The following is a 57,671-nucleotide window of genomic DNA, read 5'->3' as shown; positions in this document are numbered from 1 at the left end:
GCACGACATGGAGGTCTGGTCGGTGCTCGCCCCGGAGTGGCGGGAGCGGCGGGCGGCTTCCCGGGCGGCCTTCTGAGCCGTGGCGGAAACCTTTCGGAGCGGGGCGGCGAAGGGGAACGGCGGGGGCGTTAAGGGGACTCTCAGACAGGCCGCCTAGCGTGCGCCGTATGAACCCCACAGAAACCGAGAAGACCACGGGAACGACGACCCCGCCCGGGGAGCGGGAGCAGACCACCGAGCCCACCGGGACGGCGGCCGGAAGCACCGGGACCGTGGAGTCCGCCGACGCCGGATCCCGTCCCACCGGGAACGCCGGCGGCCACGCGCACTCCGACTCCGAGGGCGCCGAGGGCGCCGGGCCGGCCGGGAACAGCGACCCCGCCGGGCCGTCCGGGAGCAGCGGGCCGATGGCCGACGACGGGCCGGAGAGCGGCGGTGAGCCGGAGGACGAAGACGGGCTGGAGGACGACGGCCGGCTGGAGAGCGACGGTGACTCGGCGGCCCCGCGGGTGTCCTCCGGGCTGCTGTCCGCCGCCGCGGGTGTCATCGCCGCCGGACTCGGCGTGGTGAGCCTCAGCGGCACCTGGGTCGGCCGGGTCGCCGCCGAACGCCGTACGCTGATCGGTCAGCTCGAAACCTCCCAGGGCAGCAGCCCCGCCGAACAGATCTCCGCGATCTACGGTGACGCCTGGCACACCACCGCCTTCGTCAACGGCATCTTCGCCTTCGTCGCGCTGCTCATCGGTGTCGCCGTGCTCACCAGGCCGCGCAAGCCCGGCTGGGTACGGGCCTTCGCCGTCGCCGGAACCGCTTTCGGCGGCCTCGGGCTGCTCGTCTCGCTCGGCATGTACTTCGATCTTCTGCTGTCCCTGCCCAGCGCGGGTTCCTGACGCCCGCGGGCCGGGGAAAGCCGGTGGTACCGGCCTCGGGCCGGTGCTCCAATGTGCGGATGGACCATGACGAGCTGCTCGCCCTGTTCGACCGCCGGCTTCGCAGGGATTTCGCCGACGACAGTCCCGGAACCAGTGTCGAACGGGTCGGTGACGTCGTACGGCATACCGGGGCCGACTGGAACGGCGTCCTCTGGTCCGGCCTGGACGAGACCACCGCCGATGCCGCCGTCGCCGCGCAGGTCGCGTACTTCACGGCCCTCGGGCAGGACTTCGAGTGGAAGCTGTACTCCCACGACCGGCCCGCCGACCTCGGCGCCCGGCTGCTGGCGGCGGGTTTCACCACGGAACCCGCCGAGACGCTGATGATCGCGGAGATCACCGCTCTGCCCCGGGAACCCGAACTTCCCGCCGGCGTACGGCTCAGGGACGTCACCGACCCCGAGGGCGTGGCCCTGATGACGGAGGTGCACGATCTGGCCTTCGGCCCGGTAGCCGGCCCGATGAGGGAACAACTGCTGCGGGAGCTGGGCCGGGACACCCGGGTCATGACCGTGGCGATGGCCGGTGAGGTGCCGGTGTGCGCCGCGCGGATGGATCTGCACCCCGGGACCGGGTTCGCCTCTCTGTGGGGAGGCGGCACCCGCCCCGGCTGGCGGGGCCGCGGGATCTACCGCGCCTTGGTCGCCCACCGGGCCCGTATCGCCGCCGCGAGCGGCTGCCGCTTCCTCCAGGTCGACGCGTCCGCCGAGAGCCGCCCGATCCTTGAGCGCCTCGGCTTCCGGGCGCTCGCGACGACGACCCCGTATATCCGTGATGTCTGCGGGGCCGTGACAGACCACCGTCAACAGGCTGCGTTCGTTGAAGGCCGGAGCGCGTTCGAAGGCCCTGGAGGTCCCGGACCGGCCGGAGCACCCGGACCGGCCGGAGGACCTGGACCGGCCGGGGGTCCGGGGGCGTCTGAGGACTCTGAGGACGACGGCGAGCGGGGACCTGAGGACCGTGACGGGAATACACCGCGGTGCCGGGGTCCGGTCTAAGGCCCTCCGCGCCCGAAGATGCGGAACTCTCCCGATGTGGCGGACCCCTCTGGGAAGCGAGGCTGGTGATACGGCACAGCAGCGCCGGAACACTCACCATCAGGGGGTACGACATGTTCGCGTACGAGCTCCAGCGGATCCGCCGGGCCGAGCTGGTCCAGGAGGCCGACAACTACCGCCTCGTCCGGAGGATCCGCCGGGCGCGCCGGGCCGCAAGGAAGTCCGGAAAGGAAGCGGAGGGCCGGGTGAGTCAACCCGGTGAACGGTTCGCCAGGGCCGCCTGAACCGATGACCGTCCTCCCGGGCGGCCCGGCGCCGCACGCGTTGTCCACAGGCGCGGTGTCCGGGGCCGCCTCGATGTCGGACCCCTGTGCGATGCTCGGCGGTGTGGAGACGAGATCTGTCAGTCCGGTGTTCGTGGGACGCGCGAGTGAGCTGTCGGTGCTCACCCGCGCGCTGCTCCGCGCTTCCGGCGAGGGCACCGCGGACCATCCCGGGGATCCGCAGGCGCTGCTCATCGGCGGTGAGGCCGGTGTCGGCAAGACGCGCCTCGTCGAGGAACTGCACGAGGAGGCGCGGCGCCGGGATGTCGTCGTCGCGCTCGGCGCCTGCGTCGAGATCGGCGGCGACGGGCTGCCGTTCGCGCCGTTCTCGGCCGCGCTCCGCTCGCTGTACCGCCAGCTGCCCGGTGAGCTGGCCGCCGCCGCTGCCGGGCAGGAGCAGGAACTGGCCCGGCTCCTGCCCGAGCTGGGCGAGCGCCCACAGGGCGCACGGAGCGGATACGACGACGAGGGCATGGCCCGCCTCTTCGAGCTGACCACCCGGCTGCTGGAGCGCATAGCCGCCGACCGTACGGTTCTGCTCGTCCTGGAGGATCTGCACTGGGCGGACGCCTCCACACGCCATCTGCTCGCCTATCTCACCCGTACCCTGCGCCGCGGGCGGCTCGTCATCGTCGCGACCTACCGTTCCGACGATGTGCACCGCCGTCACCCGCTGCGGCCCTTCCTCGCCGAGCTGGACCGCACCCGGACCCTGGAGCGCATCGAGCTGACCCGCTTCAACCGCGGAGAGGTCCGACGGCAGCTCGCCGGAATTCTCGGCACCGAGCCCGAACCGGAAGTGGTCGACAGCGTCTTCGAACGCTCCGACGGCAACGCCTTCTTCGTCGAGGAGCTGGCCCGCAGCATCGCAGAGGGCAGTCCCCGCGCCCTGCCGGAGTCCCTGCGCGACATCCTGCTCGTCCGGGTCGAGGCGCTCCCGGAGGACGCCCAGCGTGCCGCCCGTATCGTCGCCGAGGGCGGCTCGACCGTGGAGTACGGACTGCTGCGCGCCGTCGCCGGGCTGCCCGAGGACGATCTCATCGAAGCCCTGCGGGCCGCCGTCGGGGCGAACATCCTCCAGCCCGCCCCGGACGGCGACGGCTACCGCTTCCGGCACGCCCTCGCCCGCGAGGCCGTCAGCGACGATCTGCTGCCCCCCGAGCGCACCCGGCTCATCAGACGGTACGCACAGGCGCTGGAGGCCGATCCGACGCTCGTCCGGGAGGAGGAGCGGGCCGCGCGGCTCGCGAGCTACTGGTACTGCGCGCGCGACACGGCCAAGGCGCTCCCCGCCGTGCTCGAAGCGGCCGTCGAGGCCCGCTGCCGGCACGCCTACGCCGAGCAACTGCGGCTGCTGGAGCGGGCGATGGAGCTGTGGGACAGCGCCCCCGCCGAGGTCCGGGGGGAACTGCGGCCACTCGACCACGCGGAGGTGTACCCGGCTTACGGCGGGAATCCCGCGGCGACTCCGCTGCACTTTCTCGATCTGTTGGCCGAGGCCAGCGTCGCGGGGCGGCTCAGCGGCGACCGGGAACGGGCGCTGAAGATCACCAAACGCGGGCAGCGCCTCGCGGAGGCGGAGCAGGACCCGCTGCGCGGAGCCTGGTTCTCGGTGCAGCGCTCCCGGCTGGTCAACGCCCTCGGCCGCGGCGACGGCTGGGACGAACTGGCCGAGGCGCAGGAACTGGTACGCGGGCTGCCGCCGTCCGCCGTGCACGCGGAGGTGCTCGCCGAGGTGGCGGGCTGGGCCCGGCTCGCCGAGCCGGGACCGGAGAGTCTGGTGACCGCCGAGCGTGCCGTGGAGTACGCCCGTATGGTCGGCGAGCAGCAGACCGAACTGGACGCCCGCCTCTCCCTGGGCGCCCTGATGGTCGACGCGGGACAGATCGACGAGGGACTCGCCGAGATGTACGTGGTCAAGGAGCGCTCCGTCGCCCTGGAGCTGCCCTCCCTCATCGCCCGCGTCCATGTCAATCTGCCGAACTCCCTGGAGGGGGTCGGCCGCTCCGAGGATGCCGTCGACGTCCTTCTCCAGGGGATCGAACTGTCCCGGAAGCACGGCCTCGTCGACACCGAGGCATGGGTGCTGGGCAATCTGTCGGAGTCGTACTTCACCCTCGGACGCTGGGAGGACAGCCTCCAGGCGTCCGAGCGGTCCCTGCGCATCGGGATGGGGCCCAAGCCCCTGGGCTGGGCGGCCACGCGCCTCGCGGAACTGGCCCTGGCCCGTGGTGACACGGCCGGAGCCGGAGAGTATCTCAAGGCGGCCCACGGCCACTTCGGCTCCAAGGACCCCCTGCCTCACAGCTCTCTGATGCTGGATACCATCACCGTCGGTATCGCGGCGGCCGAAGGCCGGGTGCCGGACGTCCGTGCCGCGTTCGAGCGAGCGGTGGCGAACGGCTTTCCGCCCGGCACCCAGCGTTATGCCTGGCCTCTCCTGCGCCTCGCCGCCGCGCTGGAGGCCGACACCCGCGGTCTGCCCTCGGCGGAACCGGGGCGCGCCGCGTTCCTGGACCGGCTGGGCGAACTGGCTCGTTCCCTGATCACCGGCGCACAGCGGTGGAACGCCTATGAGCGCTGGGTCCGGGCCGAACTCCGCCGCGCCGACGGCCGGGACACCGCCGCGGACTGGGAGGAGGCGGGCGAGGCGTTCGAGCAGACCGACTGCCCGCACCCGCTGGCGATGGTCGGCTACCGCTGGGCCGAGGCGCTGCTCCCCTCGGACCGCACCCGAGCCACGGAACTGCTCCGCCGGTCCGCCGAGACCGCCCGTGCCCTGGGCGCGCGTCCGCTCGCCGAGGACATCGCCCTCCTGGCTCAGCGCGCCCGGATCCCGCTCACCCCGGACATCTCATCGACGGCCTCCACGGATGCCTCGACCGCCCGTGAACCGGCCCCGGGGCTCGCACTCGGCCTGACTCCTCGGGAGGAGGACGTCCTCCGGCTGGTCGCCGTGGGCCGCAGCAACCGCCAGATCGCCGAGGCGCTCTACATCTCACCCAAGACGGTGAGCGTCCATGTCTCGAACATCCTGTCCAAACTCGGTGTCTCGGGCCGCGGTGAGGCCGCAGCCCTCGCCCACCGCCTCCGGCTCTTCCCGACCCCGGCCCCCGCCGCGGGCAACTGAGCCGCACCGAACGAACCGCGTCCCCCAGCCGTCCCCGGCGCTGCCCGGGCTGTGCTGTCCGGTCAGCGCTCCGGAGGCGGCGGAGTGCCCCGGGGCGGACGCCCTCCGGGGCGCCAGGCTCGGTATGCGCCGGGTCCCTGGGGACCTTGTGGGCCGTGGCGATTCCCGTACGGGCTCACCGTGTACGCGGTCTCCGCCGTCGGCCCGCTCCGGGGGCGGCGGAAGCGGAGCAGGGCCCGCTGGACGGCGGGTGGGGTCGGACCGGACGGCGGGCAGCCGGTCAGGGCCCGCCTCACCAGACGGCCGGGTTCCGTCAGCGCCGGGGCTTGTCGGACGGCCGGGGCGGACCGCTCAGGCTGCCTGGTCGGGCTGGTCGGGTGGAGGTGGGGTGTCTTCCGTCCGGCGCCGGGTCGCGCGCACGGTGACTTTGCCCGAGGCGAGGTCTATCGGGCCGCGGCCCGGGTCGCCGTCGCCGACGTCCGTCCGGGTCAGAGCCAGGCGGTTGCGCTCGTCGTCCGTATGCTTACGGCCGGGCGCGAAGAGCTGTTCGAATATGTTGAACACCAGCGGCACATCCCTACTTCACCTCCAGCTGGAGGATCTTGTCGTCCCCCGCCTCGGGCGAGCCCCTGCCGTCCGTTTCGCTGGTGATCAGCAGAACCTTGGAGCCGCCCGCCGAAATGACGGTGCGCAGTCGGCCGTACTCTCCCTGGAGGAACGACTGGGGAGCTGCCAGAGGTTCCTTCCCCGCGAGGGGGATTCGCCAGAGTCTCTCTCCCCGCAGCGCCGCCATCCAGATCGAGCCCTCCGCATACGCGATACCGCTGGGTGACGCCTCCGAGGTCTTCCACTCGACGACCGGGTCCACGAATCCGGGCTTTCTGCCCTTGCCCTCCACCTCCGGCCAGCCGTAGTTCTTGCCCGGCTCGATCAGATTCAGCTCGTCCCACGTGTTCTGACCGAATTCCGAGGCCCAGAGACGCTTCTCCGAGTCCCAGGCGAGGCCCTGCACATTGCGGTGCCCCAGTGAATAGACGAGGGAATCCGCCTCGGGGTTGTCGGGCGCGGGCCGACCGTCGGAGGTCATTCTGAGAATCTTCCCCGCGAGCGACTTCCGGTCCTGGGACAGGCCGGTGTCGCCGGTCTCGCCCGTGCCCGCGTAGAGCATCTTGTCGGGGCCGAACGCGATCCTTCCGCCGTTGTGCACGATGCCCTTGGGGATGTCCCGCAGGATCGTGTCCGGAGCGCCGAGCTGCTGGCCGGCGGGCTTCTGCTCGTCGTACAGCAGACGGGCGATGCGGTTGTCCGACTCGGTGGTGAAGTACACATACACCTGGCGGTCGGAGGCGAACTCGGGGGAGAGGGCGAGCCCCAGCAGACCGCCCTCGCCCCCGGGGGCGACACCAGGCACCGAGCCGATGACCGTCTGCTTGCCGTTCTCGCCGTCGACCCGGGTGACCGTGCCCTCGTCGCGCGAGGCGACCAGAAGATCACCGTCGGGGAGCGCGGCGGCGCCCCACGGTGACTTCAGCCCCTCCGTCAGGGTCGACACGACCTTCACGGAGCCCTTCGCGGGCGGTCCCGACGGTGTCGAGGCGCCGCCCGAGGCGGATCCGGACGGCTTCGGAGCCGTGGAGGCCGTCCCTTCCGGGCCGTCCGGCGTCTTGTCGCCGCCGGACGAGCACCCGGCGGCGAACAGCAGCACGGAAGCGGCCAGGACGGCCGTCATACCAGGACGTCGCACGATTCTGATCCCTTCGACGGCTCCGTGTGAGCACGTGTCTACCTTTCTTACACCGCCCGGGCCGCTCAGGTTCCCGATCTTCCGTCCCTGTTTCCCGGCCGGTTCCAGGAGCGGTTGCAGCAGCGTTTCCATACCGGACCCCGCGTCCGGCGTATCCGTCCGGCGCCCGCGTCCGGCCCCCGGGCCCGGAGCGGCGCGCGAGCTCGGGAGCCGACGCTCGGGCGCCGACGATCGAGGGCCCGGCGCGCTGAGAGGCCCGCCGCACGAGGGCGTACACGGGCGTGGGACCCGTGGTCCCTCCGTCCGTACCGATGGGCCGGGCAGACCCGGGGCCCACGACCCGTCGCCGAACCGCGCGGCATGCGCAGAGGCCCGTGCCGCGCTCGGGCGCCCGGCGGCTCGAAGATCCCGCCCACCGGCTCCGCCGCCCCTAACGGCTCCGCCGACCCCGCCGGGCGGCTCGACCGCCGCTGCCCGTCCGCTCCACTCGCCCGCATCGACCGGTCCCACGGGCTCCCGAGCCCCCTTTCACCGGCCCCGCCCGCTCACGAAGTTTCCCGGGCCGGGACAGCGTCCCGCGCGGAGCGGCCCTCCCGGTCAGTCCCAGGAGCCCAGCGCGTCCGGGAGGCGGGCGATCTCCGACACGTCGTGGTCCGACAGGCCGACATCCACCGCGGCCGCGTTCTCCCGCGCCCATTCCGGGCGCTTCGTACCGGGCACGACCACCACCTGCGGGCCCTGGCGCAGGACCCACGCCAGGGCCACCTGGGCCGGGGTGATGGCCGGTCCATGGCGGGCGGCGACGCGGCGGAGTCCCGCGACCAGCGGCTGGTTGGCCGCCATCATCTCGGCCGTGAAGCGGGGGTGGTGCGCCCGGAGGTCGTCCGGTTCGAAGCCCTGGCCCGGCGTCAGCGTCCCGGTGAGAAACCCGTTTCCCAGGGGCATCGCGGCCAGGAAGCCCACACCCCGTGCGCCGCACCAGGGAAGCAGCCGCTCCAGTGCCTCGGGCGACCAGACCGACAACTCCGCCTGGACCGCGCTCACCGGGAACACCTGCTGGAGTCGTTCCAGCTGGCGGATCGTTCCCTCGTACAGGTACTCGGACGCGCGGACGCCGCGTACCGGGCCCGCACCGGAGCGCCGAGGACCTCGTGCCGCCCCGGAAGCATCGCCCTGCCCCGGCACCCCTGGTACCGCACGGTCGGGCCCCACGGCGCCCTGCCCCGTACCGCCGCGTACGCTCCCCGCGCGCGCCGCACCTCTGGGCGCCCCCACCGCGCACACGCCCAGCGCCCGTACCTTCCCCGCGCCGACCAGCTCCGCCATCGCTCCCCAGGTCTCCTCGACCGGGACCTCCGGATCGGCGCGGTGCAGCTGATACAGATCGATCACATCGGTCCCCAGCCGCCGCAGTGAGGCGTCACAGGCCCGCTTCACATAGCCGGGACGGCCGTTGGCGACGGCATGCTGGTCCCCGGCGAGCAGCCCGACCTTCGTCGAGACGAAGGCGTCGCGCCGGCGCCCCTTCAGGGCACGGCCGATGAGCAGCTCATTGGTGAAGGGGCCGTACACATCGGCCGTGTCCAGCAGGGTGCAGCCCGCGTCCAGGGCCGCGTGGACGGTGCGCAGAGAGCGGTCACCGCGCTGCTGGGAGCCTGTGTACGCCCAGCTCATCGGCATACAGCCGAGCCCCACCGCGCCCACCCGCAGTGCCCCCGCGCCGATCGCCCTGCGCTCCACCTGCCGTACCCCTCCTTCGCCCGCCCACCAACCTAACCAATGGCCGCCTGCCTCCCGCCCCCGCCCGTTCCCAGACGCGGGCCCCTGGTGTGTATCGCCGAGAACCCGGCTCCGGTACGCATGGGCGCCGCCTGGGCCGGGATCGTCCACGGGTACCCGGGGCGGGACGGCCCCTCCGCCGGGCGTCCTGCGACGGACCCCGAGGGGGCCGACGCCGAGGGGTCCGGGCCCACGGCCGGACGGTGCCCCGGCGACAACACGGCCTAACCTCCTGACCATGACCTCTGACATATGGCTTCCTATTCCCGCCGACGAGATCGAGGGGCTGCCGTCCCCCGAGGAGTCGGGCTTCCGGTACCGCTTCTGGAACGGTGAGGCGGAGTTCCCCGCCGATCCGGCCGGGTGTGTCTTCTACACGGTTCCGTATATGAGGCCCGAGGTCGCGGTCCGCCCGCTGCCCGCGATGACCTCGGTGCGGGTCGTGCAGACCCTCTCCGCCGGGACGGACCATGTCGAGCCGGGCCTCGACTCGCTGCACAGCGGTGTGCGCCTCTGCAACGCAAAAGGGGTTCACGAGGCGTCCACCGCCGAACTCGCGCTCGCCCTCACCCTCGCGTCCCTGCGCGGAATCCCCGGTTTCACCCACGGCCAGGACCGCGAGGAGTGGCGGGCGGGCTTCTATCCGGCCCTGGCGGACAAGTCGGTGCTCATCGTGGGATACGGATCGATCGGCTCGGCCATCGAGGACCGGCTTGCGCCCTTTGAGTGCGCGCGGGTGGCGCGCGTCGCGCGCTCCCCCCGCACCACCGCGCGCGGGGAAGTGCGCGCATTCACCGAACTGCCCCTCCTGGTCCCCGAGGCGGATGTGGTGATCCTCTCCACCCCGCTCACCGAGCAGACGAGGGGCCTGGTGAACGCCGACTTTCTGGCCGGAATGAAGGACGGCGCGCTACTGGTGAACGTGGCACGCGGTGCGGTCGTCGACACCAAGGCCCTTCTCGCGGAGGTGGAGCGGGGGCGCATCACGGCGGCGCTCGACGTCACCGACCCCGAGCCGCTGCCCGCGGGCCATCCGCTCTGGCATGCCCCTGGTGTGCTGATCAGCCCTCATGTGGGCGGCTCGACCTCCGCGTTCATGCCCCGCGCCACACGGCTGCTCGCCCGGCAGCTCACCCGGTTCGCCGCCGGGGAACCCCTGGCGAATCTCGTACGTACAACCGAATAGGCCGTCGTCACAGTCAGTCGCCGGTCCGGCGCGGAAGGGAGTGATCCGGACACCGCCGCACTCCGTCACAGCCGAAAATTCCGCGAAGTCATCCGATCGCTCCGCGTGCCTGCACCCGAAAAGATGGTCACTGAGAGTAGAGGACCTATGTCCCTGAGTGACCATCCTGGTGTATCGTCCCGACTTGGGGGCTGCACCGGGCATGCGGCGGTGCGGTGACGCGGACCTGACTGCCGATCAGACTTCGAGGGGGGCGACGGGCGATGCACGGCCGATGGACGACCGATCCGACGCGGCGGGGACGCCGACGACGACCCTCGCGCGCACCGAAGCGAGGCCCCGCCCGGACACCCGGCGGCGGCGCGCGCGGGCGCGGCCCCGCACGCAGGCGCGGCCCGGAAGCGATCACACCATCCCGGGGGCCGGGGATGCCAGCCGACACGACGGTGACGACACCGCGAGGAGCGGCCCGGTGAGCGCCCCGGACGCGCTCACGGCCCGTCGGTCCGCCTCCGGCAGCGTCGCCGGACTGGCCTCCCAGCTCGTTCTGGCGCTCATCTGCGCCGGGTACGCCATCGGCGCCGGCCTCGGCTGGGGTTCTCCCGAGCTCGCGCTGATCATGGGCGACTTCGGTCTGAGCGCCGGCGCCCTCGTCGCAGCCGTCTCCTGCTTCCTCTATGCCAGGAGGGGGCCCCGCCGGCTGCGGCCCGCCTGGCTGCTGTTCGCGCTCTCCTCCGCCATGGCGGCGGCGGGGAACGCGGTCTGGGGGTGGTACGAGGTCGTTCTCGGCCGTGAGGTACCGAGCCCCTCCATCGCCGATCTGTTCTTCCTCTGTTTCGCTCCGCCCGCCATCGTCGGCCTCCTCGTGCTGGCGAAGAGGCCGGTCACCAAGGCCGGCTGGGTCTGCCTCGGCCTCGACGCCTGGCTGATCGGCGGCTCCCTGCTGACGATCTCCTGGAGCCTCGCGCTCGCCCACACCGCGCAGGCCCGGGGGGAGAGCGTGGCTCCGGCGGCGCTCTCGCTCGCCTATCCGCTGCTGGACATCGTCCTCGTCAGCATGGTGCTCGCCCTCCACTTCCGGCGCTCGGGCGGCAATCGCTCGGCCATCAACACCGCCATCGCGGCCCTCGCCCTGACCGTCCTGTGCGACGCCCTGTTCACCTCCCCGCTGCTGCGGGAGAGCTATCGCTCGGGACAGCTCCTGGACGCGGGCTGGTTCGCCGGATCCCTGCTGCTGGCGTACGCGCCCTGGGGCGCACGCCGCCAGACGGAGACCGCGAGGCCCCCGAGGGGACAGCGCCACCCCACCCGTCCGGTCGCCGGCTCACTCGCCGCCCTCACCCCGTACCTGGCCGCCGCGGTCTGCACGCTCGGCATCCTCTACAACGTTGTCGAGGGCCGCCGGGTCGACCGCGTCGTCGTCCTCACCGGCTGTACGGTCGTGCTCGCCCTGGTCGTCCGGCAGGGGATCATGCTCCTGGACAACATCGCCCTCACCCATGAGCTGGCACAGAAGGAGAACCACTTCCGCTCGCTGGTGCAGGGCTCCAGCGATGTCATCATGATCGCGGCCCCCACCGGGGTGCTGCGCTATGTGAGCCCCGCCGCCTCCGGTGTCTACGGGCGGGAGGCCGAGGAGCTGATCGGCTCCGAGCTGGCCAGTCTGATCCACCCCGAAGACCTCGGACGGGTCGTCCACGAGGTGCGGCGGTTTCTGGCCGCGCCCCCCGCCGACGAACCCACCACCCGTATCGAGTGCCGATTCAGATCAGGTGGCGGCGACTGGCTCAATGTGGAGTCCACCGTCAACCGCCACCAGGGCGGGTTGATCTTCAACAGCCGCGATGTCACCGAACGGGTACGGCTCCAGGCCCAGTTGCAGCACAACGCCGAACACGACCCGCTCACCGACCTGCCCAACCGCGCCCTGTTCACCAGGCGTGTCCGCCAGGCTCTCGGCGGCCGGCGCTCCGGCGATCCGGGCACCGCCGTGCTCTTCATCGACCTCGACGGCTTCAAGGCCGTCAACGACCGGCTCGGCCACCAGGCCGGCGACGAGCTGCTGGTCATGGCCGCCGGGCGGCTCGCCGATTCCGTACGGACCGGTGACACCGCGGCCCGGCTCGGCGGGGACGAGTTCGCGGCCCTCATCCTCGGCGACGGCACCCGCGACCGGGCCGCCCGCGAGTCCCAGGTCGCCGAGATCGCCGACCGGCTGCGCCTCACGCTCTCCCAGCCGTACCGCATCGACGGCAGCGACGTACGGGTCGCCGCCTCCATCGGGGTCGCGTTCGCCGAGCCGTCCCTCACCCCCACCGACCTCATGCGTAACGCGGACCTCGCCATGTACCGGGCCAAGGCGGGCGGCAAGGACCGCGTCGAGCTGTACGCCCCCCAGATGCAGGCCGAGGTGGTCCGCCGCACCGAGCTGGCCGCCCGGCTGCGCAGCGCGCTCCACCAGGGCGAGTTCGCGCTGCTGCACCAGCCCGTGGTGAGCCTCGCCACCGGCCGTATCGAGGCCGTCGCCGCCCAGGCGCGCTGGCGCTCGGCCCAGGGCATCCTCTTCACCCCCGCCGAGTTCCTGCGCGTCGCCGAGGACAGTGACCGCACGGCGGAACTGGGACGCTGGCTGCTGGAGGAGGCCGTGGAGCAGGCAGCCGAGCGCGGCAGAAACGGCCACCCGGTGCCCGTCTCCGTCCGGCTCTCCGCCCGCAGGCTTCTGGACAGATCGCTGCCGCTCGGCAGTGTCGAGGCCCTGCTGACCCGGCACGGGCTGGCGTCCGGCGCGCTCGTCATCGAGCTGGCGGACAGCGACCCCCGGATCTCCTTCGACGAACTGGAGAAGCGCCTGGTCGCCCTGCGCCGGCTCGGAGTGAGGATCGCGCTCGACGGCTTCGGCAGCGGTTACGCCGCGATCAACGCCCTGCGCAGACTGCCCGTGGACGTACTGAAGCTCGACAGGGGACTGGTCGAGGGCATCGTGGAGTCCGCCCGGCTCCACAAGATCACCAGCGGGCTGCTCAGGATCGCCAATGACCTGGGGATGCAGTCCGTGGCCGAGGGCGTCGACGTTCCGGAGCAGGTGATCGCCCTGCGGACGATGGGATGTACCCATGGTCAGGGCATGGCGTTCTCCGGCGCCCTGGACGAGTACCGGCTGCGAAGGTCCCTGGTCAGAGGCCATTTCCCGGTTCCACGAGGGGGCGTGCTGCCCGTGCTCGCGGGGGGCTCGAAAGGTGGCGCGTTCAGTATCCACAACGGTTCGAATAGTGAGACGCGCGTCCCACCGGCTTGACAGTGATGCCGCGGGAGGGAGAGGGTCTTTGCCATGCGCACCCGAATTCTCGTACTTGGAAAGCGCGTCGGCTGAGCGGGACTCCGCAAGGAACCCGCAGACCCCTCCCGACGCGCTCCCCTCGCTTGCCTCACGGCACGAGGGGTTTTTTGTTGCACCGGCACCTGTGCCAAACGTAGAAACACCAGGCAAAACCCCCAGCACCACTCCCGTATCACGACCGGCAGCACCTCCGCAGAACCCCTCAGCGTCAACCCTCAGCTTCGAGAAGAGAATGCCGATGACCGAGCAGGCCACCGGGGCCCACCATCCCCAGCCGCGGGCCCGTACTGGCGGACAGCAGACCGCCGCCGTTGAGCACGTCACGGGCGCGCAGTCCCTCATCCGCTCTCTCGAGGAAGTGGGTGCCGACACCGTATTCGGCATCCCCGGCGGCGCCATCCTTCCCGCGTACGACCCGATGATGGACTCGACCCGGGTCCGTCACATCCTGGTCCGTCATGAGCAGGGCGCCGGTCACGCGGCCACCGGATACGCGCAGGCCACCGGCAAGGTCGGGGTCTGTATGGCCACCTCCGGTCCGGGCGCGACCAATCTGGTGACCCCGATCGCGGATGCGCACATGGACTCCGTGCCGCTGGTCGCGATCACGGGCCAGGTGGCCTCCAAGGCCATCGGTACGGACGCCTTCCAGGAGGCGGACATCGTCGGCATCACCATGCCGATCACCAAGCACAACTACCTGGTCACCAAGGCGGAGGACATCCCGCGGACGATCGCCGAGGCGTTCCACATCGCCTCCACCGGCCGTCCCGGGCCCGTCCTCGTCGACATCGCCAAGGACGCTCTCCAGGCACAGACGACCTTCAGCTGGCCGCCGACGCAGGACCTGCCCGGCTACCGTCCGGTCACCAAGCCGCACGCCAAGCAGATCCGCGAGGCCGCCAAGCTGATCGTCCAGGCCCGGCGCCCGGTGCTCTACGTCGGCGGCGGCGTGATGAAGGCCGGGGCCACCGCCGAGCTGAAGGTCCTCGCCGAGCTGACCGGGGCCCCCGTCACCACCACCCTGATGGCGCTGGGCTCCTTCCCCGACAGCCACCCGCTGCACGTGGGAATGCCGGGCATGCACGGTTCGGTCACCGCCGTCACCGCGCTGCAGAAGGCCGACCTGATCGTCGCCCTCGGGGCCCGCTTCGACGACCGGGTCACCGGCAAGCTGGACAGCTTCGCCCCGTACGCCAAGATCGTGCACGCCGATATCGACCCCGCGGAGATCGGTAAGAACCGTACCGCGGACGTCCCGATCGTCGGGGACGCCCGCGAGGTCATCGCCGATCTCGTCCAGGCCGTCCAGGCCGAGCACAGCGAGGGCCACACCGGCGACTACACCGCCTGGTGGAGCGATCTGAACCGCTGGCGCGAGACCTACCCGCTCGGCTACGACCAGCCCGACGACGGCAGCCTCTCCCCGCAGCAGGTCATCCAGCGGATCGGCCAGCTGGCCCCCGAAGGCACGATCTTCGCGGCCGGCGTCGGCCAGCACCAGATGTGGGCCGCGCACTTCATCCAGTACGAGCAGCCCGCCTCCTGGCTGAACTCCGGCGGCGCCGGGACGATGGGATACGCGGTCCCCGCGGCGATGGGCGCCAAGGCCGGGGCCCCGGACCGGACCGTCTGGGCGATCGACGGCGACGGCTGCTTCCAGATGACCAACCAGGAACTCACCACCTGCGCGCTCAACAACATCCCGGTCAAGATCGCCATCATCAACAACGGCGCGCTCGGGATGGTCCGCCAGTGGCAGACCCTCTTCTACAACCAGCGCTACTCCAACACCGTGCTGCACTCGGGCCCCGGGGCCGACTGCAAGGAGCCCGGCGCCGGCACCCGCGTCCCGGACTTCGTCAAGCTGTCGGAGGCCATGGGCTGCCACGCGATCCGCTGTGAGTCCCCGGACGAGCTGGACAAGGTCATCGCCGAGGCCAACGCGATCAACGACCGGCCCGTCGTGATCGACTTCATCGTCCACGAGGACGCCATGGTGTGGCCCATGGTCGCCGCCGGCACCTCCAACGACGAGGTCATGGCCGCCCGCGGTGTCCGTCCCGACTTCGGCGACAACGAAGACGACTGAAGCGAAGAGAGAGACGAGAGACCCACCCCATGTCCAAGCACACGCTCTCCGTCCTGGTGGAGAACACACCGGGCATCCTCGCCCGGATCGCCGCCCTGTTCTCCCGTCGCGGCTTCAACATCGACTCACTCGCCGTCGGCGTCACCGAGCACCCCGACATCTCCCGCATCACCATCGTGGTCAATGTCGAGGACCTTCCGCTGGAGCAGGTGACCAAACAGCTCAACAAGCTGGTCAGCGTCCTGAAGATCGTCGAGCTGGAGCCGGGCGGCGCGATCCAGCGCGAACTCGTCCTGGTGAAGGTCCGCGCGGACAACGAGACCCGCTCCCAGATCGTCGAGATCGTCCAGCTCTTCCGCGCCAAGACCGTGGACGTGTCACCCGAGGCGGTCACGATCGAGGCCACCGGTTCGAGTGACAAGCTGGACGCCATGCTCAAGATGCTGGAGCAGTTCGGCATCAAGGAACTCGTCCAGTCCGGCACGATCGCCATAGGGCGCGGTTCGCGGTCCATCACGGACCGCTCCCTGCGGGCTCTCGACCGCAGCGCCTGAGCGGGCGGTGCGCCGTCGCGGGCCCCGGGACCGTGACGGCGCCCGGCGCCACCGGTGACGCCACCCCCGCGCGGCGGCCGGACCCGTCCGTACCGGCGGCCCACCCGCCGTCCGCGTGGCAGCAGCCGCACCGCCGCCGCACTCGCACTCGCACGGAGGCCGCCGTACCGGCGCACCCCCGACCGTCACATTGCTCGCATAGCGAGACCCGAAAACTTTCCCGCCTCCCCCCGCCGTACGGTGGGACGCAACATCTGCACCCCAAGGAGATATCCCAGTGGCCGAGCTGTTCTACGACGACGATGCCGACCTGTCCATCATCCAGAACCGCAAGGTCGCGGTCATCGGCTACGGCAGCCAGGGCCACGCCCACGCGCTGTCGCTCCGTGACTCGGGTGTCGACGTCCGGGTCGGTCTGCACGAGGGCTCCAAGTCCAAGGCCAAGGCCGAGGAGCAGGGGCTGCGCGTGGTGACGCCCGCCGAGGCGTCCGCCGAGGCCGACGTCATCATGATCCTGGTCCCGGACCCGATCCAGGCCCAGGTCTACGAGGAGTCGATCGCCCCGAACCTCAAGGACGGCGACGCCCTGTTCTTCGGGCACGGCCTCAACATCCGCTTCGGCTTCATCAAGCCCCCGACCGGTGTCGACGTGGCCATGGTCGCCCCGAAGGGCCCGGGCCACCTGGTCCGCCGCCAGTACGAGGAGGGCCGCGGCGTTCCCTGCATCGCCGCCGTCGAGCAGGACGCCACCGGCAAGGCCTTCGCGCTGGCGCTCTCGTACGCCAAGGGCATCGGCGGCACCCGCGCCGGTGTCATCAAGACCACCTTCACCGAGGAGACCGAGACCGACCTCTTCGGCGAGCAGGCCGTGCTGTGCGGCGGCACGTCCGCGCTGGTCAAGGCGGGCTTCGAGACCCTGGTCGAGGCCGGCTACCAGCCCGAGATCGCGTACTTCGAGTGCCTCCACGAGCTGAAGCTGATCGTGGACCTGATGTACGAGGGCGGCCTGGAGAAGATGCGCTGGTCGGTCTCCGAGACCGCCGAGTGGGGCGACTACGTCACCGGCCCCCGCATCATCACCGACCAGACCAAGGCCGAGATGAAGAAGATCCTCGCCGAGATCCAGGACGGCACCTTCGCCAAGAACTGGATGGACGAGTACCACGGCGGTCTGAAGAAGTACAACGAGTACAAGACGCAGGACGAGAACCACCTGCTGGAGACCACCGGCAAGGAGCTGCGCAAGCTCATGAGCTGGGTCGACAACGACGAGGCGTGAGCCGTGGGCGAGGGGCCGGGACAGCGGTGTCCCGGCCCCTCGCCGTGTGACCACCCCAGTACCCCCAGCCCCGGGGGCTCCGCTACGCCACTTCGTCCAGCCACGGACGGGTGATCCTGCCGCGAAGGCGCAGGACGAGGCCCGACGCACCACTACACTTCTCAACAACACGCGTCAGGCCCACAGTGTCGTGCGTCTTCCACGCGGCTAGCCCCCTCCACCGCCTGCGGCCGTCGGGACGGCCGTCCGCACTGGACATGTGAGGACTCCTGTGAGCGCTGAGCTTGCTCGTAAACCTGTCGTACTCATCGCCGAAGAGCTGTCGCCCGCCACCGTGGACGCGCTCGGTCCGGACTTCGAGATCCGGCACTGCAACGGCGCCGACCGCGCCGAGCTGATTCCCGCGATCGCCGATGTGGACGCGATCCTCGTCCGCTCCGCCACCAAGGTCGACGCCGAGGCCATCGCCGCCGCGAAGAAGCTCAGGGTCGTCGCCCGCGCCGGCGTCGGTCTGGACAATGTCGATGTCTCCGCCGCCACCAAGGCCGGCGTGATGGTGGTCAACGCCCCGACGTCGAACATCGTCACCGCGGCCGAGCTGGCCTGCGGTCTGCTGGTCGCCACCGCGCGCAATATCCCGCAGGCGAACACGGCCCTGAAGAACGGTGAGTGGAAGCGCTCCAAGTACACCGGTGTCGAGCTGGCCGAGAAGACGCTCGGCGTCGTCGGCCTCGGCCGGATCGGGGTCCTCGTCGCCCAGCGGATGTCGGCCTTCGGTATGAAGATCGTCGCGTACGACCCCTATGTCCAGCCGGCGCGTGCCGCGCAGATGGGCGTCAGGCTGCTGTCGCTCGACGAGCTGCTGGAGGTCTCCGACTTCATCACCGTGCATCTGCCCAAGACGCCCGAGACGCTCGGTCTGATCGGGGACGAGGCGCTGCACAAGGTGAAGCCGACCGTCCGGATCGTCAACGCCGCGCGTGGCGGGATCGTCGACGAGGAGGCGCTGTACTCGGCGCTCAAGGAGGGCCGGGTCGCGGGCGCGGGCCTCGATGTGTACGCGAAGGAGCCGTGCACGGACTCCCCCCTCTTCCAGTTCGACCAGGTCGTCTGCACCCCGCACCTCGGCGCGTCCACCGACGAGGCGCAGGAGAAGGCGGGCGTCGCCGTCGCCCGCTCCGTGCGGCTCGCGCTCGCCGGTGAGCTGGTCCCGGACGCGGTCAACGTCCAGGGCGGTGTGATCGCCGAGGACGTCAAGCCGGGTCTGCCGCTCGCCGAGCGCCTCGGCCGGATCTTCACCGCGCTCGCGGGAGAGGTCGCGGTCCGGCTCGATGTCGAGGTCTACGGCGAGATCACCCAGCACGATGTCAAGGTGCTCGAACTGTCCGCGCTCAAGGGCGTCTTCGAGGACGTCGTCGACGAGACCGTGTCGTATGTCAACGCCCCGCTGTTCGCGCAGGAGCGCGGTGTCGAGGTGCGGCTGACGACCAGCTCGGAGTCCCCGGACCACCGCAATGTCGTCACCGTGCGCGGCACGCTGGCGGGCGGCGAGGAGGTCTCGGTCTCCGGCACACTGGCCGGCCCCAAGAACCTTCAGAAGATCGTCGGCATCGGTGAGCACGATGTGGATCTGGCGCTCGCCGACCATATGCTCGTCCTGCGCTACGAGGACCGTCCCGGTGTCGTAGGCACCGTCGGCCGGATCCTCGGCGAGGCCGGTCTGAACATCGCGGGCATGCAGGTCTCCCGCGCGGAGGAGGGCGGCGAGGCCCTGGTCGTGCTGACGGTGGACGACACCGTTCCGGCGCCCGTGGTGGCGGAGATCGCCGAGGAGATCGGCGCGGCGTCGGCGCGGTCGGTGAATCTGTCGGACTGACGTCGTCCCTGTATAGGTAGAGGGGCCCGGCTCGATCGAGCCGGGCTCTTCCGCGTACGTCCCCCACCCGGCCCGCTCACTCCCGGGGTCGTACGGCGCCGGACCTGTGCGCGGCAAGCCGATGAGCCTGTCGGACGGTAGTGGGGGCGTGAGGGCAGGGGATCGCACACAGCGCCGCCTCCCGCCGGGCCAGGCGGGTTCGTGGGGTGTCCTGGAGGGCCTGGAGCAGCCAGGCTGATCCAGGCGAGGGGCTCCGCCCAGGGCAGTCGTTCGGTTCTTCCCGCCGGGACCTCGTGCGATGCTCTCCGCCGGGGGTTCGTCCGGGTTTGTCCGCCGGGGGACCTGTTTCTTGTCCTCGGGGGAGGGACCCGATGCCCCCGTGCGGCTCGCCACTCCCGGCGGCGGACCGGGGGTCCCGCTGCCGGGCGCCGGAGCCGTTGTGGCCCGGACAGGCCCGGTCACTGGTCCCTGCGGTGGACGGCCGTGACGGTCAGGGTGATGGTGGCCACCGTCCAGGCGGCATAGACCGTCCACGCCCCCGTAGTCGTCCATGGGTACTCACCTCCGGTGGCGTGCACGGAGGTCAGGCGCTGCCACGCGCTGTGGATCAGTGTGTGGTTGAGGACGGCCGACCAGTGGCGGCCTTCGGTGACGGCGATCGGCAGCAGGAGAAGAGCCACCACGATCGAGGTCATCGTGCCCGCCACGTGCCGGAGGATCACGCCCAGGGCCATTCCGGTGAGTGCGCACACCGGCGCGAGCAGCGCGGACGCCACGATGAGACGCGGCGCCCCCGGGTGGTCGATCGGAACCCCCGCCTCCCGCCCGGACAGAATCGCCTGGGTCAGCGCGAACGAGCCCCAGGCGACCACCGTGCCGAAGCCCGTCATCAGCGCGGCGACCACGACCGCCTTGGCCGCCGTCACCGAGCGGCGGGCCGGGACGGCCGCGAACGTCGTACGGATCATTCCCGTGCTGTACTCGCCGACCACCGTGAGGGCACCGATGGCGCCCGTGCCGAGTATCAGGACCATGGAGGCGTTCGAGGTGAAGGCTTGCTGCAAGGGCATCCCGTCCCGGACGAACTGCTCGGCGAAGCCCGCGTCGTCCCCCGGCCAGTAGCGATAGGTGTCGTACGCGGTACCCGCGTTGAACGCCACCACGGCCAGGGCGCAGACCAGCAGCGACCATATGGTCGAGCGCAGCGACCAGAGCTTCATCCACTCGGCGGCGACGAGATCGGCGAACCGGGCGCGCGGTTCCCTCACGGGCATGGTCGCCGTGGTCATGGGCGCTCTCCCGCGGTGTATTCAACGCTGCCGGCGGTGAGTTCCATGAAGGCTTCCTCCAAGGACGAGGTCCGGGTGGTCAGTTCGTGCAGCGGAACGGCGTGGGTGTAGGCGATCGCACTGATCCGGGGCGCTTCCAGGCCGGTCACCGTGAGCACTCCGTCACCGCGCGGCGCCACATCGGCGCCCTGGGCGGCCAGCAGCGCCGACAGCCGCTCCGGCTCCGGGGTACGCACGACCACGCTCAGCCGGGTCCCGCGTGCCGAGAACTCCGCCAGGCTCTCCGCGGCGATGAGCTCACCCCTGCCGATCACCACGAGCTGGTCAGCGGTGTGCTCCATCTCGGACATCAGATGGCTGGAGAGAAAGACCGTGCGCCCCTCGGCGGCCAGTCTCCGGAAGAGCCCGCGGACCCATGTCACGCCCTCGGGGTCCAGGCCGTTGAGCGGCTCGTCGAACAACAGTACGGGAGGGTCGCCGAGTAGTGCGGTGGCGATGCCGAGGCGCTGCTTCATACCGAGGGAGAACCCGCCGATGCGGCGCCGCGCTGCCTCGGCCAGACCGACCTCCTCCAGCACCTCCCTCACCCGGCCGCGCGGTATGCGGTTCCCGCGCGCCAGGGCGGCCAGATGTGCCCCGGCGGTGCGCCCGCCGTGCACATCGCCCGCGTCCAGCAGCGCGCCCGCATGCCGCAGGCCGCGCCGGTGACCCCGGAAAGGGCGGCCGTCGATGGTGACGTAGCCGCTGGTGGGATCGTGCAGACCGAGGAGCAGCCGCAAGGTCGTGCTCTTCCCCGAGCCGTTGGGGCCGAGGAACCCGGTGACGTGTCCGGGCCGGACGGTGAAGCTCAGGCGGTTGACCGCGGTGGTCTTCCCGTATTTCTTGGTCAGTTCGTCGACTTCGATCACACCGTCAACGGTGCCGTCGGCCATCCCCGCACGTCATCGGGCCACCGGTGACAATCGCGGGCGCGACTGTCAGCCACGGTTGTACACCCGTGGCCCGATGCACGTTCCCGGTCACGCGCCTACGATCGGGAAGCATGTCCGCCGTATCGCCACCGCCGCTCCTGAAGCGAGTGTCCCCGGGTGTCTGGACGGCCCTGGTCTGGGTCGTGAGCCTGGTCATCACCTTCCTCATGCGCTCCGAACTGCCGGGCGAGCAAACGCCCACCGTGGTTCCCGGCGTGCTCATCTTCCGGTGGGACGGCCTGCTGACTCTGGCGGTGGCCGGCGCCCTCACGCTGGGCGGCTGCGCGCTGCTGGTCCGCCGGCCGCTCGCCGCCGTCGCTCTGCTGCTCGCCGGAGCTGCGCTCGGGACGACTCCGCTGGGCGCCACGGAGATTCCGCTGGCGCAGTTCCTGGCGGTCGATGTAGCGCTCTGCGTCATCGCGGCCACCAGACCGCGCCGGACCGGGGTCGTCGCGCTCGGCCTGGCACTCGCCGTCCTCGCCGGATACGTCACGGTGAGGCTGCTGGCCGGCTGGACCGCCGGCACATCGGTGACCCTGATCGTGTCCTTGACCACGGTCATCGCCTGGCTCATCGGCCGTTCGATACATCAGGCCCGTGAGTACGCGGAGAGGCTGGGCGCCCAGGCCGCCGCCCAGGCCGTCACCGCCGAACGGCTCCGGATCGCGCGCGAACTGCACGACATGGTCGCCCACAGCATCGGCATCATCGCCCTCCAGGCCGGTGCGGCGAGCCGGGTCATCGAAACCCAGCCGGAGCGGGCGCGCGAGGCGCTGAACACCATCGAACTCACGGGCCGGGAGTGCCTGTCGGGGCTGCGCCGTATGCTCGGCGCGCTCCGCACACCCGAGCCGGGGCGGATACCGGATGCGACGGGGGCCGTACCCGGCCCCGTACCCGGCCCTGAGACCGGCGCCGAACCGGGGTCCGGTCCCGGTCTCGGTCTCGCGGACATCGACCGGCTGGCGGCGTCGACCACGGCGGCGGGCCTGCGGGTCGATGTGGAGTGGCGGGGTGAACGGCGGCCGCTGCCACCGGATATCGACATATCCGCGTACCGGATCGTTCAGGAGGCGGTCACCAATGTCGTACGTCATGCCGGTACCCACTCCTGCCGGGTGGTTCTCGACCGCCGTGACGAGGAACTGTCCATCGAGGTCATCGACGGCGGTCTCGGGCACGGTGGTGGACGACGGTACGAGGGTGGACGTCGGCACGAGGGTGGTGCGCGAGGCGGATACGGACTGATCGGCATGCGTGAGCGAGTCGGTCTGCTGCACGGGGAGTTCTCCGCGCGGCCACGCCCGGGAGGCGGCTTCCGCGTCGCGGCCCGGCTGCCCGTACCGGAGGTGGTCCGGTGACCGTCCGCGTCGTCCTCGCCGACGATCAGCCACTGGTTCGTACCGCCCTCCAGATGGTCATCGCAGACGCCCCCGACCTCGAACTCGTCGGCGAGGCATCGGACGGCGCCGAAGCGGTCCGGCTGGCCGAGACACTCGTGCCCGATGTCGTCGTGATGGACATCCGGATGCCCGGAATGGACGGCATCGAGGCAACCCGCCGGATCACCGCCGGAACCGCCGGGTCCCATGTCATCGTCCTGACCACCTTCGACGATGACGACTACGTGTACGGCGCCCTGCGTGCGGGCGCGTCCGGGTTTCTCGTCAAGGACATGGCCCTGGACGACATCCTCGCGGCGGTCCGGGTCGTCGCCACCGGGGACGGACTGATCGCCCCGGGTATCACCCGGCGTCTCATCAGGGAGTTCGCCGAGCGGCCGGCCGCTCCCACGGTCCAGCGGGAGCTCCCGGGGATCACCGAACGGGAGAAGGAGGTGCTGACGCTTGTCGGCAGCGGGCTGTCGAATACCGAGATCGCGGAGCGGCTGCACATCAGCGTCGCGACCGCCAAGACCTATCTGACCAGACTTCTCGCCAAGCTCGACGCCCGCGACCGGGTGCAACTGGTCATCATCGCCTATGAATCGGGCCTGGTCGCACTGCCCCGCTGAGTGCCCGTCCGCTCCAGTGACGCGGTGGTCCTGTCGTCCTGTCGTCCTGTGTTCCAGGGCGGGGAGCGTGCGGTCCGGTGCCCGCGCAGGGGGCGAGTGTGGTCCGGGCACGTCTACAGGCGTGCGGCCTTGAGGGCGATGTGCAGCAGGAGGCGGTCCTGGCCGTCCGCCAGGTCGAGACCGGTGAGCTGTTCGACGCGCGAGAGGCGGTAGTAGAGGGTCTGCCGGTGGATGCCGAGCGCGGACGCCGCCCGGCCCGCCTGACCCGCCAGATCGAGGAAGACCTCGGCGGTGCGGGCCAGTTCGGTGTGGGCGGCGTCGAGCAGGGGCCGTACGGCGGGGTCGTCGCCCGGGGGACGGCCGGGCAGCGCCGTCAGCATGCGGTAGGGGCCGATGTCCGACCACTGTGCCACCGGGCCCAACCGTGACTCGGCCCGGGCTGCCCGCGCCGCGGAGGTCGCCTCCTGCCATGCGGTGTTCAGCTCCGCGAGGCCCTGCCGTGCCGCCGCGACTCCGCAGGTGGCGGAGGGCGTTCCGGAGGGCAGCAGCCGTTCGGCGGCGGCCAGGGCCGGAGCGAGGGAGTCCGGTGCCCGCAGCCGTACGAGCACGGCCAGGGCATGGGCGCCGGGGCCGGTGGCCTCCGTCTCCGGAGCGTCGGCCGTGAGGCGGCCGGTGACCTTGGGGCGGCCCGCCCGGGACGCCGTCGCCAGCAGCGGGCGGGTTCCCGGCGGTACGGGCTCCGCCGGGGGCGGGGTCCTGCCGGGTGCGTGTGCGGGGGCGGGTGATGCGAGTGTGGCGGTACCGGACCGTGCGCCGTCGCCACCGGGAGCGGACGCCCCCCGCCCGCGCCTGCCGGTGGCCGGGCGCCCGGGCGGGGGAGCGGGGGAGTCACCGGGGGACGGGCGCCGGGACACGCCGGACGCCGTACCCGCCGGGGCGTCCGTACCGGTCGTGGACCCGGAGGGTCGGGTCTCGCTCATGTCTGTTCCGGTTCCGGGCTCGGAGTGCCCGTTCCCGGCTCCTGTTCCCGGCCCGGGGGTTCCGGTTCCGGACTGGGAGTGCCCGCTTCCGGCTCCTGTTCCAGTGCCGGCCCCCACTCCAGTCCTGGCTCCTACTCCAGGCCCGGCTCCTACTCCGGTCCCGGAGGTTCCGCTCCCGGTCCCAGAGGTTCCGGTTCTGGAAGTTCCGGGTTCGGAGGGCCCGGTCCCGGCTTCCGTTCCCGTTCCGCCCGACCCCCCTCGCCCCGCTCCCGTTCCCCCCGCTCCCACCCGTCCCGCTCCCACCCGTCCCCGGCCAGGGCCAGGGCCTCCGGCGGCGGTCGTCGGGGCGGAGCCGGGCCGTGTCACCCGTACGGTGCATACCGCAGCCGCGCCCGGGAGCGAGCGGGCCGAAGGAACGTCCTGGGAGGGCCAGGGCATCACGCACACCACCGTATGGGGGCCGTCCGCGCCCCGGTCCGTGCCGCCGAGGGCCGAGTGGAGTGCGGCGACCGCCATGTCGTACTGCCAGCCGCGCTCGGCCGTCAGCGCCGCGCGCAGCTCTCGGGAGAGATCCGCGCCCGCGCGCTCCTCGTCCGCGAGGAGTGTGCCGATGCGGGAGGCGACCTCCATCGCGGCCGTCAGCTGCGCCTCCGTGGGGCCGGGGCTGGTGTCCAGGAGCCAGACATAGCCGAGAACGATCCCCCGGTGGCGTACCGGGAGGCAGAGCCGGTCCCGGAACACGCCCGCGTCCGGCGCCGCCGGAATGCGCACCGGACCCGTCGCCCGGGCGATGCCGAAGCCCTCGAACCAGGCGCGCACGGCGGGCGTGGACTTCCTGGTGAGGATCGAGCGGGTCCTGACCGGGTCCAGCGTGGTCTCGTCGAAGGCGCTGTCGCTGTCGTGGGCGCCGAAGGAGATCAGCCCGAAATCGCGGTTCTCCAACGTCGCCGGGGCCGCCAGCAGCGTCGAGATCTCGTCCACCAGATCCTGGTAATCGCCCTTCACCCCGACCATTCTGGCACGCCCTTCAGACATATGTCTGAGATCCCGGCCACGGATGCGTGACAGCTGTCGATGGCTGAGGATCGGAGCGATCCTTAGATTTCACGGTGGTTCTTCGTGCCGTTCCGGTTCCGGTTACCCGGGTCCGCGGCGGTTCCGGTCGTATGTCTCCATGGAGGTCCCCGTGCTGGGTCCCGTGATCCTCGCCGCGTCCCGCAGCGACAGGATGCGCCGTGTCGTCTCGGCCGCTCCGGTCACCAAGCCCGTGGTGAACCGTTTCATCGCCGGTGAGTCGGTCACGGAGACGGTTCCCGTCGTCCGGGACACCGCCGCCCGTGGTCTGGAGATCACGCTCGACGTCCTCGGTGAGGACGTCACCGACCCGGCGGAGGCGCTGCGCGCCCGTGACGCGTATCTGGAGCTGACCGAGGCGCTCCGGCCGCTCGGCCTCGGCACCCGCGCGGAGATGTCGGTGAAGCTGTCGTCCTTCGGGCAGGCGCTGCCCGGCGGGCACGACCTCGCCCTCCGGAACGTCACCCCCGTCGTCGAGGCCGCCGCCGAGATCGGCACCACGGTCACGCTCGACATGGAGGACCACACCACCGTCGACTCGACCCTCGCGATCCACGCCGAGCTGCGGGAGCGCTTCCCCCAGACGGGCGCGGTCGTCCAGTCGTACCTCTTCCGCACCGAGGACGACTGCCGGACGCTCGCCGAGGCGGGCGCGCGGGTGCGGCTGGTCAAGGGCGCCTACAAGGAGCCCGCGTCCGTGGCGCACCGGGACCGGACCGAGGTCGACAAGGCGTACATCCGCTGTCTGCGGATCCTGATGGACGGCGAGGGGTACCCGATGGTCGGGTCCCACGACCCGCGCATCATCTCCATCAGCCAGGAGCTGGCCCGGCGCGCCGGCCGCAAGCTCGACGACTACGAGTTCCAGATGCTCTACGGCATTCGCGAGGCCGAGCAGCACCGGCTGGCCGCCGAGGGCCACCGGGTGCGCGTCTACATCGCGTACGGCACCGACTGGTACGGATACTTCATGCGCCGCCTCGCGGAGCGCCCCGCCAATCTGGCGTTCTTCCTCCGTTCGCTGGTCAGCCGCGGCTGAACCCTCAACTGACCTACTGATTAAGGAGATTCGGCAGTCATGGACGCAGTGACCCAGGTTCCCGCGCCGGTCAACGAGCCGGTCCGTTCCTATGCTCCGGGCAGTCCCGAGCGCGCCCGCCTGGAGGCCCGGCTCAAGGAGCTGGCCGAGAACCCCATCGACCTTCCGATGACCATCGGCGGCGTACGGCGGATGGGCGGCGGCGAGCGGGTCGACGTCGTTCAGCCCCACAACCACGGGGCCGTGATCGGCACCTTCGCCGGAGCCACGCGGCAGGACGCGCAGGACGCGATCGACGCCGCGCTGGCCGCCGCGCCCGCGTGGCGCGCGATGTCCTTCGACGACCGCGCCGCGATCATTCTGCGCGCGGCCGAGCTGCTGGCCGGCCCCTGGCGGGAGACGCTCGCCGCCTCCACCATGCTGGGGCAGTCCAAGACCGCGCAGCAGGCGGAGATCGACACCCCCTGCGAGCTGGTCGACTTCTGGCGTTTCAATGTGAAGTACGCCCGCGATCTGCTGGCCGAGCAGCCCCCGGCGAACTCCCCGGGCGTGTGGAACCGGCTCGACCACCGTCCCCTCGAAGGTTTCGTCTACGCGATCACGCCCTTCAACTTCACCGCGATCGCGGGCAATCTCCCGACCGCCCCGGCCCTGATGGGCAATGTCGTGGTCTGGAAGCCGTCCCCGACGCAGACCCACGCCGCCGTGCTGCTGATGCGGCTGCTGGAGGAGGCCGGGCTGCCCGAGGGCGTCATCAACCTGGTGACGGGCGACGGGATCGCCGTCTCCGATGTGGCACTGAACCACCCCGAGCTGGCCGGTATCCACTTCACCGGCTCGACCCGGACCTTCCAGCATCTGTGGAAGACGGTCGGCGCCAACATCGAGAAGTACCGCTCCTACCCGCGGATCGTCGGTGAGACGGGCGGCAAGGACTTCGTCGTCGCCCATCCGAGCGCCGACCGCGCCGTGCTGAAGACCGCGCTGACCCGGGGTGCTTTCGAGTACCAGGGCCAGAAGTGCTCGGCCACCTCCCGCGCGTACATCCCCGCCTCGATCTGGAACTCCGGCTTCAGCCAGGAGTTCGCGGCCGAGGTCGACGGGATCGCGATGGGCGATGTCACCGATCTGTCGAACTTCATCGGCGCCGTGATCGACGAGCGCGCGTTCGCGAAGAACAAGGCCGCGATCGACCGGGCGAAGGCGGACCCGGCTTGCGAGATCATCGCCGGCGGTACGTACGACGACTCGGTCGGCTACTTCGTCCGCCCGACGGTCGTCGTGTGCTCGGACCCGGCCAACGAGGTGTTCACGACCGAGTACTTCGGCCCGTTCCTCGCGGTGCACGTGTACGAGGACGAGACCCCCGGCGGCTACGACGCCATGCTGGAGCAGATGGAGTCGGTGTCGGCGTACGCCCTGACCGGCTCGGTCGTCGCCAACGACCGCGCCGCCGCCGCGCACACGATGGAGAAGCTGCGGTACGCCGCGGGCAACTTCTACATCAACGACAAGTCGACCGGTGCCGTGGTCGGCCAGCAGCCCTTCGGCGGCGGCCGGGCCTCGGGCACCAACGACAAGGCAGGCGCGCCGCAGAATCTGATGCGCTGGACGCTGACCCGCGCGATCAAGGAGACGCTGGTCGCTCCGACCGACTATCCGTACCCCCACATGGGCTGAGCCCGGCCCACCCGCCGGGTCCGCCCTCCTGAACCCGCCCTCGTTCCGGTCCCCACGCCGGAACGGGGGCGGTTCCATTGCCGGAGAGGGGCGGTTTCATGCCCGGTTACGTCCGCGGGGTCGGCTCGGGTGGGGCGGAGGCCGGGGCGGGGTGCGGAGGCGGGGCCGTGACCGGGTCCGGGCCGGCGTCCGGGGGCGGCTGGCCCGAGCCCCGTGTGGGGTCGGTTTCCGGTGGGGGGTTGTTGTCCGGTGGGGGTTCGGTGCCCGCGTACGGGGCGGGGGCGGTCGGCGGGACCCGGTGCGGGTCTGAGGGGTCCGCCTCCGCCAGACGTTTGATCGACGACAGGCGTGTGTCCCAGTCGGACGCCACCTGGAGCATCCAGCGCGCCGTGGTGCCGAGCCGCTCGGGCAGGACGGTATAGCGCGCCTCCCGGCCCTCGCGGGTGCCGACGACAAGGCCGGCGCGGGCGAGGACCGCGAGGTGCTTGACGATCGCCTGACGGCTCACGGGCACTTCGGTGGCCAGGACGGTGGCGGTGGCGCGGCCGTGCGCGGCGAGCGCGTCGAGTATCCGGCGGCGGGTCGGGTCCGCGAGCGCGGACAGGACCTCGGAGGCCGCGGCCTCCTGGGCGGCGACGGACCCGGGAGACCCGGGAGACCCGGGAGACCCAGGTGACCCGGGTCCGACGGATTCGGGTGACCTGGGGGAGCCGGGGGACATGGAAGGCCCGGGGGAGCCGGCGGTCGGCGGGGTGCCGGTGTCCGTCATACCGGCAGTTGCTCCGCGTACTTCCGGATGTTGACGACCTGCTCGGTCCAGCCGCCCTCGTGGCTCTCGTACGACGCCGTGTCCCTGCGCTCCTCGGGGATGGTGATCGACGCGAATCCGGCCTCCACGACCTTCAGCCGGGTGCCGTCGCCCTCCGGGGTGAGGGTGAACTCCACCAGGGTCGAGTTGCCGTTCACGGCCTGTTCGCCGGGGTACGCGGACGCCCAGCGGTACGAGAAGCGGTGCGGTGGGTCCACCTCGACGATCGTCGTCGGGAACACGCCGTACTGCCCGTGGTCCAGGATCATCGTCCCGCCGGGACGCAGATCGACCGGGGTCGGTTCGCCCTGGCCGAACCAGGAGCCGACGTGCTCGGGCTCGGTGAGCACCGCCCAGACGCGCTCCACGGGGGCCGCGATGGTGATCTCCCTCTCGATGCGGTCCTTGTTCATGGTGACTGCCTCCTTCATTGACGTGCTACTCAATGGTTGCACGTCAGGGAATGAGGTGCAACTGCTCGGTTGCGGGAAGTTGCAGGACGTTGAGGACAGTGTTCCGCCGGGCGGAACCGGGCCTGTGACGAACTGAACATCGGATCAATGCGCCGGGAAGAACCGGCCGGACCGGTGCGAGACTTGGGCCGTGTTCGAACTCCTGCCCGGGACCGGACTGCTCCTGCCGCACCAAGCAGGCACGCTGAGATTCGGCATGAGCGCATACGCCGCCCAGTGGGCCGTCTCCATGCTCTGCGAACTCCGCCCGGGGCATGTTCCCGGTGCCGCGTGGGCCTTCTCCGGTGAGTATCTGGGGCTCACCATCCGGGCCTGTGGCGCGGATGAGGGCCCGCACGCCAACGGTCTCGGCTATGTGGAACTCGCCCGCGTCCCCCGGGACGGCACGGGCGCCGAACCGGTCTACCCCTCACTGGCCCCGGTGGTCCACAACGGCGTCGACCTCTTCGGCCATCCCCGGGACGAGGTCGCCGAGTACCTCCCGGCCAGCGCCCGGGTGAACCACGGCACCGGGCGCCCCGGGGGCTATGTGCAGTCGATCGGACTCCGCAGCCCGCTGTGGGAGTTCCGGTACGGCTGAGCGTGTCCCGCTCGGATGACCGGCCGCGCGCGTGCCCGCCCGGGGGCGGCCGGGCGGGTGGTTCCCGTGAGCGGTGGGTGGTGTGGTCGGGTGTGGGGCTCGGGCGGGCGGTGGGTGGCGGGTGGTGTCGCAGGGTGTGCGGTTCCGGCGTACGGCTGAGGTCCGCCGAGCCGTCCGTACGGGGGCGGTGGGCGTTCCCCGCGTACGGTGTCGGGGTGCCAGGGCCCGTACGATCCCCGCTACCGCCAGCCGGACACGATCAGCGCCAGACCGATCGTGAATCCGCTGCCCAGCAGGACCAGATAGGCCCGGTAGAACCTCCGGTACCGGCGCAGCAGCACCCCCAGCGCGGCGAAGGCCAGGCCCACCGTCAGAGTCCGGGAGCCGCGCGCCGCCGCCGCGGACACCAGCCAGTCGCCCGCGGGAACGTCCGCCCGGCCCGCCTCGGCCGCGTACACCTTGAACGGAATACCGTTCCACGGCTGGTTCCTGACCGCGTCCGCCGAGGCGCGCGACGGCGAGCCGAGCGACAGTTCGTGCCGCACCTGGGCCCGCATCCGGTCCGTCGTCAGCGGTGCGGGCAGCCCCACACCGGCGCCCGCGAGCTGGAGGGCCAGCAGCGAACCGGCCAGGCCGCCCGCGAGGGCGGTCAGCGAGAGCCGCAGGGCGGCGTAGGGGGCGGCCGCACAGGCGATGCCCAGCAGCAGCTCCGGCATCAGCGGCCAGCTCAGCGCCTCCGCGAACGCCCAGACGAAGGCGATCAGCAGTCCCACGCGTGAGGCGGCCACCGCCGCGACCCGGCGCCGGAGCCGCGAGTCGCGCAGGGATTCCGCGTTGGTACGGGCGTGCAGTGCGGCGACCGCGGAACGCGCCTCCTCCGCGCTGACCGACGACGGCAGCGGTGCGCCGATCCGCACCCGTACGAGGGAGGACCGCAGCCGCCCGTGCTTGGGCAGCAGCCGGTCCGTACCTGCGATGCCCACCGGCACCACCGGAACGCCCGCCCGCTCGGCCAGCACGAGCGCGCCCCGGTGGAAGGATCCCACCGAGCCGTCACCGCCCCGGGTGCCCTCGGGGAAGAGGACGACCGCGCGCCCGGCCCTCAGTTCACCCGCCACGGCGAGCAGATCGTCCAGCCCGCCGCCGGTACGGCGGACGGGAAAGCCGGACGCGAGCCGCCGGCAGACCCGGCTGCGCCACGGGGACGCGAACCAGTAGTCGGCCGCCGCGCCGATCGCGGGGGTGTGCCGGGCGTCCAGCGCGGCCAGCAGCGCGGCCGTATCGGCGTGCGAGGAGTGATTCGCGACGACGACACAACCGCCGCGCGGCAGCCGTCCCCGCCGCTCGATCCCGCCGGTGAGGGTCAGCACACACCACCACAGCGCACGCCGGACGAGGGAGGCGGTACGGGAGCGGGCGGGTGGGTTCTTCTGTGGGTCAGTCTTTCCCCGGGCCCCGGCGGGGGGCTTGGTGTGTGGGGAGGGGGGATCGTGCTGGGACGGTGGGTTGGGCGGAGCCCCGGACTCCGTCTTGTTCTGTGGCTCGGTTCTCTCCCCCGGGCTCCGTCCGGGGGGACCTCCACCGGGGCCTTTGGTGTGTGTCGACGGTCGGTCGTGCTCGACCACTCGTTCCTCGCGGCCTCCGCGCGTTCTCCCTTTCGACACCCACGGCCCCCTTCGGCTCACTCGCCAAGCCCAGCGGGCGAGGGGAAGGGCGCAGGCTTCCTTCTGGTTCAGCCGCCAGGCCCAGCGGGTGAAGGGAAAGGGAAGGGGAGCGGGACCTCGTCCACTCAGACGCCGAGTCCCTGGGGCGAAGGGGAAAGGTGCGGGCTTCCGTCGGCTCAGCCACCAGGTGCGTGGGGTGGAGGGGAGGGCACGTAGGTTCCCGAGGCCCCGCGGTGTCGAGTAGGCCGTCCCGGCGTTGCTCATCAGCTCACCACCATCGCCAGGAGCAGTGCCGGAAGCAGGGAGTCGATCCGGTCGAGCAGGCCGCCGAAGCCCGGCAGCCAGCGGCCCGCGTCCTTGACCCCGGCCTCCCGCTTGACCATCGACTCCAGGAGATCGCCCAGGACACAGCCCGCCAGCACCGCCGCCCACAGGGCCGCCGAGAACACCCCGAGGACGAGGAGCACCGCGCCGGTCACGACCGCGGCGCCAACCACCCCCGCCCACGTCTTGTTGGGTGACAGCGGTGACAGCGGCCGGGCGAGGGGGCCGCGCCGGCCCAGTGCCGTACCGCCGCACCACGCGCCGACATCGCCCAGGGCCACCGCGAGGCCGACGGCGACCGCGGTGTCCCCGAGCGTCACCAGACCGGTCAGGGAGACGGGGATCCACAGGAGGGCGAAGACCGTACGGGTGGCGCGGGTGAACCCGGCCGACGTGTCGCCGGACAGCAGCGGCGGCAGCACGGCCACGAGCAGGAGCAGCCCCGCCGTGCGCAGGTCCAGTGACCCGGGGGCCAGCCAGGCGAGCCCCGGCAGAGCGACCGCCGCCACCGTCAGTACGGCCCGGTCCACGGGCCGCAGCCCCGCCATCCGTACGTACTCGCCCACCGCGACCGCGCCGAGCGCCGCCGCCAGGGCGAACGCCCCGGCCGCGCCCAGGTACAGCGAGCCGAGGAAGAGGGGCGCGGCGATCGCCCAGGTGCGCCAGCGCCTGCGCAGCTCCGCACGCATCCGCACCCGGGACGGCAGCGCGGCGACGGCGATACCTCCCGCCCCCAGCGCGCCCGCGACCAGCGGGATCGCGCGTCCGGCCGCCTCGCCCGCCACCAATGCGCCGCTCATGAGCCCAGCTCCTTCCAGAGCTGTCCGATACGGACGAGGGCGGTCAGCGCGGACCCGGCGGCGATGACGGCCAGGACAGGGACCGCCCAGCCCGTGGCCGCGGCGACCACCGCCAGCAGCACGCGCTCGGTCTTGCCGACCGGGCCGCCGTTGCGGCGCGGGGCACCGGCCGCCGCGCCCGCCAGCGACACCCAGGACGGCAGCGTCGCGCCGAGCGCGGCGAGTGCCACCAGCCAGAGGGGAGCCAGGGTCAGAAACCCGGCCAGGACCACCAGATCGGCCGCCCGGTCGCCGAGTTCGTTGAGGAGCGCGCCGCGCGGGGTGGTGCGGCCGGTGTCCCGGGCGAGCGCACCGTCGAGATTGGCGAAGGCGAGCCGTGCCGCGAGGAGAACGGCGACCGGGAGCACGGCGAGCGGGGCGGGCAGCCAGGCGAGGGCCGCCGCGGCGCCGCCCGCGCACACCACACCCAGGACCGTCAGCGTGTCGGGCGACACCTCACGGCGGACGAGCGCGCCGCGCACTCCGGCCAGCCGGGCCGCGTACCAGGGCTTGAGAGCGTAGAGGCCGTTCATGCGGCCAACTCTGGCCGTGTGACGGATTCCTCACCACGGAGCAGATACTCAGGTGAAAATGAGTAGCTGTGAGGCATGGGGCCTGCGAGGCTGCCGCGTATGTACGAGTCGCCGCGCACCGCCCACACCCATCTCCTCACCCCCGCCGAACTCACCGAGATCCGCGAACTGCTGGACCACGCCTTCGACGGCGACTTCGCGGACGAGGACTGGGAGCACACGCTGGGCGGGGTCCATGCCCTCGTCCGCGACTCCGACGGCGTGCTGGTGGGCCACGGCTCCGTCGTCATGCGCCGGGTGCGCCACCGGGGGCGCTCGTACCGCGTGGGATACGTCGAGGGCGTGGCGGTCCACTCGGAGCACCGGCGCCGGGGCCTCGGCGGACGGCTGATGGAGGCGCTGGAGCAGGTCGTCGAGCGCGCCTATGTGTTCGGGGCGCTGTCGGCGTCGCCCGAGGGCGCGGGGCTGTATGTCTCGCGCGGCTGGCGGCTCTGGCCGGGGCGGCTGGAAGCGCTGGGACCCGACGGTGTCGTTCCGTTTCCCGACGAGGAGGACACCACCTATGTGTGGGGCGCTGTTCCGGGCTCGGACGAGCCGGGCACGCTGTCCTTCGACTGGCGTGACGGGGATGTGTTCTGACGCTTCGTCATGACGTCGGGTCGGTGGTGTGCCCCGTGTGCGGGACGCGACCGTCGTCCGCTCCCGGGGCTCCCGGGTGGGGTCCCTACACCGAGCCCGGTCCGGCAGCCCCGGGGCCTTCGCCGTGCCCGTACCGTATCCCCGGGGCCCTGGCGGGCCCGTACCGCCGCCGTTCTCCGGCCGGGCGGAGACGCGGTCGGCCCGGACCGCGTCACCCCCGTACACCTCAGAGCGCCCCCGCGTCCCGCGCCGTCCACACCGACGGATACAGGGGGCGGAAGCCCAGCTCCTCCCTGATCCGCAGATTCGACACCATTCCGTGCCAGGGGTCCGGGTCGTCGCGCTCCGACGCGCCCCCGGGCAGCGGCACCCCGTTCAGCTGGTGCAGCTCGGCGGCGGAAACAGGGGCGTCGTCCGCGATGTTGTACATCCGCCCGGCCGCGCCCGGCGCGTACAGCAGCCGCATCAGCCCCTGGGCCACATCCGCGTGATGCACCATCTGGAGCCGTTTGTGCGCGGCCCAGTCCTTCGCCCACATCAGTGACTGCTCCAGATGCGGATCACCCTCCCCGTACACGAAGGAGAGGCTCCCGATCCGGACGTCGAGGCCGTGTTCGCGGTGCAGCGCCAGCAGCCCGGCACTCGCCTCCGCCTTCGCCGCCGGATACGCGCCCCAGAGCGCGCCGCCGGGCACGGTCGCGTCGTCCTCCACCAGCGGCCGGCCGCGCCCCTCGCCGTACGCGAGATTCGTGCTCACCTGGACGAAGCGGAGGGCGCCCGCGTCCAGGGCCGCACGCCCCAGCGCGAGGGCCGCGTCCCGGTTCACCTCCCACGCCTCCTCGTCCGGTACCCACCGGAAGGCCGCCGCGATGTTCACCACCGCGTCCGCTCCCTCCAGCGCCCGGCGTACGCCGGCCCCGTCCCGCAGATCCCCCACCGCGACCTCGGCGCCGAGCGCGGCGAACGGTGCGGCCCGCTCCTCGTCCCGCACCAGGATCCGGACGGCGTCACCGGTCCGTACGGTCGTGCGCCGCAGCAGCCGGGGGACGAAGCGCCGCCCGACCTCGCCCGTGGCGCCGGTCACCAGAGTCAGCATCGTGTTCTCCTCTCGTCCGTCCCCGGCGGGGGTCACCACCGCCGGGGCGTCTGTCCCCACCGTGGGCCGCCGGGGCGCGGGGCGGGAGGGACGCGCGTATCCAGGGAGCGGCGCTCCCGGGCTGCGCACTGGATACGGACGGGCGGCCCGATCATGCTGAAGGAGTGGACCGGAACGGACTCGCCGACTTTCTGCGCCGCCGCCGTGCGCGGCTGGCGCCTGCCGATGTGGGCCTGGCCGAGGGAGCCCGCCGCCGTACGCCCGGACTGCGGCGGGAGGAGGTCGCCCGGCTGACCGGAATGTCCGCCGACTACTACACCCGGCTGGAGCAGTCGCGGGGCTCCCGTCCCTCACGCCAGATGCTGTCCGCCCTGGCCAGGGCGCTGCGACTGAGCGACGACGAGCGCGATCACCTCTTCCATCTCGTGGGGGAGGAGCCGCCGCGCGCCCCGCACGGTCCGGTCGGTCATGTACGGCCCGGTCTGCTGCTGGTGCTCGACCGGCTGTACGACGCGCCCGCGCAGGTGATGAGTGACTGGGGTGAGGTGCTGGCGCAGAACGCGATGGCCGACGCGCTGGCGGGTGAGTGGTGGCCGGGCCGCAACATCATCCGGCAGTGGTTCACCGACCCTCCGGTGCGGGAACTGTTCCCGCCCGAGGACCGCGAGCAGCACGCGCGGATGCATGCGGCCCAGCTGCGGGCGGTGCTCGCCTCCCGGCCCGACGATCCGGGGCCGGCCGGGCTGGTGGCCGAACTGCTCGCGGGGAGCGCGGAGTTCGCCGACCTGTGGGAGCGCCATGAGGTGGCGGTCCGCCGGGCTTCGGTCAAACGTTTCGTCCATCCGGTGGTCGGACTGCTGGAGCTGGACTGCGAGGTCCTGATCGGCGCGGACCGGGGCCAGCTGCTGATCGTGCACAGCGCGCGGCCGGGCACCGAGTCGTATGAGCGGCTGCGGCTGCTGCGGGTGGTGGGCCTTCAGAGCATGACGTCGTAGGAGGCGCTGACCAGCGGGTCCCATGATCTCCGTCTCAGATAGTAGGAAGTCCGACTATTTGTAGAGACAGAAGCGCGTACCTGCCCTACTTTTGTAGGAGCCGAACGTCTCGCTCGATCCAGCGAATGGCGGTCGTGAGCCAGTGCCCCCGGCAGGCAACCCCTGCGGCACGCTCCCCGCCCCATCCGGCGCCTCGAAATCCCCGTGATCTCAAGGAGTCGATCACCATGCCCGCCGAGACCGTCCGCCGTGTCCGCCACGCCGCCCGCCGTCCGAACGAGTCCGACCGCAAGAACGCCGCGGCGGCTCTCCAGCGCGCGCTCGACCGCCGTGACAACGGCGGCGCCACGGGGCACTGACACCTACCGCGCCGTCCACGGGCATCCGGACACAACCGGCATCCGGGCTACCGGCCCCTCATATGCGCCGGCCCGCCAGGACCGGATGTCCCGCCGGATCTGTTGTTCCGCCGGGTCTGTTGTTCCGCCGGGTCTGAATGTTTCGCCCGGATCGGATGTGTCGTCCGGATTGCCGGATCTCCCGTCTGGATCGCCGGATGGGTCGTCCCGTGGATGTCGGCCCGCCGCCGTACGGGGGTCGGCCCCGTGCCGAGCTGCCGCTCCGTAGCCCCGTTTCCGCTCCCGGATGCCATAACCGCCCCCCGGGCCCGCCCGGACCCCGCCGCGACCCGCCGTTGTCCACAACGTGGACGTGCGATGTCATGGGCTGGGACGACGAGTAGGGTGCCACCATGTCTCGCAGCCTCAACATCGCAGTGATCCCCGGTGACGGCATCGGCCGGGAGGTCGTGGCCCAGGGCCTGAAGGTCCTGACCGCCGTCCTTCCGCAGGATGTGAAGCTGGAGACCAAGGAGTACGACCTCGGCGCCCAGCGCTGGCACCGCACCGGGGAGACCCTTCCCGACGCGGAACTGGAAGCCCTCAAGGGCCATGACGCCATTCTGCTCGGCGCCATCGGCGACCCCACCGTGCCCTCCGGCGTGCTGGAGCGCGGCCTGCTGCTGAAGCTGCGCTTCGCCTTCGACCACTACGTCAATCTGCGTCCGTCGAAGCTGTTCCCGAACACCGCCACCCCGCTGGCCGGCCGTCCCGACATCGACTTCGTCGTCGTCCGCGAGGGTACCGAGGGCCCCTACACGGGCAACGGCGGCTCGCTGCGCACCGGCACACCCGCCGAGGTCGCCACCGAGGTCAGCCTGAACACGGCGTACGGAGTGGAGCGGGTCGTCCGTGACGCGTATGAGCGCGCGAATTCCCGCCCCCGCAAGAAGCTGACCCTCGTCCACAAGAACAACGTGCTCGTCCACGCGGGCCATCTGTGGAAGAACACCTTCGACGCCGTCGGCCGGGAGTACCCCGAGGTCACCACCGACTATCTGCACGTCGACGCCGCGACGATCTTCTTCGTCACCCAGCCGGAGCGCTTCGACGTCATCGTCACCGACAACCTGTTCGGCGACATTCTCACCGACCTCGCCGCCGCCGTGACCGGCGGAATCGGTCTGGCCGCGTCCGGGAACATCAACCCGAGCGGCGCCTTCCCGTCGATGTTCGAGCCCGTCCACGGCTCGGCGCCCGACATCGCCGGCACCGGAAAGGCCGACCCGACGGCCACGATTCTCTCCGTCGCCCTCCTTCTGCGGCACCTCGGCTACGAGACCGAGGCGGCGCGGATCGAGGAAGCCGTCTCCACCGACCTCGCGGAGCGCGGTGACACCGTCCGTACCACGGAGCAGATCGGCGACGCGCTCGCGGTACGAGTAGCGAGCTGACCCGACGATTCTCGAAGAAGCCGCCGGGTCGCACTCCGCGTCCGGCGGCTTCTTCATGCGGCCGCCGGGCGCACCATCAAATCCCAGGACCGCCGCTTTCAGCCCCTCGCACCCCGTTTCTCGCACCGACCCGTTCAGGCGATAATCGAACCGGGCCGTGGCATGCGGGAATGCTTGGACGTCCTAGCACCACCGGTGGCGTTGGCGCGGTCCCTCAATTCAACGGTGAAGGACATTGCACTCATGACGACGCCCACGATCGAGCTGAAGCCGTCCGCGAACCCGCTGTCCGACGCGGAACGCGAGGCGATCCTGGCCGACCCCGGATTCGGCCGCCACTTCACCGACCACATGGTGACGGTCAAGTGGACGGAGGGCCGTGGCTGGCACGACGCCCAGCTCACGCCGTACGCGCCGCTGTCGATCGACCCCGCCAATATGACCCTGCACTACGCGCAGGAGATCTTCGAGGGGCTGAAGGCCTACCGCCGCCCCGACGGCTCGGTCGCCACCTTCCGCCCCGACGCCAACGCCGAGCGTTTCCAGAGCTCCGCCCGCCGCCTCGCCATGCCCGAGTTGCCCGCCGAAACGTTCATCGCGGCCTGTGACGCCCTGGTCCGGCAGGACAGGGCCTGGGTCCCGGCCCACGGTGGCGAGGCGTCGCTCTACCTCCGCCCCTTCATGATCGCGACCGAGGTCGGCCTGGGCGTCCGTCCGGCCAAGGAGTACCTCTTCATCGTCATCGCCTCCCCGGCCGGCGCGTACTTCCCCGGCGGCGTCCGCCCGGTCTCCGTCTGGCTCTCCGAGAACTACGTCCGCGCGGTCCCCGGCGGCATGGGCTTCGCCAAGACCGGCGGCAACTACGCGGCCTCTCTCCTCGCCCAGGCCGAAGCCGCCGCGGAGGGCTGCGACCAGGTCGTCTGGCTGGACGCGCTGGAGCACAAGTGGGTCGAGGAAATGGGCGGCATGAACCTGTACTTCGTGTACGGGAACCGTATCGTCACCCCGGAACTGACCGGCTCCCTGCTCGCGGGCGTCACCCGTGACTCGCTGCTCAAACTCGCCAAGGACCTCGGTTACGAGTCCGAGGAGGGGCGTGTCTCCACCGACCAGTGGAGGCGCGACACCGAGAACGGCACCCTCACGGAGGTCTTCGCCTGCGGAACGGCCGCGGTGATCACCCCGGTCGGGCTGGTCAAGTCCGCGGGCGGTGAGTGGACCCAGAGCGGCGGGGAGCCCGGCGAGGTGACCCTGAAGCTGCGCAAGGCGCTGCTGGACATCCAGACCGGAGTCGCGGCCGACGACCACGGCTGGATGCACCAACTGGGCTGATCCGGTCCGGTCCGATGTGACCCGACTCGACTCGATCAGACCCGACTCGACTCGATCAGACCCGATCCGGCTCGATCCGACACGGAGAGCGGGCCGGGCGCCGTCCGGGGTCCGCCTCGTGACCCGACTCGACCTGGCCCGGTCTCGCCCGGTCCGACCCGGTCCGGGATGGTCGGGCCTGGTCCGGTCCGCCCGGAGCCGGTCCGTGCCGCCGCCTCGTGCCCCCGTCCCCGCATCGGTGAGGATGGGGGGCATGACGGCATCTGAGCGGGATCTCGAACTGGCCGAAGCGATACGGCTGCGCGCGTCGGGGGACGAGGGCAAGCGGGAAGAGGCCCGGCGGCGGCTGGTCGCACTGTCGCAGCGGTGGCCCGACGACGCCGAGGTGGCGTACCAGACCGCCTGGGCGCACGACGTCCTCGAACGGGAGGCGGAAGCGGTGCCGTACTACCGTCGCGCGCTGGCGGGCGACGGCCTCACCGAGGCGGACCGGTGCGAGGCGCTGCTCGGCCTCGGCAGCACCTACCGCGTCCTCGGGCGGTACGAGGAGGCCGAGGAGACACTGCGGGGCGCCGTCGCACAGTTTCCCGGGCACGGCGGGCTGCGCGCGTTCCTGGGCATGGCGCTCTACAACACCGGCCGGTACGAGGAGTCCGTACGGCTGCTGCTCGAACTGGTCGCGGAGACGGGCGAGGACCCGTCCGTACGGGCGTACCGCAGGGCGATCGAGGCATACGCGGCGGACCTGCACCGGACCGTCTCCTAGCTTCTCCCGGCTCCCTTCTGCCGAGCATTGCCAGAAACGCACTGGCCCGATCCTTCTCTTCGGTGTGCCACAAGGTTAGAGTGGCGCTCTAAAGGAGGTGCGGCGGGATGCGACTGACCCCCACGGAGCGGGACCGGCTGCTGCTGTTCGGCGCGGCCGAGCTGGCGCGGGCGCGCCGGGCGAGGGGCCTGCGGCTCAATGTGCCCGAGGCGACCGCGCTGATCGCGGACACGGTCTGCGAGGCCGCCCGGGACGGGCGGAGACTGGCGGAGGCGATCGAGGCGGCGCGGTCCGTGTTGGGGCCGGACGATGTCCTGCCGGGTGTCGCCGATGTGGTGACCGAGGTCCATGTGGAGGCGGTCTTCGACGACGGCTCCCGTCTCGCCGTGGTCGCCGACCCGATCGGCGGCGGGGGACTGGGTGCCGCGGCGCCGGGTGCGGTGCTCCCCGGGCCCGCCCGGCCCGAGCCGGCGCCCGCGGTGCGGCTGACCGTGCACAACACCGCGCCCGTCCCCGTGAGCGTCACCTCCCACTTCCACTTCTTCGAGGCCAACCCCCGCCTCGACTTCGACCGCTCGGCGGCGTACGGCATGCGGCTGTCCGTCCCCGCGGGCTCCTCGGTCCGCTTCGACCCCGGCGGTACGTCGGAGGTCGGACTCGTCCCCATCGGCGGCGCCCGGGTGGCGATCGGCTTCGCGGGCCTGGTGGACGGTCCGCTGGATGCCCCCGGCGCCAAGGAGGAGGCCCTGCGGAGGGCGGCTGCCTGCGGATACCTCGGGACCGGACGGTGATTCCGCTGGTCGCCCTGGTCGCGGTGGCCGAGCGTCCTTCGGGCCCCGACTCGGCCGTGCTGCCGGTTCCCGCGTCGTTCCCGGTGCCGGAGCTGCCCCTGGTGCCGTTGCTGCTCGTGGTGTTCGGGGTGATGGGAGTGGTCGCGGCGACGGGGCTGCTCTCGCCCCGGGCCGGGACGGAGGCCCGGATGCGTACCCGCAGTCCGGACCACACGGTGTCCGCCGGGCTCCGCCCGGATGGCTCCACGACGGGCGTGTCCCCGTCGGACGGCTCCGCGACCGACGCGACCGAGCTGACCGCCGGGACCGACGCGACGGATGTGACCGATGCGACCGCCGGGTCCGTGACGACCGGGACGCCGGATGCGATGACCACCGTGCCCCTCGCCACCCCACTGGAGACCCGCCGATGACCGCCATCGACCCCCATGAGTACGCGGCCGTGCACGGCCCCCGCGCCGGGGACCGGGTGGTCCTCGGCGATTCCGGGCTGGTCGTCCGGGTCGAGTCCGACTCCCAGCACCCCGGTGACGAGTTCCTGGCCGGCTTCGGCAAGACCGCGCGCGACGGACTGCACCTCAAGGCCGCGGCCGTGCGCGAGACCTGCGACGTCGTCATCAGCAACGTCCTCGTCATCGACGCCGTCCAGGGGATCCGCAAGGTCTCCATCGGCATCCGCGAGGGCCGTATCTCCGGCATCGGACGCGCGGGGAACCCCGACACGCTCGACGGCGTGGACGTCGTCACCGGAACCGGTACGACCATCGTGTCCGGCGAGGGCCTGATCGCGACGGCCGGAGCGGTCGACACCCATGTCCATCTGCTGTCGCCGCGCATCATGGAGGCCTCGCTCGCCTCCGGGGTCACCACGGTCATCGGCCAGGAGTTCGGCCCGGTCTGGGGTGTCGGGGTCAATTCGCCCTGGGCCCTGAAGCACGCGTTCGGCGCCTTCGACGCCTGGCCCGTCAACATCGGCTTCCTCGCCCGGGGCTCGTCCTCCGATCCCGCCCCGCTGGTGGAGGCACTGGCCGAGGGAGGCGCTTCCGGTTTCAAGGTCCACGAGGACATGGGCGCCCACACCCGCGCGCTGGACACGGCGCTGAGGGTCGCCGAGGACCACGATGTGCAGGTCGCCCTCCACAGCGACGGCCTGAACGAGTGCCTGTCGGTCGAGGACACCCTCCGCGTCCTGGACGGCCGTACGATCCACGCCTTCCACATCGAGGGCTGCGGCGGCGGCCACGTCCCCAATGTGCTCAGAATGGCGGGCGTGCCGAACGTCATCGGCTCCTCCACCAATCCGACCCTTCCCTTCGGCCGGGACGCCGTCGCCGAGCACTACGGGATGATCGTCTCCGTACACGATCTCAAGACGGACCTCCCCGGCGACGCCGCCATGGCACGGGACCGCATCCGCGCCGGGACGATGGGCGCGGAGGACGTGCTCCACGACCTCGGGGCGATCGGCATCACCTCCTCCGACGCCCAGGGCATGGGCCGGGCGGGCGAGACCGTACGCCGAACCTTCGCCATGGCCGGGAAGATGAAGGCCGAGCGGGGACCCCTGGACGGCGACGGCCCGCACGACGACAACGCGCGCGTCCTGCGCTATCTCGCCAAGCTGACCATCAACCCTGCCGTCGCCCACGGCCTCGCGCACGAGATCGGCTCCCTGGAGGTCGGCAAGCTCGCCGACATCGTGCTGTGGCAGCCGCGGTACTTCGGCGCGAAGCCCCAGCTCGTACTGAAGTCGGGCTTCCCGGCGTACGGGGTGACCGGCGATCCCAACGCGGCCACGGACACCTGCGAACCGCTCGTCCTGGGGCCGCAGTTCGGGGCGTACGGAGCGACACCCGCCGATCTCTCCGTGGCGTTCGTCGCCCGTGCGGCCGTGGAGCTGGGCGCGGACCGGATGCCGACGCGGCGGCGCCGGGTGGCGGTCACCGGCACGCGCGGGATCGGACCGGCCGACCTCCGGTTCAACACCCGCACCGGAGACGTCGACGTCGACAACCGGACCGGACTGGTCAGTCTCGACGGAGATCCGATCCGCTCCGAGGCCGCCGACTCCGTGGCCCTCAACCGCCTCTACTTCCTCTGACCGACTACTTCCTCCGACCGACCGGCTGACCGACCACCGAGTCTTCGACCGCCCGACCGCCCGACCGCCCGCCCGCCCTCTCGACCCGCTGCCCTCTCTGCCCGGCGCCTTCTCGGGTCGCTTTCTCCCTCAAGGACGACGCAGCATGTTCCGTATGCCGCCCGAATGGGCCCCGCACGAGCGCACCTGGATGGCCTGGCCGGTCCCCAACCAGACCTTCGGCGGCGAGGACGACCTCGCCGCGTCCCGCCGCGCCTGGGCCGAGGTCGCCCGTGCCGTACGCCGCTTCGAGCCGGTCACCATGGTCGTGGGCCCCGGCCAGAGCACGGAGGCGCGGGCGCTCCTCGGTCCGGACATCGACCTCGTCGAACGCGATCTCGACGACGCCTGGATGCGGGACATCGGCCCCACCTTCGTCACCGACGGCACCCGGCTGGCGGCCGTGGACTGGGTGTTCAACGGCTGGGGTGCCCAGGAGTGGGCCCGCTGGGATCACGATTCCGCGATCGCCCGGGAGATCGCGGGCCTCGTGGGCGTGCCCGTCCACAGTTCACCCCTGGTCAACGAGGGCGGCGGCATCCATGTGGACGGCGAGGGCACGGTCCTGCTGACGAAGACCGTGCAACTCGGCCCGGAGCGCAACCCCGGCTGGACCAGGGCCGGGGTCGAGGCGGAGATCCACGCCCGGCTCGGCACGAGCAAGGCGATCTGGCTGGAGCGCGGTCTGACGGCCGACTACCCGCCCCCGCTCCGGGACCGGCAGGAGGGCGCCCCCGGCGGCTACGGCACCCTCGGCCATGTCGACATCGTCGCCGCCTTCGCCGGCCCGGGAGTGATCGTCGCCCACACCCAGCCCGATCCGGCCCACCCGGACCACGAACTGTGCCGGAGCAATGTGGCCTTCCTCCGTACGCAGACCGACGCCCGGGGCCGCCCCATCGAGGTCGTCGAGGTCCCGGCGCCGACGGCCGTACGCGACGAGGAGGGCGGCTGGGCCGACTACTCGTACATCAACCACTACGTCTGCAACGGCGGAGTGGTGCTCTGCGCCTTCGACGACCCGCGCGACGAGGAGGCGGCGGCACTCTTCCGCCGGCTCTACCCGGACCGCGAGGTGACCCTCGTCGACGCCCGTACGATCTTCGCGGGCGGGGGCGGGATCCACTGCATCACACAACAGCAGCCGATGACCGGCGTCTGACGTGGGGACCTGAGGTCTGCCATCAAGGAGATGGCTCTGCTGGGGGCGGGAGGAGCGAGGGGGCGGAAGCCCCGGCCGTAGCCGGGGCTTCGTTGCCTGTGGCGCGCACCTGGTCAGGGACTCAGAACTGGTCGCAGTCCTCCGACGGGCGGCTGTGGCCGGAGACGGTGACGTTGCCGGAGTAAACCCATCCGTATCGGGTTATGCCGGACTTGGTGTAGGTGATGTGGTACCAGAGGTTTCCGACGGCGTTTGTCTCGGAGCAGTCGATGCTGAAGTTGTGGCCGGCCCCCAGGTGGTCGTGGGCCGTACAGCTGGACGTGGGATCGTGCCGGATGGGGGTGTTCGCGTTGTTGATGGTGCCCGTTCCGTTTGTGTCCCAGTTGTGCCACTCATAGGTGGGGGTGCAGTTGAGGGCGGCCTTCGGCGCGGCCGGTGCGGGGGCTGAGTCCGCCGCGCCGGCGGGTGCTGCCATGAGCAGGGTGCCCAGGAGGGCTGTGGCGCTGGTGCCGACGAGGGCGCGTAGGCGGTTTCGCACGGTGATGGTCCTCCTGATTGCGGGATGGTGCCCGGGAAGGTCCCGGCGCCCTAGAGGATCCTGGAGAGCTGGGGTCCCGCTCCATGGAGATCCGTGCACACCGATTGACGGTCTCTGCACGGCGCCATTCCCGGCGGGCTCGGGGTAGTACTCGGCGAGGGAGGCGACGGCCTGGAGTTCGGTGATCCGGGCGCGGACGCGTGACGAGCCGGGGGCGGCCGGTGGTGATGTTCACGAGGAGTCGGGGGCCGTCGGCGCAAAAGGGCAATGCTCTGTCGCGTACGGCCAACGACTGTTCCGTGCCGTGCCGGAAGGCTTGCCGCTGCGGGTCCTGCGCGACCTGTATCAGCGTCCACTTCCGTGCAGTCGTGATCAGATCGGGAGACTCCATCGTGAACACCAAGACGACTCTTCGCGCGCTGGCCGTGCCACTGGCCTCCGTCGGACTGGTCATCGGTTCCACAGGCCAGTGCCGCCCCGACCAATCACTGGGACGCTCCTTGGTTCAACTTCGCGCAGCCGTGGTGGCGTCGCGACCTACCCGGGGGCCTATGTCGAGTTCGGCATCTCGTGGAACGACTCCTGGGACGCGAGCGTCGGAGCAGACGTGAAGGACACGGCCGCGGACGGTCGAGGTGCGCTCGCCCTGGTCGGATACGACTACTGGGACGGAAACTCATGGGAACCGACGACCCGTACGATCGCATTCACCAACGGCGGGTTGAACGACACCGCGTCCAACCGCGTGCACTCGCGGGTAAAGGTGAGGAACGTCGTGGTGAAGGCGTGCACCTACAACACCGGCAACCAGTACTGCTCCTCCGTCCGGCACTAGGACCCGCGTGATTGCCGCCATGGAGCCGTTTCGGGTGCGGACCCCGCGTTGAGGATCACGAAACCGCCCGGTTGAGCGCCGGACACCTGGTCCCTCGGTTTCGGACGACGGCCGCCGGTGGGATCCGTCGCGAGGCGGGGCGCCGGATCCGGTACAACGTACGGGTGAATCTGTTGCCACGAGACGTCCGCCGGCGGCCCTACCCGACCGACCGGAATCCGATGGGCCCGGAACGGGCCGACCGGAACTCTGCGGGCCGGGGCGGGCCCGCCCGTGACGCGACCGGTTACGGCGAAGAGTGCGGCCGGGCCGGGCGTGGCCGGGCGGACGAGTACGGGAAGGATCGTGACGGGACCGGTCACCGGGAGAGCGGTATCGGGCGCACGGACCGAGGGGAGGCGGGCGGATGACCCGCCGGGAGGGGTCCCGGCGGCGGAATATCGCGCCGCCCCGTGAGTCCGTCCTCGCCGCCGCCATGGCCACCATCGCCGAACACGGGCTCGACGGCCTCACGATGGCGGGGCTCGGACGGGACGTCGGGATGAGCAGCGGACATCTCCTCTACTACTTCCGCACCAAGGACGAACTGCTGCTGCGGACCCTGGAGTGGAGCGAGGGCCGCCTCGGCGCGGAACGCGGCGCGCTGCTGTCCCGGCCGACCCCGGCTGCCGAACGCCTTGGCGGATACGTGGAGTTGTACATCCCCGAGGGGCCCCGAGACCCCCACTGGTCGCTCTGGCTGGAGGTCTGGAACCGCTCCCAGAGCACCGACGACGACGCCCGCGCCCGGCAGGCGGCCATCGAGGCGGCCTGGCACCGGGACCTGGTGGCGCTGCTCGCCGAGGGGATCTCGCAGGGGGAGTTCCGGGCGGTCGACCCCGACCGGTTCGCCACCCGGCTGCGCGCTCTCCTCGACGGGTTCAGCGTCCATGTCGCGGTCGGGATTCCCGGTACGGGACGTTCCCGGGTGCTCGCTCACGTAAGCGAATTTCTGGCTGATTCGCTCCTGCTGCCGAAAGTCTGACGGAATATGCCTGCCGTGCTCAGAGGCCCTTTTCCAGGGCGGGAACGCAAAGAACGCAAGTAATCCCGATCGTTGCCATGGCAACCCTTGTCCGTCCGTCGGGCCCTCCGGCACGGTTCCGCCCATGGGACGAGAGCACTGGAAGAAGATCTGGGTCGGCTCCGCCGGGAACATGGTCGAGTGGTTCGACTGGTTCGTCTACGCGAGCTTCGCCACGTACTTCGCGGGCGCGTTCTTCCCCGAGGGGAACGACACCGCCAAGCTCATGAACACCGCGGGCATCTTCGCCGTCGGCTTCTTCATGCGCCCCGTCGGCGGCTGGCTGCTCGGCCGGGTCGGGGACCGCAAGGGCCGCAAGGCCGCGCTGACCCTCACCGTCACCCTGATGTCCGCCTCCGCGATCCTCATCGCCGTCGCGCCGACGTACTCGGTCGCCGGATACGGCGGCGCCGCCGTGCTGCTGATCGCCCGGCTGCTCCAGGGCCTGTCCGTCGGCGGCGAGTACGCGGCCAGCGCGACCTATCTCACCGAGGCCTCCGCGCCCGGACAGCGGGGGTTCGCCTCCAGCTTTCAGTATGTGTCGATGACCGCGGGGCAGATTCTCGGCCTCGGCATCCAGATCATTCTCCAGCGCACGATGTCCGCCGACGCGCTGCACAGCTGGGGCTGGCGCATCCCGTTCATCGTCGGCGCGCTCGGCGCCGCGGTCGTCTTCTATCTGCGGCGCAACATGCTGGAGACGGACGTGTACGAGGAGTCGGGCGCGGGCACCCCGGCGGGGGAGAGGGGCACGATCAGGGCCCTGCTGGCCCACAAGCGGGAGGCGTTCCTGGTCATCGCGCTGACCATGGGCGGGACGGTCGCGTACTACACGTACACGACGTATCTCACGAAGTATCTGTCCAACTCCGCGGGGCTGCCGAAGCAGACGGCGACGCTCGTCTCCTTCTGCGCCCTGATCATCTTCGCGTGTCTCCAGCCGTTCGCGGGCCGGCTCTCCGACCGCGTCGGCCGCCGGCCGCTGCTCATCACCTTCGCGCTCGGCTCGACGTTTCTGACCGTTCCGATCATGACGATGCTCAAGCACGCCGGGTCCTTCTGGCCCGCGCTGGGTCTCTCGCTCCTCGCGCTCGTCGTCATCACGGGCTACACCTCCATCAACGCGTGTGTGAAGGCGGAACTCTTCCCCACGGGTGTGCGGGCGCTCGGTGTCGCCCTCCCGTACGCCATCGCCAACGCGCTGTTCGGCGGCACGGCGGAGTACGTCGCGCTGTGGTTCAAGGACGCGGGGAGGGAGTCGGGCTTCTACTGGTACGTGGCGGGGTGCGCGGCGGTGTCGCTGATCGTGTACCTCTCGATGCGTGAGACCCGGGACATCGACCTGGCCCGTGTCCCCTCCACCTCTCCCGCCCCCACGCCCGACCTCTCCAAGCCACAGGTGCCTGCTGCGTAACCCCTCAGCCTCTCCGGTTTTCGCGAGGGGCGGGGTCCGGGGCGGTGGCCCGCGAGTGGGCGTGATTGTGAGGGGCCCGGGCGCCGGGTGGCTTCTGGGGCGTGGGGGTCCGTGCTCGGGATTTTTCAGCCTCTCCGGCGTTTGAGGGGCGGGGTCCGGGGCGGTGCCCCGCAAGCGGGCGTGCCCTTGAGGTGCTCGCGCGCCGGGCGGCCTCCCGGCCACGGGGCCCGCACCACGCAGGGGCTCGCGCCCCAGGCGCCAGGCGACCCGCACCACGCAGGGACCCGCACCCCGCAGGGCCCCCTCGCGAACCGGTGACCAGATCGTGAGACCGTGGGTCCGGATACCACAGCCGTATGGCACACTGCCATGGTGCTTTCGTTCGCCATGATTATCGGCAGCAGGCGCGCCGGTCCGCAGTGACAGCCTCGTACCACCCCGTACGACGCGCTCACCGTGCCCCAGACCCGCGCGCAGACCTCTCGCACCCGCGAGGGGTTTTTTCGTTTTCCGGCCCCGACCCCGGCCGGGAGCGAACCGCACGCGAAGATGGGGCAAGTGGAGCCAGAAATTCCGGGAGCCACTCATCCGACAGGAGCAACACAGCCATGACCACTCAGTCCACGGACAAGGGCGCGGACGGGAAGACCGGCGACGGTTTCCACGTCTTCGACACGACCCTCCGTGACGGCGCCCAGCGCGAGGGCATCAACCTCACCGTCGCGGACAAGCTGACCATCGCCCGGCACCTGGACGACTTCGGCGTGGGCTTCATCGAGGGGGGCTGGCCCGGCGCCAACCCGCGGGACACGGAGTTCTTCGCCCGTGCCCGCCAGGAGATCACCTTCCGCAACGCCCTGCTCGTGGCCTTCGGCGCCACCCGCCGCGCCGGCGGAAAGGCGGCCGAGGACCCCCAGGTACGGGCGCTCCTGGAGTCCGGCGCCCCGGTGATCACCCTGGTGGCCAAGTCGCACGACCGGCATGTGGAGCTGGCCCTGCGCACCACCCTCGAAGAGAACCTGGAGATGGTCCGGGACACCGTCTCCCATCTGCGTGAGCAGGGCCGCCGGGTCTTCGTGGACTGTGAGCACTTCTTCGACGGCTACCGCGCCAACCCCGAGTACGCCAAGGCCGTCGTCCGGGCCGCCTCCGAGTCCGGGGCGGACGTCGTCGTCCTCTGCGACACCAACGGCGGCATGCTGCCCGCGCAGATCCAGGCCGTGGTCTCCACCGTGCTCGCCGACACCGGCGCGCGCCTCGGTATCCACGCCCAGGACGACACCGGATGCGCCGTCGCCAACACCCTCGCCGCGGTCGACGCGGGCGCTACCCACGTCCAGTGCACGGCCAACGGCTACGGCGAGCGCGTCGGCAACGCCAACCTCTTCCCCGTGGTCGCTGCGCTGGAGCTGAAGTACGGCAAGCGGGTGCTGCCCGAGGGCTCGCTGACCGAGATGACCCGGATCTCGCACGCCATCGCGGAGGTCGTCAACCTCACCCCGTCGACGCACCAGCCGTACGTCGGTGTCTCCGCCTTCGCCCACAAGGCCGGACTGCACGCCTCCGCGATCAAGGTCGACCCCGATCTGTACCAGCACATCGATCCGGAGCAGGTCGGCAACACCATGCGGATGCTGGTCTCCGACATGGCCGGCCGCGCGTCCATCGAGCTGAAGGGCAAGGAACTCGGCATCGACCTCGGCGGCGACCGCGAACTGGTCGGCCGGGTCGTCGAGCGGGTCAAGGAGCGGGAGCTCCAGGGGTACACGTACGAGGCCGCCGACGCGTCGTTCGAGCTGCTGCTGCGGGCCGAGGCGGAGGGGCGGGCGCCGCGCTACTTCCGTACCGAGTCCTGGCGGGCGATCGCCGAGGACCGGCCCGACGGCACCCACGCCAACGAGGCCACCGTCAAGCTGTGGGCCAAGGGCGAGCGGATCGTCGCCACCGCGGAGGGCAACGGCCCGGTCAACGCCCTCGACCGGGCCATGCGGGTCGGCCTGGAGCGCTTCTACCCGCAGCTGGCCAAGCTGGAGCTGGTCGACTACAAGGTCCGGATCCTCGAAGGCCGCCACGGCACCGAGTCCACCACCCGGGTCCTGATCACCACCGGTGACGGCGCGGGGGAGTGGTCCACGGTCGGTGTCGCGGACAACGTCATCGCCGCCTCCTGGCAGGCCCTGGAGGACGCGTACACCTACGGGCTGCTGCGCGCGGGCGTCGAACCGGCCGAATAGCACCGCTGGCGCTTGTCCGAAAACAACCCCTTTCGGGTAGCGTCGAAGGATGAGGACCAGGCTGCTTCCCGCACTGTCCGGTCTGCTGCTGGCGCTCTCGGCGACCGCTCTGGTCACGGCTCCGGGAGCGCAGGCGGACACCGGGTCCGTCACGGTGGCCGCGGCTCCCGCGGCCGCCGGCCCCGCCGATGTGGCGCGGGCGTTCCAGAACGGCCCGGTCTATGTCGATCCACGCGCCTCGGGGCAGCTCTCCCGGGCCGACGCGGACGCCCTCGCGAAGAAGATCAAGGACGCGGACAAGCCGCTCTTCGTGGCGGTGCTGCCCAACGCCCCCGAGTTCTCCCCGGACACCGTGCTGCGCAATATCCGTACCGAGACCGGTGTCACGGGCCTGTACGCCGTCCGGCTCGGCGACGGCTTCAACGCGGGCGCGGACCGAGCGGTGATGTCCGGCCCGGCCGTACGGAACCTGGTCACCGCGGTCACGTCGCCCCCGGGCACCGACGCCGCCACCCAGCTGAACAACTTCGCCGACCAGGCCCTGCCCCAGCTGCGCGGCAGCGCCCCGGCCTCCTGGGGTGTCTCCGGTGACGGCGGCAGTATGAACACAGGCGCGCTGATCACCTTCGGCGCCCTGCTGGTGGCCGGCGGCACGGGCGCGTACGCCGTCGTGCGCCGCAACCGCCGCAGGAAGATCGAGGAGGAGCGGGCGGCCCTCGGAAAGCTGCGGGTCGTCGTGGACGAGGACATCACCGCGTACGGCGAGGAGCTGGACCGTCTCGACTTCCACCCCTCGGAGAGGGGCGCAGACGACGCCATGCGCGCCGACTACGAGCGCGCGCTCGACTCCTACGAGACGGCGAAGTACCGGATGGGCGCCGCCCAGCACCCCTCCGACGTACGGGGAGTCACCCGGGCCCTGGAGGACGGCCGCTTCAGCCTGGCCGTGCTGGACGCCCGCCGCACCGGCACACCCGTGCCCGAACGCCGTGCCCCCTGCTTCTTCGACCCGCGCCACGGCCCCTCGGTCACCGACGCCACCTGGACCCCGGCGGGCGGTGTCCCGCGCCAGGTCCCCGTCTGCCAGGCGGACGCGACCCGGCTGGAGGACGGAGTGGACCCGGCCGCCCGCACGGTCGAGACGGAGACCGGCCGCCGCCCGTACTGGGAGGCGGGCCCGGCGTACGGCCCCTGGGCGGGCGGCTACTTCGGCGGCGGCCTCCTCCCCGGCCTGCTGGCGGGCACGCTGCTGGGCAGCATGCTGGCCACCCCGGCGTACTCGGCGGAGTACGGCGGCGGGGACTTCGGCCCGGGTGATGTCGGGGGCGGCGACCATTCCGGAGCGGACTTCGATCCGTCCGACTTCGGCGGTGGTGGCGACTGGGGCGGCGGCGGGGGCTTCGACGGCGGCGGTTTCTGACCCCGGTTTCCGACTTTGGACGCGGGTCCCGGGGGTGCCACGGCACCCGCCTCGCCTGCGTACCCCCGATCCCCGCGTGCCGGCCCGGTCCCGCACAGCGGAGCGCCCGCCCCGGCCGCTGGGGGGAGTGCGGCGGGACGGGCGCGCTCTGGATGCCCGCCGGGGGTGTCCGGGGCCGAGTGGCGGCCGGACACCCGGGAAGGTCCTGGTGACCCGGGGGCGCGAAGGTCCTGGTGACGGGGCCGGCGTCAGGCAGCCGGCCGGGGAGTCCGGCCTCAGGCGGTCTTGATCGCGGAGATGTCCAGGTTCAGCTTCACCTTGTCGCTGACCATCACACCGCCGGTCTCCAGCGCCGTGTTCCAGGTCAGACCCCACTCGGAGCGCACAATCTCCGCGCTGCCCTCGAAGCCGACGCGCTCGTTGCCGTAGGGGTCCGTGGCGGAGCCGTTGAACTCCAGGTCGACGGCGATCGGGCGGGTCACGTCCTTGATGGTGAGGTCGCCCGTGACGCGGTAGTTGTCGCCTCCGAGCTGCTCGGCGTGCGTGGAGCGGAACGACATCAGGGGGAACTTCTCGGAGTCGAAGAAGTCCGAGCCCCGCAGATGGGCGTCACGGTCGGCGATCCCGGTGTCGATCCCGGCGACCTTGATGTCGAGCACGGCCTCCGAGGTGGCCGGCTCGGAGCCGTTCAGGACCAGCTTGCCCTCGTACTCGTGGAACGAGCCGCGCACATTGGTGACCATCGCGTGCCGCACGGTGAAACCGATCCTGCTGTGAGCCGGGTCGATCGTGTACTCACCCGTGAGCGCGGCGAGCGCGGGGTCGACCGGAGCGGCGGTGGCGGCGGTGCTGTGGGACTTGCCGCGGTTGAACAGACCCATGGGAACTCCTCGGTGGGGACGGGGCGTGATGTTGTTTAAGCTTCAACGAGTATCACTCTAGAGTCGATCCGTTTAAAGTTCAACATCTTCTGGGGATTGCCCGGGAGGTTCACCCGGAAGACGCCTCCGGGGAGGGCGGGGAGTCGCATACGGTGACGGATCGGCGCAAGCGCTTTCCGCCCTCGCGCCTTCCGCACCCACCGTGCTCGGCGGCACCGTTTCCCGTGCCCGGCCGGACGAACGTCCCGGGAGGTCGCGTCCGTGGTGAGTCTGCCCGGCCCGTACGGGGGGGAGCGGAGGCCGCGGCAAGAAACCCAGGGCGGATATCCGCGCCGGCCGCGCCGCCGCGACAGTCCCTTCAGGAGGCTCCCGTGTCACCGTCGCCGGCCCGGTCCCGCCGAGCCTTTCTCACCGTGTCCGGGGCAAGCGCTCTCGCCCTCTCCCTGTCCACGGTAGCTCGTGCGGAAGGCTCCGCGCGGACCCCGGAAACGGCGCCCTCCGACCCGTACGAAAGCCTTCGCGCCCGCTGGCTGGAGATCACCCTCGGCACCGGATACGACCCCGCCGCCGAGCCCTACGCCTCCCGGATCGCCGGGACGGTCCGGCTCGCGGGCGACCGTCTCGCCGCCATGGCACCCGCCCCCGGCTCGCTGTGGCCCGACTGCCCCTACGACCCGCCCGCGGGGATCACCCGGAGCTACGGCCGGCTGTGGACGATGGCCCTGGCCTGGGCATACGGCGGCGACGAGAAGCTGCTCGGCGCGGTGGTCCGGGGCCTCGACCATCTCGCCGCCACGGTGTACCACCCCGCCACCACCCCCTACGGCAACTGGTGGGAGTGGCGGATCGGCAGCCCCCGTACGCTCCTGGACATCGTCGCCGTCCTCCACGACCGGCTCACCCCCGACCGCCGCGCCGCCGCCCTCGCCGCCGTCGGCCACTTCGTCCCCGGCACACTCCTCGGCGACTACACCGGCGTCTCCACCGGGGCCAACCGCGTCGACCTGGTCCGCTCGGTCCTCCTGGGCGGAGTGCTCGGCCGCGACCCCGCCAGGATCGCGCTCGCCCGGGACGCACTCCCGCCCGTCCTGCGGTACGTCACCGAGGGCGACGGCCTCTACGCCGACGGCTCCTTCGTCCAGCACACCCGCGTCGCCTACTCCGGCACATACGGACAGGTCCTGCTGGACGGCCTCGGCCGTCTGTTCGCACTGCTCGACGGTTCCCCGTGGGCGATCGCCGACTCCGGCCGCCGTACCGTTCTCGACAGCGTCGAGCACGGCTTCGCGCCCCTGATCCACAACGGGCTGATGATGGACAGCGTCAACGGCCGCGCCGTCAGCCGGGGGCTTCTCAGGGACGACGAGCAGCGCCTTCTGCGCGGTGACCACTTCCACGGGCACGCCGTCATCGCCGCCGTCGCCCTGCTCGCGGGCGCGGCGGACCCCGCCTGCCGGGAGCGTCTGCACGCCCGGATCAAGGGCTGGATCGAACGGGAGACCGTCAGCCCCGTCCTCTCCTCCCCGCAGTTCGGCGTCGCCGATCTCTCCCGGCTGCACACGATCGCCGCGTCCCCGGTGCCCGCCGCGCCCGACCCCGTGGGCCACACCCTGTACGCGGCCATGGACCGTGCCGTCCACCGCCGCCCCGGCTGGACCGCCAACATCGCGATGGCCTCCGAGCGCATCGCGTACTACGAGTGCGGCAACGGCGAGAATCCGCGCGGCTGGCACACCGGCTCGGGAATGCTCTACTGGTGGCCCGGCGGTGTCCAGGACGCCCAGTACACCGACTGGTTCTGGCCCACGGTCGACCCCGGCCGGCTGCCCGGGACGACCGTCTCCACCCTGCGCCTGCCCGATCGCGCGGGCGGCGAATGGGGTGAGCCCAGGCCCGCCGCGAGCTGGGTCGGCGGGGTCACCGACGGGGAGTACGCGGCCGTCGGCCAGCATCTGCTGGGGCTCTGCTCCACCCTGCGCGCCCGTAAGTCGTGGTTCTGCCTCGACGACACGATCGTCTGCCTCGGCGCGGATATCAACTGCTCGGACGGCGTACCCGTCGAGACGGTCGTCGACAACCGCAATCTGGGCGAGGGCGGGCGCGCGGCCTTCACCACCGGCCGGCACTGGGCCCATCTCGAAGGCCACGGCGGATGGATCTTCCCGCACGGTACGCGGGACCTGCGCGCCCTGCGCGAGGACCGCACCGGAGCCTGGAGCGACATCAACACCGCGGGGGCCGCCGACCGCGCCACCCGCCGTTACCAGACCCTGTGGCTGGACCACGGGACCGATCCGGCGGGCGCTGCCTACCGCTATCTGCTGATGCCCGGCGCGGACCGCGCCGCCGTCGCCGCCCGCGCCGCCGGCCCCGGCCGCCCGGTCGTCCTCGCGAACACCGCCGCCCGGCAGGCCGTCGCCGTCCCCCGGCTGGGGCTGGTCGCGGCGAACTTCTGGCGGCCCGGTACGGTGGGAGCGCTCACCGCGACCCGTCCGGCCGCCGTGCTGGTACGCGAACGGAGCAGTACCGCGGTGATCCATCTCAGTGATCCGGCCCGCACCGGTGAACCGCTGGAGATCACCTGGCGGCACCCCGTCCGGGCCGTCTCCGGCCATGACCCGGATCTTGAGGTACTCGACACAGGCCCGGCCCTGCGGCTGCGGCTCAACGGCGGCACGGCGGGGGCGAGCCACCGCTGTGAGGTAACCCTTCGCTGAACTTCTTGTTCATCCCCTACAAACAGCGATGGTCCGGAGCTGGTGGTTGGGCTGCCGCGCAGGACGGTTCTGTTCAAGGCTGACAGGAGAAACGTCCGGAGACTGTACAGAGTCAACGGCAGGGTTTTCTTGTCCCGATCCGTAGGGTCGATGCATGACCGTTGTGGACGAGACCTCCAGCGAGCCGACCGACGCGCGAGGGCGCGTGGCCGAGCTGCACGATCTGCGCGAGCAGGCCCGGCGCGGGCCGAGCGACCGCGCGACCGAGGCGCAGCACGCCAAGGGCAAGCTGACCGCGCGCGAGCGGATCGCGCTGCTCCTGGACGAGGGCTCCTTCCACGAGGTCGAGCAGTTGCGGCGGCACCGCGCGAGCGGTTTCGGCCTGGAGTCGAAGAAGCCGTACACCGACGGTGTCATCACGGGCTGGGGCACGGTCGAGGGCCGCACGGTCTTCGTCTACGCCCATGACTTCCGGATCTTCGGCGGCGCGCTGGGCGAGGCCCATGCCACCAAGATCCACAAGATCATGGACATGGCCATCTCGGCCGGGGCGCCGCTGGTGTCGCTGAACGACGGTGCGGGCGCGCGTATCCAGGAGGGCGTCTCGGCGCTCGCCGGTTACGGGGGGATCTTCCAGCGCAACACCCGCGCCTCCGGTGTCATCCCGCAGATCAGCGTGATGCTCGGCCCCTGTGCGGGCGGCGCCGCCTACTCCCCGGCGCTGACCGACTTCGTCTTCATGGTCCGTGAGACCTCGCAGATGTTCATCACCGGCCCGGACGTCGTCAAGGCGGTCACCGGCGAGGAGATCACCCAGAACGGCCTCGGCGGGGCGGATGTGCACGCCGAGACCTCGGGCGTCGCGCACTTCGCGTACGACGACGAGGAGACCTGCATCGCCGAGGTCCGCTATCTGCTGGCGATGCTGCCCTCCAACAACCGGGAGAACCCGCCGGCCGTCGCCTCCGACGATCCCGCGGGCCGCCGCTCGGACGTCCTCCTGGACCTCGTCCCCGCCGACGGCAACCGCCCGTACGACATGCACAAGGTCATCGAGGAGCTCGTCGACGACGGCGACTACCTGGAGATCCACGAGCGCTGGGCCCGCAACATCATCTGCGCGCTCGCCCGGCTCGACGGCCAGGTGGTCGGCATCGTCGCCAACCAGCCCCAGTCGCTGGCCGGTGTGCTGGACATCGAGGCGTCCGAGAAGGCCGCGCGTTTCGTCCAGATGTGTGATGCCTTCAACATCCCGATCATCACTCTTCTGGACGTACCCGGCTTTCTCCCGGGCGTCGACCAGGAGCACGGTGGAATCATCCGGCACGGCGCGAAGCTGCTCTACGCGTACTGCAACGCGACGGTGCCGAGGATCTCGCTGATCCTGCGCAAGGCGTACGGCGGTGCCTACATCGTCATGGACTCCCAGTCCATCGGTGCGGACCTCACCTACGCCTGGCCCACCAACGAGATCGCGGTGATGGGCGCCGAGGGTGCCGCCAACGTCATCTTCCGCAGGCAGATCGCCGAGGCCGAGGAGCCCGAGGTCATGCGGACGCGCATGGTCAAGGAGTACAAGTCCGAGCTGATGCATCCGTACTACGCGGCGGAGCGCGGTCTGGTCGACGACGTCATCGACCCCACCGAGACGCGCGAGGTGCTGATCGCCTCTCTCGCGATGCTCCGCACGAAGCACGCCGACCTGCCGTCCCGTAAGCACGGCAACCCCCCGCAGTGACCCTGCGGAGAAAACGGAGCCCGAACATCATGAGCACCCGTCCTGCCGAGTCCGCCGCGTCGCTGCTGCGCGTGGAGAAGGGCCACTGCGAGCCCGAGGAACTGGCCGCCATCACCGCGGTTCTGCTGGCCCGTGCCGCGGCCGTCCCCGCCGAGCCCGTCCAGGGCCGCTCCACGGCCGGCTGGCGCCGTCTGGAGCGCCAGCGGGGCTTCCAGCCCTCCCACAGCTGGCAGGGCTGACCACCACCCCTGTCCAGGGCCCCGGCACCACGAGGGAGTGCCGGGGCCTTTCCCTGCCCGCACCCCACAGGACGGCCCCGGCCCGCCTGGTGGGGTGCGGGCATGTTCAGCCCGTCCGGCGTTCGGGGACGGACCTGCGCACGGGCCGCGCCCGCCGAGCGGGGTGCGGCCGCCCGGGGGGTGCGGCCACCGGCCCGTCCGCGCCCGGACACACAACCGCCCCCGCGCCCCTGGTGCGACCAGGGGCCGGGGGCGCGCATACCGCGGCGCGTCACCGCATCAGCGCAGGCGGGCCATGAGGGCGTGTTCGACGAGGGTGATGAGGGCGCTTTTGGCGTCGGCGCGGTGGCGGGCGTCGGTGGTGATGATGGGGGTGTCGGG

Annotated in this window: 45 protein-coding genes and 5 pseudogenes (1 of these 50 running past the window's edge); 34 read left to right on the top strand and 16 right to left on the bottom strand. The window is 71.5% G+C overall.

What is annotated here, in order from left to right; all coding sequences use genetic code 11:
• The 5 genes and pseudogenes from ACIBCM_RS31715 to ACIBCM_RS31695 all read left to right on the top strand — a co-directional run.
• A protein-coding gene (locus tag ACIBCM_RS31715) for a GNAT family N-acetyltransferase (RefSeq protein ID WP_399249303.1) crosses the window boundary here: on the top strand, window positions 1-76 show its 3' portion. The gene continues 524 nt to the left of window position 1, outside the view; the window shows 76 of its 600 coding nt (coding positions 525-600); its start codon lies beyond the left edge, outside the window; it ends in the stop codon at window positions 74-76.
• 91 nt (window positions 77-167) lie between these two features.
• Entirely contained in the window at window positions 168-890 is a 723-nt protein-coding gene (locus tag ACIBCM_RS31710) for a hypothetical protein (RefSeq protein WP_399249301.1), read from the top strand.
• A gap of 59 nt (window positions 891-949) precedes the next feature.
• Window positions 950-1,702: pseudogene (locus ACIBCM_RS31705) on the top strand (GNAT family N-acetyltransferase); the annotation flags it as partial.
• A gap of 341 nt (window positions 1,703-2,043) precedes the next feature.
• Window positions 2,044-2,214, top strand: coding sequence for a hypothetical protein (locus tag ACIBCM_RS31700; RefSeq protein ID WP_399249299.1), 171 nt, complete (start codon window positions 2,044-2,046; stop codon window positions 2,212-2,214).
• Window positions 2,215-2,305: 91 nt separating this feature from the next.
• Window positions 2,306-5,383: an AAA family ATPase gene (locus tag ACIBCM_RS31695; protein ID WP_399249367.1), complete on the top strand. Its 3,078-nt coding sequence runs from the start codon at window positions 2,306-2,308 to the stop codon at window positions 5,381-5,383.
• Between the two features lie 351 nt (window positions 5,384-5,734).
• On the opposite strand, the gene ACIBCM_RS31690 is transcribed toward ACIBCM_RS31695, so the two are convergent.
• The 3 genes from ACIBCM_RS31690 to ACIBCM_RS31680 form a co-directional block, all read right to left on the bottom strand.
• On the bottom strand, window positions 5,735-5,947 hold the full coding sequence (locus ACIBCM_RS31690) for a DUF6191 domain-containing protein (protein WP_399249297.1): 213 nt from the start codon (window positions 5,945-5,947) through the stop codon (window positions 5,735-5,737).
• A gap of 13 nt (window positions 5,948-5,960) precedes the next feature.
• Window positions 5,961-7,112 (bottom strand): PQQ-dependent sugar dehydrogenase, encoded by a 1,152-nt coding sequence (locus ACIBCM_RS31685; RefSeq protein WP_399249366.1) that lies wholly within the window; start codon window positions 7,110-7,112, stop codon window positions 5,961-5,963.
• Window positions 7,113-7,724: 612 nt separating this feature from the next.
• The gene (locus tag ACIBCM_RS31680) at window positions 7,725-8,867 is read right to left on the bottom strand and encodes an aldo/keto reductase (RefSeq protein WP_399249295.1); all 1,143 of its coding nucleotides are present in this window, start codon (window positions 8,865-8,867) and stop codon (window positions 7,725-7,727) included.
• Window positions 8,868-9,144: 277 nt separating this feature from the next.
• Between ACIBCM_RS31680 and ACIBCM_RS31675 the strand changes: the two genes are divergently transcribed.
• From ACIBCM_RS31675 to serA, 6 genes are all read left to right on the top strand, one after another.
• Window positions 9,145-10,092: a 2-hydroxyacid dehydrogenase gene (locus ACIBCM_RS31675; RefSeq protein WP_399249293.1), complete on the top strand. Its 948-nt coding sequence runs from the start codon at window positions 9,145-9,147 to the stop codon at window positions 10,090-10,092.
• 472 nt (window positions 10,093-10,564) lie between these two features.
• Window positions 10,565-13,387 carry a putative bifunctional diguanylate cyclase/phosphodiesterase gene (locus tag ACIBCM_RS31670; RefSeq protein WP_399249291.1) on the top strand — a complete coding sequence of 941 codons (2,823 nt, stop codon included), beginning with the start codon at window positions 10,565-10,567 and terminating at the stop codon, window positions 13,385-13,387.
• Window positions 13,388-13,661: 274 nt separating this feature from the next.
• The gene (locus ACIBCM_RS31665; protein ID WP_399249289.1) at window positions 13,662-15,521 is read left to right on the top strand and encodes an acetolactate synthase large subunit; all 1,860 of its coding nucleotides are present in this window, start codon (window positions 13,662-13,664) and stop codon (window positions 15,519-15,521) included.
• Between the two features lie 29 nt (window positions 15,522-15,550).
• Complete coding sequence (ilvN, locus tag ACIBCM_RS31660; protein ID WP_389267494.1) at window positions 15,551-16,075, top strand: acetolactate synthase small subunit; 525 nt, start codon at window positions 15,551-15,553, stop codon at window positions 16,073-16,075.
• 277 nt (window positions 16,076-16,352) lie between these two features.
• The gene (gene ilvC, locus ACIBCM_RS31655) at window positions 16,353-17,354 is read left to right on the top strand and encodes a ketol-acid reductoisomerase (protein ID WP_399249287.1); all 1,002 of its coding nucleotides are present in this window, start codon (window positions 16,353-16,355) and stop codon (window positions 17,352-17,354) included.
• A gap of 271 nt (window positions 17,355-17,625) precedes the next feature.
• Entirely contained in the window at window positions 17,626-19,230 is a 1,605-nt protein-coding gene (gene serA / locus ACIBCM_RS31650) for a phosphoglycerate dehydrogenase (RefSeq protein ID WP_399249285.1), read from the top strand.
• Window positions 19,231-19,688: 458 nt separating this feature from the next.
• On the opposite strand, the gene ACIBCM_RS31645 is transcribed toward serA, so the two are convergent.
• Window positions 19,689-20,519 carry an ABC transporter permease gene (locus ACIBCM_RS31645; RefSeq protein WP_399249283.1) on the bottom strand — a complete coding sequence of 277 codons (831 nt, stop codon included), beginning with the start codon at window positions 20,517-20,519 and terminating at the stop codon, window positions 19,689-19,691.
• A complete protein-coding gene (locus tag ACIBCM_RS31640; RefSeq protein ID WP_399249280.1) occupies window positions 20,516-21,427 on the bottom strand; it encodes an ABC transporter ATP-binding protein in 912 nt (303 codons plus the stop codon). The genes ACIBCM_RS31645 and ACIBCM_RS31640 overlap by 4 nt, the downstream gene beginning before the upstream one ends.
• Window positions 21,428-21,561: 134 nt before the next feature.
• On the opposite strand from ACIBCM_RS31640, the gene ACIBCM_RS31635 reads away from it, so the two are divergent.
• Both ACIBCM_RS31635 and ACIBCM_RS31630 read left to right on the top strand, forming a co-directional pair.
• Window positions 21,562-22,851, top strand: a complete 1,290-nt coding sequence (locus ACIBCM_RS31635) for a sensor histidine kinase (RefSeq protein ID WP_399249278.1) — start codon at window positions 21,562-21,564, stop codon at window positions 22,849-22,851.
• Window positions 22,848-23,504 carry a response regulator gene (locus tag ACIBCM_RS31630; RefSeq protein WP_399249276.1) on the top strand — a complete coding sequence of 219 codons (657 nt, stop codon included), beginning with the start codon at window positions 22,848-22,850 and terminating at the stop codon, window positions 23,502-23,504. The genes ACIBCM_RS31635 and ACIBCM_RS31630 overlap by 4 nt, the downstream gene beginning before the upstream one ends.
• Window positions 23,505-23,617: 113 nt before the next feature.
• On the opposite strand, the pseudogene ACIBCM_RS31625 reads toward ACIBCM_RS31630, so the two are convergent.
• Both ACIBCM_RS31625 and ACIBCM_RS31620 read right to left on the bottom strand, forming a co-directional pair.
• Window positions 23,618-24,136: pseudogene (locus tag ACIBCM_RS31625) on the bottom strand (PucR family transcriptional regulator); the annotation flags it as partial.
• 590 nt (window positions 24,137-24,726) lie between these two features.
• Window positions 24,727-25,489 (bottom strand): annotated as a pseudogene (locus ACIBCM_RS31620) (PucR family transcriptional regulator); the annotation flags it as partial.
• Window positions 25,490-25,670: 181 nt separating this feature from the next.
• On the opposite strand from ACIBCM_RS31620, the gene ACIBCM_RS31615 reads away from it, so the two are divergent.
• Window positions 25,671-26,597, top strand: a complete 927-nt coding sequence (locus ACIBCM_RS31615) for a proline dehydrogenase family protein (protein ID WP_399249364.1) — start codon at window positions 25,671-25,673, stop codon at window positions 26,595-26,597.
• A gap of 39 nt (window positions 26,598-26,636) precedes the next feature.
• On the top strand, window positions 26,637-28,277 hold the full coding sequence (pruA, locus tag ACIBCM_RS31610; RefSeq protein ID WP_399249274.1) for an L-glutamate gamma-semialdehyde dehydrogenase: 1,641 nt from the start codon (window positions 26,637-26,639) through the stop codon (window positions 28,275-28,277).
• Window positions 28,278-28,590: 313 nt separating this feature from the next.
• Here pruA and ACIBCM_RS31605 read toward each other — a convergent pair.
• Together ACIBCM_RS31605 and ACIBCM_RS31600 are read right to left on the bottom strand one after the other, a co-directional pair.
• Window positions 28,591-28,881: pseudogene (locus ACIBCM_RS31605) on the bottom strand (ArsR/SmtB family transcription factor); the annotation flags it as partial.
• Between the two features lie 161 nt (window positions 28,882-29,042).
• Window positions 29,043-29,498, bottom strand: coding sequence for an SRPBCC family protein (locus ACIBCM_RS31600; RefSeq protein ID WP_399249272.1), 456 nt, complete (start codon window positions 29,496-29,498; stop codon window positions 29,043-29,045).
• Between the two features lie 190 nt (window positions 29,499-29,688).
• On the opposite strand from ACIBCM_RS31600, the gene ACIBCM_RS31595 reads away from it, so the two are divergent.
• Window positions 29,689-30,138 carry a hypothetical protein gene (locus ACIBCM_RS31595; protein WP_399249270.1) on the top strand — a complete coding sequence of 150 codons (450 nt, stop codon included), beginning with the start codon at window positions 29,689-29,691 and terminating at the stop codon, window positions 30,136-30,138.
• 239 nt (window positions 30,139-30,377) lie between these two features.
• Here ACIBCM_RS31595 and ACIBCM_RS31590 read toward each other — a convergent pair whose 3' ends face one another.
• The 3 genes from ACIBCM_RS31590 to ACIBCM_RS31580 form a co-directional block, all read right to left on the bottom strand.
• Window positions 30,378-31,508, bottom strand: a complete 1,131-nt coding sequence (locus ACIBCM_RS31590) for a lysophospholipid acyltransferase family protein (protein WP_399249268.1) — start codon at window positions 31,506-31,508, stop codon at window positions 30,378-30,380.
• 557 nt (window positions 31,509-32,065) lie between these two features.
• Window positions 32,066-32,926, bottom strand: coding sequence for a phosphatidate cytidylyltransferase (locus ACIBCM_RS31585; RefSeq protein WP_399249266.1), 861 nt, complete (start codon window positions 32,924-32,926; stop codon window positions 32,066-32,068).
• Window positions 32,923-33,498: a CDP-alcohol phosphatidyltransferase family protein gene (locus tag ACIBCM_RS31580; protein WP_399249264.1), complete on the bottom strand. Its 576-nt coding sequence runs from the start codon at window positions 33,496-33,498 to the stop codon at window positions 32,923-32,925. Before ACIBCM_RS31580 ends, ACIBCM_RS31585 begins: the two co-directional genes overlap by 4 nt.
• A 99-nt stretch (window positions 33,499-33,597) precedes the next feature.
• Here ACIBCM_RS31580 and ACIBCM_RS31575 point away from each other — a divergent pair, with 99 nt between their 5' ends.
• Window positions 33,598-34,137: a GNAT family N-acetyltransferase gene (locus tag ACIBCM_RS31575; protein ID WP_399249262.1), complete on the top strand. Its 540-nt coding sequence runs from the start codon at window positions 33,598-33,600 to the stop codon at window positions 34,135-34,137.
• 226 nt (window positions 34,138-34,363) lie between these two features.
• Here ACIBCM_RS31575 and ACIBCM_RS31570 read toward each other — a convergent pair whose 3' ends face one another.
• Window positions 34,364-35,233: an NAD-dependent epimerase/dehydratase family protein gene (locus tag ACIBCM_RS31570; RefSeq protein WP_399249260.1), complete on the bottom strand. Its 870-nt coding sequence runs from the start codon at window positions 35,231-35,233 to the stop codon at window positions 34,364-34,366.
• A 164-nt stretch (window positions 35,234-35,397) separates the two neighbouring features.
• Here ACIBCM_RS31570 and ACIBCM_RS31565 point away from each other — a divergent pair, with 164 nt between their 5' ends.
• The 9 genes from ACIBCM_RS31565 to ACIBCM_RS31525 all read left to right on the top strand — a co-directional run bounded on the left by ACIBCM_RS31565 (window position 35,398) and on the right by ACIBCM_RS31525 (window position 44,211).
• Window positions 35,398-36,228 (top strand): helix-turn-helix transcriptional regulator, encoded by an 831-nt coding sequence (locus ACIBCM_RS31565; protein WP_399249258.1) that lies wholly within the window; start codon window positions 35,398-35,400, stop codon window positions 36,226-36,228.
• A 227-nt stretch (window positions 36,229-36,455) separates the two neighbouring features.
• The gene (locus ACIBCM_RS31560; protein WP_399249256.1) at window positions 36,456-36,587 is read left to right on the top strand and encodes a hypothetical protein; all 132 of its coding nucleotides are present in this window, start codon (window positions 36,456-36,458) and stop codon (window positions 36,585-36,587) included.
• A 392-nt stretch (window positions 36,588-36,979) separates the two neighbouring features.
• Window positions 36,980-38,020, top strand: coding sequence for a 3-isopropylmalate dehydrogenase (locus ACIBCM_RS31555; RefSeq protein WP_399249254.1), 1,041 nt, complete (start codon window positions 36,980-36,982; stop codon window positions 38,018-38,020).
• Window positions 38,021-38,263: 243 nt separating this feature from the next.
• On the top strand, window positions 38,264-39,352 hold the full coding sequence (locus tag ACIBCM_RS31550; RefSeq protein WP_399249252.1) for a branched-chain amino acid aminotransferase: 1,089 nt from the start codon (window positions 38,264-38,266) through the stop codon (window positions 39,350-39,352).
• 253 nt (window positions 39,353-39,605) lie between these two features.
• Window positions 39,606-40,118 (top strand): tetratricopeptide repeat protein, encoded by a 513-nt coding sequence (locus ACIBCM_RS31545; protein ID WP_399249250.1) that lies wholly within the window; start codon window positions 39,606-39,608, stop codon window positions 40,116-40,118.
• Window positions 40,119-40,225: 107 nt separating this feature from the next.
• Window positions 40,226-40,909: an urease subunit gamma gene (gene ureA / locus ACIBCM_RS31540; protein WP_399249248.1), complete on the top strand. Its 684-nt coding sequence runs from the start codon at window positions 40,226-40,228 to the stop codon at window positions 40,907-40,909.
• Window positions 40,906-41,322, top strand: a complete 417-nt coding sequence (locus tag ACIBCM_RS31535; protein WP_399249246.1) for a hypothetical protein — start codon at window positions 40,906-40,908, stop codon at window positions 41,320-41,322. The genes ureA and ACIBCM_RS31535 overlap by 4 nt, the downstream gene beginning before the upstream one ends.
• Window positions 41,319-43,010 carry an urease subunit alpha gene (locus ACIBCM_RS31530; protein ID WP_399249244.1) on the top strand — a complete coding sequence of 564 codons (1,692 nt, stop codon included), beginning with the start codon at window positions 41,319-41,321 and terminating at the stop codon, window positions 43,008-43,010. The genes ACIBCM_RS31535 and ACIBCM_RS31530 overlap by 4 nt, the downstream gene beginning before the upstream one ends.
• A 145-nt stretch (window positions 43,011-43,155) precedes the next feature.
• Window positions 43,156-44,211, top strand: a complete 1,056-nt coding sequence (locus tag ACIBCM_RS31525; RefSeq protein ID WP_399249242.1) for an agmatine/peptidylarginine deiminase — start codon at window positions 43,156-43,158, stop codon at window positions 44,209-44,211.
• A gap of 121 nt (window positions 44,212-44,332) precedes the next feature.
• Here ACIBCM_RS31525 and ACIBCM_RS31520 read toward each other — a convergent pair whose 3' ends face one another.
• Window positions 44,333-44,749: a hypothetical protein gene (locus ACIBCM_RS31520; protein ID WP_399249241.1), complete on the bottom strand. Its 417-nt coding sequence runs from the start codon at window positions 44,747-44,749 to the stop codon at window positions 44,333-44,335.
• A gap of 607 nt (window positions 44,750-45,356) precedes the next feature.
• Between ACIBCM_RS31520 and ACIBCM_RS31515 the strand changes: the two genes are divergently transcribed.
• From ACIBCM_RS31515 to ACIBCM_RS31495, 5 genes are all read left to right on the top strand, one after another.
• Complete coding sequence (locus ACIBCM_RS31515; RefSeq protein ID WP_399249239.1) at window positions 45,357-45,584, top strand: hypothetical protein; 228 nt, start codon at window positions 45,357-45,359, stop codon at window positions 45,582-45,584.
• 406 nt (window positions 45,585-45,990) lie between these two features.
• Window positions 45,991-46,608, top strand: a complete 618-nt coding sequence (locus ACIBCM_RS31510) for a TetR/AcrR family transcriptional regulator (protein ID WP_399249237.1) — start codon at window positions 45,991-45,993, stop codon at window positions 46,606-46,608.
• A 124-nt stretch (window positions 46,609-46,732) separates the two neighbouring features.
• Entirely contained in the window at window positions 46,733-48,061 is a 1,329-nt protein-coding gene (locus tag ACIBCM_RS31505) for an MFS transporter (protein ID WP_399249235.1), read from the top strand.
• Between the two features lie 608 nt (window positions 48,062-48,669).
• Window positions 48,670-50,295 (top strand): citramalate synthase, encoded by a 1,626-nt coding sequence (gene cimA / locus ACIBCM_RS31500; RefSeq protein WP_399249233.1) that lies wholly within the window; start codon window positions 48,670-48,672, stop codon window positions 50,293-50,295.
• A 49-nt stretch (window positions 50,296-50,344) separates the two neighbouring features.
• The gene (locus ACIBCM_RS31495) at window positions 50,345-51,715 is read left to right on the top strand and encodes a hypothetical protein (protein WP_399249231.1); all 1,371 of its coding nucleotides are present in this window, start codon (window positions 50,345-50,347) and stop codon (window positions 51,713-51,715) included.
• A gap of 275 nt (window positions 51,716-51,990) precedes the next feature.
• Here ACIBCM_RS31495 and ACIBCM_RS31490 read toward each other — a convergent pair whose 3' ends face one another.
• On the bottom strand, window positions 51,991-52,596 hold the full coding sequence (locus ACIBCM_RS31490) for a YceI family protein (protein ID WP_399249229.1): 606 nt from the start codon (window positions 52,594-52,596) through the stop codon (window positions 51,991-51,993).
• Between the two features lie 413 nt (window positions 52,597-53,009).
• On the opposite strand from ACIBCM_RS31490, the gene ACIBCM_RS31485 reads away from it, so the two are divergent.
• The 3 genes from ACIBCM_RS31485 (at window position 53,010) to ACIBCM_RS31475 (ending at window position 57,290) form a co-directional block, all read left to right on the top strand.
• Window positions 53,010-55,313, top strand: a complete 2,304-nt coding sequence (locus tag ACIBCM_RS31485; protein WP_399249227.1) for a polysaccharide lyase 8 family protein — start codon at window positions 53,010-53,012, stop codon at window positions 55,311-55,313.
• A 154-nt stretch (window positions 55,314-55,467) separates the two neighbouring features.
• Window positions 55,468-57,051 (top strand): acyl-CoA carboxylase subunit beta, encoded by a 1,584-nt coding sequence (locus tag ACIBCM_RS31480; RefSeq protein ID WP_399249225.1) that lies wholly within the window; start codon window positions 55,468-55,470, stop codon window positions 57,049-57,051.
• 29 nt (window positions 57,052-57,080) lie between these two features.
• Window positions 57,081-57,290: an acyl-CoA carboxylase subunit epsilon gene (locus ACIBCM_RS31475; protein ID WP_399249223.1), complete on the top strand. Its 210-nt coding sequence runs from the start codon at window positions 57,081-57,083 to the stop codon at window positions 57,288-57,290.
• A 279-nt stretch (window positions 57,291-57,569) separates the two neighbouring features.
• On the opposite strand, the pseudogene ACIBCM_RS31470 reads toward ACIBCM_RS31475, so the two are convergent.
• Window positions 57,570-57,671 (bottom strand): annotated as a pseudogene (locus tag ACIBCM_RS31470) (ATP-binding protein); the annotation flags it as partial.

Source organism: Streptomyces sp. NPDC051018, assembly GCF_044456085.1.
Lineage (GTDB): Bacteria > Actinomycetota > Actinomycetes > Streptomycetales > Streptomycetaceae > Streptomyces.
Note: the sequence above shows the minus strand (reverse complement) of the source record. Positions and strands in the feature narration are given on the sequence as shown.

What these genes read in the sequence shown, in the direction of transcription:
- ACIBCM_RS31665 (WP_399249289.1), top strand. Translation starts at nt 13,662, where the DNA reads ATGCCGATGACCGAGCAGGCCACCGGGGCCCACCATCCCCAGCCGCGG.
- ACIBCM_RS31495 (WP_399249231.1), top strand. Translation starts at nt 50,345, where the DNA reads ATGAGGACCAGGCTGCTTCCCGCACTGTCCGGTCTGCTGCTGGCGCTC.
- ACIBCM_RS31580 (WP_399249264.1), bottom strand. Translation starts at nt 33,498, where the DNA reads ATGAACGGCCTCTACGCTCTCAAGCCCTGGTACGCGGCCCGGCTGGCC.
- ACIBCM_RS31645 (WP_399249283.1), bottom strand. Translation starts at nt 20,519, where the DNA reads ATGACCACGGCGACCATGCCCGTGAGGGAACCGCGCGCCCGGTTCGCC.
- cimA (WP_399249233.1), top strand. Translation starts at nt 48,670, where the DNA reads ATGACCACTCAGTCCACGGACAAGGGCGCGGACGGGAAGACCGGCGAC.
- ACIBCM_RS31570 (WP_399249260.1), bottom strand. Translation starts at nt 35,233, where the DNA reads ATGCTGACTCTGGTGACCGGCGCCACGGGCGAGGTCGGGCGGCGCTTC.
- ACIBCM_RS31695 (WP_399249367.1), top strand. Translation starts at nt 2,306, where the DNA reads ATGCTCGGCGGTGTGGAGACGAGATCTGTCAGTCCGGTGTTCGTGGGA.
- ACIBCM_RS31575 (WP_399249262.1), top strand. Translation starts at nt 33,598, where the DNA reads ATGTACGAGTCGCCGCGCACCGCCCACACCCATCTCCTCACCCCCGCC.
- ACIBCM_RS31710 (WP_399249301.1), top strand. Translation starts at nt 168, where the DNA reads ATGAACCCCACAGAAACCGAGAAGACCACGGGAACGACGACCCCGCCC.
- ACIBCM_RS31545 (WP_399249250.1), top strand. Translation starts at nt 39,606, where the DNA reads ATGACGGCATCTGAGCGGGATCTCGAACTGGCCGAAGCGATACGGCTG.
- ACIBCM_RS31685 (WP_399249366.1), bottom strand. Translation starts at nt 7,112, where the DNA reads ATGACGGCCGTCCTGGCCGCTTCCGTGCTGCTGTTCGCCGCCGGGTGC.
- ACIBCM_RS31480 (WP_399249225.1), top strand. Translation starts at nt 55,468, where the DNA reads ATGACCGTTGTGGACGAGACCTCCAGCGAGCCGACCGACGCGCGAGGG.
- ACIBCM_RS31555 (WP_399249254.1), top strand. Translation starts at nt 36,980, where the DNA reads ATGTCTCGCAGCCTCAACATCGCAGTGATCCCCGGTGACGGCATCGGC.
- ACIBCM_RS31600 (WP_399249272.1), bottom strand. Translation starts at nt 29,498, where the DNA reads ATGAACAAGGACCGCATCGAGAGGGAGATCACCATCGCGGCCCCCGTG.
- ACIBCM_RS31585 (WP_399249266.1), bottom strand. Translation starts at nt 32,926, where the DNA reads ATGAGCGGCGCATTGGTGGCGGGCGAGGCGGCCGGACGCGCGATCCCG.
- ACIBCM_RS31510 (WP_399249237.1), top strand. Translation starts at nt 45,991, where the DNA reads ATGACCCGCCGGGAGGGGTCCCGGCGGCGGAATATCGCGCCGCCCCGT.
- ACIBCM_RS31490 (WP_399249229.1), bottom strand. Translation starts at nt 52,596, where the DNA reads ATGGGTCTGTTCAACCGCGGCAAGTCCCACAGCACCGCCGCCACCGCC.
- pruA (WP_399249274.1), top strand. Translation starts at nt 26,637, where the DNA reads ATGGACGCAGTGACCCAGGTTCCCGCGCCGGTCAACGAGCCGGTCCGT.
- ACIBCM_RS31560 (WP_399249256.1), top strand. Translation starts at nt 36,456, where the DNA reads ATGCCCGCCGAGACCGTCCGCCGTGTCCGCCACGCCGCCCGCCGTCCG.
- ilvN (WP_389267494.1), top strand. Translation starts at nt 15,551, where the DNA reads ATGTCCAAGCACACGCTCTCCGTCCTGGTGGAGAACACACCGGGCATC.
- ACIBCM_RS31525 (WP_399249242.1), top strand. Translation starts at nt 43,156, where the DNA reads ATGTTCCGTATGCCGCCCGAATGGGCCCCGCACGAGCGCACCTGGATG.
- ACIBCM_RS31550 (WP_399249252.1), top strand. Translation starts at nt 38,264, where the DNA reads ATGACGACGCCCACGATCGAGCTGAAGCCGTCCGCGAACCCGCTGTCC.
- ACIBCM_RS31530 (WP_399249244.1), top strand. Translation starts at nt 41,319, where the DNA reads ATGACCGCCATCGACCCCCATGAGTACGCGGCCGTGCACGGCCCCCGC.
- ACIBCM_RS31475 (WP_399249223.1), top strand. Translation starts at nt 57,081, where the DNA reads ATGAGCACCCGTCCTGCCGAGTCCGCCGCGTCGCTGCTGCGCGTGGAG.
- ACIBCM_RS31635 (WP_399249278.1), top strand. Translation starts at nt 21,562, where the DNA reads ATGTCCGCCGTATCGCCACCGCCGCTCCTGAAGCGAGTGTCCCCGGGT.
- ureA (WP_399249248.1), top strand. Translation starts at nt 40,226, where the DNA reads ATGCGACTGACCCCCACGGAGCGGGACCGGCTGCTGCTGTTCGGCGCG.
- ACIBCM_RS31700 (WP_399249299.1), top strand. Translation starts at nt 2,044, where the DNA reads ATGTTCGCGTACGAGCTCCAGCGGATCCGCCGGGCCGAGCTGGTCCAG.
- ACIBCM_RS31505 (WP_399249235.1), top strand. Translation starts at nt 46,733, where the DNA reads ATGGGACGAGAGCACTGGAAGAAGATCTGGGTCGGCTCCGCCGGGAAC.
- ACIBCM_RS31675 (WP_399249293.1), top strand. Translation starts at nt 9,145, where the DNA reads ATGACCTCTGACATATGGCTTCCTATTCCCGCCGACGAGATCGAGGGG.